This is a genomic window from Proteus sp. fly-1013 (assembly GCF_040140245.1).
GTDB lineage: Bacteria > Pseudomonadota > Gammaproteobacteria > Enterobacterales > Enterobacteriaceae > Proteus > Proteus mirabilis_B.
Window position 1 is genome coordinate 288358 of sequence record NZ_JBEEWD010000003.1, and the last position, 57671, is coordinate 346028.

Annotated in this window: 54 protein-coding genes, 1 tRNA gene and 1 riboswitch (2 of these 56 only partly in view); of the genes, 26 read left to right on the forward strand and 29 right to left on the reverse strand. The window is 37.8% G+C overall.

The window, feature by feature from the left end; genetic code table 11:
- The 12 genes from ABN236_RS07945 to ABN236_RS08000 all read right to left on the reverse strand — a co-directional run.
- Nucleotides 1–1438, reverse strand: partial view of a helix-hairpin-helix domain-containing protein gene (locus tag ABN236_RS07945; RefSeq protein WP_349473733.1) — the 5' portion only. 62 nt of this gene lie to the left of the window's left edge; only the first 1438 of its 1500 coding nucleotides appear in the window; it begins with the start codon at nt 1436–1438; its stop codon lies off the left edge, out of view.
- Nucleotides 1439–1465: 27 nt separating this feature from the next.
- Entirely contained in the window at nt 1466–2962 is a 1497-nt protein-coding gene (locus ABN236_RS07950) for a PP2C family serine/threonine-protein phosphatase (protein WP_349473734.1), read from the reverse strand.
- Complete coding sequence (locus ABN236_RS07955; protein ID WP_194951195.1) at nt 2962–4002, reverse strand: TerY-C metal binding domain-containing protein; 1041 nt, start codon at nt 4000–4002, stop codon at nt 2962–2964. Before ABN236_RS07955 ends, ABN236_RS07950 begins: the two co-directional genes overlap by 1 nt.
- A 105-nt stretch (nt 4003–4107) precedes the next feature.
- A complete protein-coding gene (locus ABN236_RS07960) occupies nt 4108–4746 on the reverse strand; it encodes a vWA domain-containing protein (protein ID WP_075672662.1) in 639 nt (212 codons plus the stop codon).
- Nucleotides 4746–5387 (reverse strand): TerD family protein, encoded by a 642-nt coding sequence (locus ABN236_RS07965; RefSeq protein WP_088494615.1) that lies wholly within the window; start codon nt 5385–5387, stop codon nt 4746–4748. Before ABN236_RS07965 ends, ABN236_RS07960 begins: the two co-directional genes overlap by 1 nt.
- 17 nt (nt 5388–5404) lie before the next feature.
- Complete coding sequence (locus ABN236_RS07970; protein WP_088494616.1) at nt 5405–6043, reverse strand: vWA domain-containing protein; 639 nt, start codon at nt 6041–6043, stop codon at nt 5405–5407.
- A 524-nt stretch (nt 6044–6567) separates the two neighbouring features.
- A complete protein-coding gene (locus ABN236_RS07975; protein WP_088494617.1) occupies nt 6568–7059 on the reverse strand; it encodes a tellurium resistance protein TerW in 492 nt (163 codons plus the stop codon).
- A gap of 283 nt (nt 7060–7342) precedes the next feature.
- Nucleotides 7343–8287, reverse strand: a complete 945-nt coding sequence (locus tag ABN236_RS07980; protein WP_109394135.1) for an HpcH/HpaI aldolase/citrate lyase family protein — start codon at nt 8285–8287, stop codon at nt 7343–7345.
- Complete coding sequence (locus ABN236_RS07985; RefSeq protein ID WP_088494619.1) at nt 8287–9363, reverse strand: cysteine protease StiP family protein; 1077 nt, start codon at nt 9361–9363, stop codon at nt 8287–8289. Before ABN236_RS07985 ends, ABN236_RS07980 begins: the two co-directional genes overlap by 1 nt.
- Before the next feature lie 2 nt (nt 9364–9365).
- Nucleotides 9366–10136, reverse strand: a complete 771-nt coding sequence (locus tag ABN236_RS07990) for an HAD family hydrolase (protein ID WP_349473735.1) — start codon at nt 10134–10136, stop codon at nt 9366–9368.
- Nucleotides 10129–11277, reverse strand: coding sequence for a phosphoribosyltransferase domain-containing protein (locus ABN236_RS07995; protein WP_502929621.1), 1149 nt, complete (start codon nt 11275–11277; stop codon nt 10129–10131). The genes ABN236_RS07990 and ABN236_RS07995 overlap by 8 nt, the downstream gene beginning before the upstream one ends.
- A 2-nt stretch (nt 11278–11279) precedes the next feature.
- Nucleotides 11280–12347: an ATP-grasp domain-containing protein gene (locus ABN236_RS08000; protein ID WP_349473736.1), complete on the reverse strand. Its 1068-nt coding sequence runs from the start codon at nt 12345–12347 to the stop codon at nt 11280–11282.
- A gap of 324 nt (nt 12348–12671) precedes the next feature.
- Here ABN236_RS08000 and ABN236_RS08005 point away from each other — a divergent pair, with 324 nt between their 5' ends.
- The 6 genes from ABN236_RS08005 to ABN236_RS08030 all read left to right on the forward strand — a co-directional run bounded on the left by ABN236_RS08005 (nt 12672) and on the right by ABN236_RS08030 (nt 17275).
- A complete protein-coding gene (locus ABN236_RS08005) occupies nt 12672–13256 on the forward strand; it encodes a TerD family protein (protein ID WP_072064329.1) in 585 nt (194 codons plus the stop codon).
- Nucleotides 13257–14435, forward strand: coding sequence for a TerD family protein (locus ABN236_RS08010; protein ID WP_349473737.1), 1179 nt, complete (start codon nt 13257–13259; stop codon nt 14433–14435).
- A 25-nt stretch (nt 14436–14460) separates the two neighbouring features.
- Entirely contained in the window at nt 14461–14916 is a 456-nt protein-coding gene (locus tag ABN236_RS08015) for a tellurite resistance TerB family protein (RefSeq protein WP_023582792.1), read from the forward strand.
- A 31-nt stretch (nt 14917–14947) separates the two neighbouring features.
- Nucleotides 14948–15988 (forward strand): TerC/Alx family metal homeostasis membrane protein, encoded by a 1041-nt coding sequence (locus ABN236_RS08020; RefSeq protein WP_194951190.1) that lies wholly within the window; start codon nt 14948–14950, stop codon nt 15986–15988.
- A 53-nt stretch (nt 15989–16041) separates the two neighbouring features.
- Nucleotides 16042–16620, forward strand: a complete 579-nt coding sequence (locus tag ABN236_RS08025) for a TerD family protein (protein WP_088494626.1) — start codon at nt 16042–16044, stop codon at nt 16618–16620.
- Between the two features lie 79 nt (nt 16621–16699).
- Nucleotides 16700–17275 (forward strand): TerD family protein, encoded by a 576-nt coding sequence (locus tag ABN236_RS08030; RefSeq protein ID WP_023582790.1) that lies wholly within the window; start codon nt 16700–16702, stop codon nt 17273–17275.
- A gap of 65 nt (nt 17276–17340) precedes the next feature.
- On the opposite strand, the gene ABN236_RS08035 is transcribed toward ABN236_RS08030, so the two are convergent.
- From ABN236_RS08035 to ABN236_RS08060, 6 genes are all read right to left on the reverse strand, one after another.
- The gene (locus ABN236_RS08035; RefSeq protein WP_349473738.1) at nt 17341–18021 is read right to left on the reverse strand and encodes an HAD family hydrolase; all 681 of its coding nucleotides are present in this window, start codon (nt 18019–18021) and stop codon (nt 17341–17343) included.
- Nucleotides 18022–18237: 216 nt separating this feature from the next.
- The gene (locus ABN236_RS08040) at nt 18238–19422 is read right to left on the reverse strand and encodes a fimbrial protein (RefSeq protein ID WP_349473740.1); all 1185 of its coding nucleotides are present in this window, start codon (nt 19420–19422) and stop codon (nt 18238–18240) included.
- Between the two features lie 3 nt (nt 19423–19425).
- Nucleotides 19426–22086: a fimbria/pilus outer membrane usher protein gene (locus ABN236_RS08045; RefSeq protein WP_349473741.1), complete on the reverse strand. Its 2661-nt coding sequence runs from the start codon at nt 22084–22086 to the stop codon at nt 19426–19428.
- A 38-nt stretch (nt 22087–22124) separates the two neighbouring features.
- On the reverse strand, nt 22125–22841 hold the full coding sequence (locus tag ABN236_RS08050; protein ID WP_349473742.1) for a fimbrial biogenesis chaperone: 717 nt from the start codon (nt 22839–22841) through the stop codon (nt 22125–22127).
- Nucleotides 22842–22907: 66 nt separating this feature from the next.
- Nucleotides 22908–23474: a fimbrial protein gene (locus ABN236_RS08055; protein WP_088494631.1), complete on the reverse strand. Its 567-nt coding sequence runs from the start codon at nt 23472–23474 to the stop codon at nt 22908–22910.
- A gap of 324 nt (nt 23475–23798) precedes the next feature.
- Nucleotides 23799–24098 carry a helix-turn-helix domain-containing protein gene (locus tag ABN236_RS08060; RefSeq protein WP_311755305.1) on the reverse strand — a complete coding sequence of 100 codons (300 nt, stop codon included), beginning with the start codon at nt 24096–24098 and terminating at the stop codon, nt 23799–23801.
- 1131 nt (nt 24099–25229) lie between these two features.
- On the opposite strand from ABN236_RS08060, the gene ABN236_RS08065 reads away from it, so the two are divergent.
- The 9 genes from ABN236_RS08065 to ABN236_RS08105 all read left to right on the forward strand — a co-directional run bounded on the left by ABN236_RS08065 (nt 25230) and on the right by ABN236_RS08105 (nt 33998).
- Nucleotides 25230–26759 (forward strand): methyl-accepting chemotaxis protein, encoded by a 1530-nt coding sequence (locus tag ABN236_RS08065; protein ID WP_349473743.1) that lies wholly within the window; start codon nt 25230–25232, stop codon nt 26757–26759.
- A gap of 842 nt (nt 26760–27601) precedes the next feature.
- On the forward strand, nt 27602–28147 hold the full coding sequence (locus ABN236_RS08070) for a fimbrial protein (RefSeq protein ID WP_349473744.1): 546 nt from the start codon (nt 27602–27604) through the stop codon (nt 28145–28147).
- A gap of 87 nt (nt 28148–28234) precedes the next feature.
- Nucleotides 28235–30733, forward strand: coding sequence for a fimbria/pilus outer membrane usher protein (locus tag ABN236_RS08075; protein WP_349473745.1), 2499 nt, complete (start codon nt 28235–28237; stop codon nt 30731–30733).
- Nucleotides 30734–30765: 32 nt separating this feature from the next.
- Complete coding sequence (locus ABN236_RS08080; RefSeq protein WP_165122414.1) at nt 30766–31521, forward strand: fimbria/pilus periplasmic chaperone; 756 nt, start codon at nt 30766–30768, stop codon at nt 31519–31521.
- Between the two features lie 26 nt (nt 31522–31547).
- On the forward strand, nt 31548–31766 hold the full coding sequence (locus ABN236_RS08085) for a hypothetical protein (RefSeq protein ID WP_349473746.1): 219 nt from the start codon (nt 31548–31550) through the stop codon (nt 31764–31766).
- Between the two features lie 38 nt (nt 31767–31804).
- Nucleotides 31805–32044 carry a fimbrial protein gene (locus ABN236_RS08090; RefSeq protein ID WP_349473747.1) on the forward strand — a complete coding sequence of 80 codons (240 nt, stop codon included), beginning with the start codon at nt 31805–31807 and terminating at the stop codon, nt 32042–32044.
- 9 nt (nt 32045–32053) lie between these two features.
- Nucleotides 32054–32578, forward strand: coding sequence for a fimbrial protein (locus ABN236_RS08095; protein WP_349473748.1), 525 nt, complete (start codon nt 32054–32056; stop codon nt 32576–32578).
- Between the two features lie 6 nt (nt 32579–32584).
- Nucleotides 32585–33121 carry a fimbrial protein gene (locus tag ABN236_RS08100; RefSeq protein WP_349473749.1) on the forward strand — a complete coding sequence of 179 codons (537 nt, stop codon included), beginning with the start codon at nt 32585–32587 and terminating at the stop codon, nt 33119–33121.
- 28 nt (nt 33122–33149) lie between these two features.
- Complete coding sequence (locus tag ABN236_RS08105) at nt 33150–33998, forward strand: MrpH family fimbial adhesin (protein ID WP_349473750.1); 849 nt, start codon at nt 33150–33152, stop codon at nt 33996–33998.
- A 62-nt stretch (nt 33999–34060) separates the two neighbouring features.
- Here ABN236_RS08105 and ABN236_RS08110 read toward each other — a convergent pair.
- The 4 genes from ABN236_RS08110 to rpsU all read right to left on the reverse strand — a co-directional run bounded on the left by ABN236_RS08110 (nt 34061) and on the right by rpsU (nt 38569).
- Nucleotides 34061–34137, reverse strand: a tRNA-Ile gene (locus ABN236_RS08110).
- A 315-nt stretch (nt 34138–34452) separates the two neighbouring features.
- Nucleotides 34453–36306 (reverse strand): RNA polymerase sigma factor RpoD, encoded by a 1854-nt coding sequence (gene rpoD, locus ABN236_RS08115; protein ID WP_088494634.1) that lies wholly within the window; start codon nt 36304–36306, stop codon nt 34453–34455.
- Between the two features lie 186 nt (nt 36307–36492).
- Complete coding sequence (gene dnaG / locus ABN236_RS08120; RefSeq protein ID WP_270755559.1) at nt 36493–38241, reverse strand: DNA primase; 1749 nt, start codon at nt 38239–38241, stop codon at nt 36493–36495.
- Nucleotides 38242–38353: 112 nt separating this feature from the next.
- Nucleotides 38354–38569, reverse strand: coding sequence for a 30S ribosomal protein S21 (gene rpsU / locus ABN236_RS08125; RefSeq protein WP_001144069.1), 216 nt, complete (start codon nt 38567–38569; stop codon nt 38354–38356).
- Nucleotides 38570–38910: 341 nt separating this feature from the next.
- Here rpsU and tsaD point away from each other — a divergent pair, with 341 nt between their 5' ends.
- Nucleotides 38911–39933, forward strand: coding sequence for a tRNA (adenosine(37)-N6)-threonylcarbamoyltransferase complex transferase subunit TsaD (tsaD, locus tag ABN236_RS08130; RefSeq protein ID WP_088494635.1), 1023 nt, complete (start codon nt 38911–38913; stop codon nt 39931–39933).
- 107 nt (nt 39934–40040) lie between these two features.
- Here tsaD and plsY read toward each other — a convergent pair whose 3' ends face one another.
- The gene (gene plsY, locus ABN236_RS08135) at nt 40041–40697 is read right to left on the reverse strand and encodes a glycerol-3-phosphate 1-O-acyltransferase PlsY (RefSeq protein WP_075672895.1); all 657 of its coding nucleotides are present in this window, start codon (nt 40695–40697) and stop codon (nt 40041–40043) included.
- 104 nt (nt 40698–40801) lie between these two features.
- On the opposite strand from plsY, the gene folB reads away from it, so the two are divergent.
- Entirely contained in the window at nt 40802–41152 is a 351-nt protein-coding gene (gene folB / locus ABN236_RS08140) for a bifunctional dihydroneopterin aldolase/7,8-dihydroneopterin epimerase (protein ID WP_075672896.1), read from the forward strand.
- On the opposite strand, the gene ABN236_RS08145 is transcribed toward folB, so the two are convergent.
- Nucleotides 41153–42391, reverse strand: coding sequence for a multifunctional CCA addition/repair protein (locus ABN236_RS08145; RefSeq protein WP_349473751.1), 1239 nt, complete (start codon nt 42389–42391; stop codon nt 41153–41155).
- A 26-nt stretch (nt 42392–42417) separates the two neighbouring features.
- Nucleotides 42418–43038 (reverse strand): TIGR04211 family SH3 domain-containing protein, encoded by a 621-nt coding sequence (locus tag ABN236_RS08150; protein ID WP_088494638.1) that lies wholly within the window; start codon nt 43036–43038, stop codon nt 42418–42420.
- Nucleotides 43039–43257: 219 nt separating this feature from the next.
- Between ABN236_RS08150 and ABN236_RS08155 the strand changes: the two genes are divergently transcribed.
- From ABN236_RS08155 to hldE, 3 genes are all read left to right on the forward strand, one after another.
- Nucleotides 43258–44181, forward strand: a complete 924-nt coding sequence (locus tag ABN236_RS08155) for a CYTH domain-containing protein (protein ID WP_349473752.1) — start codon at nt 43258–43260, stop codon at nt 44179–44181.
- A gap of 26 nt (nt 44182–44207) precedes the next feature.
- Nucleotides 44208–47048 (forward strand): bifunctional [glutamate--ammonia ligase]-adenylyl-L-tyrosine phosphorylase/[glutamate--ammonia-ligase] adenylyltransferase, encoded by a 2841-nt coding sequence (gene glnE / locus ABN236_RS08160; protein ID WP_349473753.1) that lies wholly within the window; start codon nt 44208–44210, stop codon nt 47046–47048.
- A gap of 95 nt (nt 47049–47143) precedes the next feature.
- Complete coding sequence (gene hldE, locus ABN236_RS08165) at nt 47144–48568, forward strand: bifunctional D-glycero-beta-D-manno-heptose-7-phosphate kinase/D-glycero-beta-D-manno-heptose 1-phosphate adenylyltransferase HldE (protein ID WP_311755309.1); 1425 nt, start codon at nt 47144–47146, stop codon at nt 48566–48568.
- 92 nt (nt 48569–48660) lie between these two features.
- On the opposite strand, the gene ABN236_RS08170 is transcribed toward hldE, so the two are convergent.
- Nucleotides 48661–49365, reverse strand: a complete 705-nt coding sequence (locus tag ABN236_RS08170) for a GntR family transcriptional regulator (RefSeq protein ID WP_318621362.1) — start codon at nt 49363–49365, stop codon at nt 48661–48663.
- Nucleotides 49366–49666: 301 nt separating this feature from the next.
- Here ABN236_RS08170 and ABN236_RS08175 point away from each other — a divergent pair, with 301 nt between their 5' ends.
- Both ABN236_RS08175 and ABN236_RS08180 read left to right on the forward strand, forming a co-directional pair.
- Nucleotides 49667–51295, forward strand: coding sequence for an alpha-glucoside-specific PTS transporter subunit IIBC (locus tag ABN236_RS08175; protein ID WP_349473754.1), 1629 nt, complete (start codon nt 49667–49669; stop codon nt 51293–51295).
- A complete protein-coding gene (locus tag ABN236_RS08180) occupies nt 51295–52617 on the forward strand; it encodes a 6-phospho-alpha-glucosidase (RefSeq protein ID WP_088494643.1) in 1323 nt (440 codons plus the stop codon). Before ABN236_RS08175 ends, ABN236_RS08180 begins: the two co-directional genes overlap by 1 nt.
- 100 nt (nt 52618–52717) lie before the next feature.
- Here the strand turns inward: ABN236_RS08180 and ubiK are convergent, their stop codons facing one another.
- Complete coding sequence (gene ubiK, locus ABN236_RS08185; RefSeq protein ID WP_088494644.1) at nt 52718–53038, reverse strand: ubiquinone biosynthesis accessory factor UbiK; 321 nt, start codon at nt 53036–53038, stop codon at nt 52718–52720.
- Nucleotides 53039–53240: 202 nt separating this feature from the next.
- Nucleotides 53241–53400: riboswitch (FMN riboswitch) on the forward strand.
- A gap of 124 nt (nt 53401–53524) precedes the next feature.
- Here ubiK and ribB point away from each other — a divergent pair.
- The 4 genes from ribB to ABN236_RS08205 all read left to right on the forward strand — a co-directional run bounded on the left by ribB (nt 53525) and on the right by ABN236_RS08205 (nt 56277).
- A complete protein-coding gene (gene ribB, locus ABN236_RS08190) occupies nt 53525–54178 on the forward strand; it encodes a 3,4-dihydroxy-2-butanone-4-phosphate synthase (protein WP_023582768.1) in 654 nt (217 codons plus the stop codon).
- 176 nt (nt 54179–54354) lie between these two features.
- Nucleotides 54355–55140 (forward strand): 4,5-DOPA-extradiol-dioxygenase, encoded by a 786-nt coding sequence (gene ygiD, locus ABN236_RS08195; protein WP_194951165.1) that lies wholly within the window; start codon nt 54355–54357, stop codon nt 55138–55140.
- Nucleotides 55141–55434: 294 nt separating this feature from the next.
- Nucleotides 55435–55659 (forward strand): hypothetical protein, encoded by a 225-nt coding sequence (locus ABN236_RS08200; RefSeq protein ID WP_072070061.1) that lies wholly within the window; start codon nt 55435–55437, stop codon nt 55657–55659.
- A gap of 60 nt (nt 55660–55719) precedes the next feature.
- A complete protein-coding gene (locus tag ABN236_RS08205; RefSeq protein ID WP_194951164.1) occupies nt 55720–56277 on the forward strand; it encodes a helix-turn-helix transcriptional regulator in 558 nt (185 codons plus the stop codon).
- Nucleotides 56278–56342: 65 nt separating this feature from the next.
- Here ABN236_RS08205 and ABN236_RS08210 read toward each other — a convergent pair whose 3' ends face one another.
- Nucleotides 56343–57506: a glutathionylspermidine synthase family protein gene (locus ABN236_RS08210; protein WP_349473755.1), complete on the reverse strand. Its 1164-nt coding sequence runs from the start codon at nt 57504–57506 to the stop codon at nt 56343–56345.
- Between the two features lie 8 nt (nt 57507–57514).
- Nucleotides 57515–57671: the 3' end of a DUF1190 family protein gene (locus ABN236_RS08215; protein ID WP_072070058.1), read on the reverse strand. 572 nt of this gene lie beyond the right edge of the window; the window shows 157 of its 729 coding nt (coding positions 573–729); the start codon falls outside the window, past its right edge; it ends in the stop codon at nt 57515–57517.

Sequence of the window (57671 nt, forward strand, 5' to 3'; positions counted from 1 at the left end):
GCAACCCATCTGTTAGTGCAATTTTATCGCCAATCGCTATCTGCTTTTTCTCTGGCAATACCATCAATCCATCAATACGCTCATTAACAAGCCACCATGTTGAATTGTGATAAACAAAATAACCTACACGCTTTTTCTGTTCATCGGTGGTACGTTCATTAGGCGCAATAAGGCGATTAACATGCCAAGGAAAGAGTGATTGATTACTCCAAACCATTAAGCGGTGATCGTCAGGTCTAAAGCTACCGGCTTTTCGTGAAGAATAAAGATTTAAAATCGGCAATTGCCCTTTATATGGGGTATGACAATAAGGACAAACGGGCTGTGTTTTTCCTGAAAAAACATACCATTGCTGTTCACAATCTTTATTTTGACAAGGCTGAACTAAATCTACCGTTTTAACTAAAGCAGTTTCCCACTCATCTGCGGTAGGGCGTTGAGAAGGATCGTGTAACCCTGTAATAAAGGCTCTTTCAAAAAGAGGTGTTAGGTACGGCCCCATAATCGTGTATGGGATTTTTTCAGGATCAGCCCAAGGGAGAGATGACGGTTTTACCTGATTCAATTTTACCGCATTGCTACGATCGGTTGGATGCTCAATAAACAGCGCTTTTTCACCCATAGACAATGTTTCATCACGCATTTCATCGTCAAGATCGTGAATTTTACCGCCACGTAATGGATGACGATAAAACAGATACATATAGATTAATACTGCAAGTGCGTGCCTATCGGTCGTAATGCTTGGCAAGATACGGTTAGGATCTTCTTTCGGTAAATGGCTAGTTTTTACCACTTCTGGCGCAATAAAATCAGGTGTTCCCACGACATCAGGTGGGTATTTACCGGGAACGACTAAACCGTCAATATCAATGACACAAGCATGACCTTGCTCAGGATCGATAAGGACGTTTTTATAGCTTAAATCACTATGGCATAAGCCTGCGGCATGCATTCGGCGCACGGCACGAGAGAGCAATAAACAGACTTTCAGGTAATTTAACAGATTGCCTCTTTCGCGAGGATCGAGAAATTTATTTTGGTTGTTGGCACTTGCAAACCATTTACCTTCTTTTTCTCGACCTTTTATTGCCAGAAAGTCGTTGTTTTTAGAGCCATATTTAAAGAAAAAGTGGGATTGATAAGTCGGAACAATAATCCCAATCTTGCCTTGATGTTCGACAACATCTGTTGGCCAGCAAAAGAGGTTTTTCCAATATTCTCCGCCACTTTGCTCAAAGATATTGTGTCGATAAGAGCCTGTTATCATATCAATTCTATCTTTGGCTTGTGCATTCTGTTTTGTTTTATAGAAGGCAACAACATAGGTTCGGTCAGGGGAAAAATAGACATCTTTCATTGAGCCAGAGCCAATAATTTCATTGACGTACTGAACTGTTTTTCCACTTTGCGTTGTACAGGTAATGATCTCTGCCATGAAACTCACCCATTCTCTCTTTTATGATTACCAAGCCACAACCAGAGTGCGGTCATCGTGATTGCCTGCTGAAAAGAAATTCAGCCATTCAGCCAATGCCTTATCTGCATTTTCAGGAGAAGCTAAACAAGGCGATATTTCATCAATGAGTGCAGCCCATTTATTGGGATCTTGTAAGCCATTATCTGTTTCAAATACCGGATCAGACACCCCGTCCGTCATTAAAATAAGATGTGAAATTTCTTTCCACTTACCAATAATAATGCGTCGATTAAACTCAGCATCGTTGAGCGCACTATCATCAAGAAAACGAGTTTGCCCTGCATATTCACCACTATCAGGGATACCTAAAACGCGCACTTTTCCTGCGGGACCATAAGCCGCAATCGCACCATCTCCCATCCAAAATGAGGCAGCAAATAACTCATCATTGATACGCAAAGAAACCGTGGCTAATAACGTAGTCGAAAAAGATTTTACCGGCTCATTAATATGAATGGCTTCGTTTTTCAGGTTATTAATCGCTAATTGCGCCGCATTACGAAAGAGTTGAGCAAAGAAGCTTCCCACTTGATTAATGGCGTTGTTGTCATTCCATTGATGGATGGCTGCAAGATGAGGTTTAAATGCTTCATTCCCCTCGCTTAACTGTGATTTTAAATAGTGGCTTACGGTATTGATAGCAATGCGTGAGCCTTCACGAGAATAGCGCGCACTACCCGCACCGTCCGCGACAATTAAAATATTCCATTGGCTTTGGTCATCGTGGTGAATGTGAAAATCATCATCACGGAATGTGCCTGCATGTTCATGAGAGCGACCGCGACGGCTTGCGCCTGCAATACGAATGCCTTCTTCAAGAATAAGTTTGCTATCTATATGCGCTTTGGGATAAGGACTATCAGCGGGAGGCTCGTTGATTTGCCATAAGCTACGAGGATCAGGATTGATGATTAATAAGACATTATTGTGATAGCGAATAGCATTAACAGACCAATGGACAACCAATGTGAAATTGCCACTTTTTGTCGGCATACCCACTAAGCAACGACTTTCAGGATCAAAACTTATTCCAAGTGCTTCAGGAAAATCAATTGCTTCAATTTCGGCAATTTCGAGGGTATCTAGCTCTATATTGAGCGTAGAGTTAAACGCTGTACCTACTTTGGCATTAGAAAGAGTAATTTTTGCCGTAGGGCGTTGAATAATCGGTTTTTCTGTTGGCATTGGCGATGAGTGTGTTGGAATTTGTCCCGGTTTTAATGGGCTCTCTTCTGGTAATGACGTTTCTTCAGAGGCTAAATCGCGGGCTGGTGGCAATAACAGAAGAATAGGCTGTGCTTTGTCTTGTGATGTTATTTTTTCTGCCGTTTTTGCATTGATTTTATCAATAATAAAATCAATGTGTTGAGCGATTTCTGCATCTTCATACAGCGCAATAACCAGCTCTTCATGTACCGGAATGCGCTGTTGTGTCAGCGTGTCATCAATAATCAGTTTTGTGAGTAGGGCTTTTTTATCCATTAGCCTTTACCTCGTGTGACATCAAAGTCAGATTGGTTGCTGTTATCACCAAAGGTGATGTTGTTATCACACCAAGGGCAAATAACGGTTTCAGGGCCATTTACACAGAGCAATTTGCCACATTGGCAAACGGCAAAAGCAGTGGCATTACCACAATAAGGGCAACCCGGTGTGCCATGAAGTTCACTGGTATTAACTTGATATGCTGTGGCGCTGAGATCACTCCATGCAAAGTAATCTTCATTTAAGGTGTAGCAACCCGTTAAGTTAAAGCCATTAAGGTTGAGATTAAAATCCAGCCCTGAAGCTTTCATGGGTGGGCGTTCGTATTTCATTAAATAAGGTGAGCGTGTATGGCTACAACGACCAACAAAAGTGACACAAGATTCATCATAAGCACGCGCGACATCATCTTTCGCAAGACGAACAATATGCTCTGTTTGACTTAAAAGTGGTGGTGGCTCTTCGCCAACACTTCGGCTATGAGAAACCACCGACATCGTTATCCATTTAATAAAACGAGTAAAATCGCCTTCTTGTGCTTCGGTAAATAACAGTACATTTTCAGTTAATTGCGACAGTACATGTAAGTCTGCACTTAAACCTAATCCAATCGCAATTAAGTTAACTTTGTTGGCGTAGTGAGCTTTCCAGCGCTTGATCTCTTGTGCGTAATCATCGGTAGGTCTGCCGTCTGTTAAAAGGTAAACGACAGGTTTCCAATCGCCTTTTTGCTCAAGGGTGGTTTTTCTTACTTGAGTGTCGATTTGGTGAGAAAGTTCTCGTAATGCACTGCCTAATGAAGTGCCTCCTCCTAATGGAAGTTGGGGAGGATAAAAAGAGACGACTTCAGTGAGTGGAACAATCGTTTTTGCAACGCCAGCAAAGGCAATAATAGAAACATAAGCCGTTTCAAGGGCGTGCGGGTCGCGCCTAAGATCGCTAATAATAGTTGTCAGACCGTCATTCATCTTTTTTAGGTTTTCACCTATCATCGATTCTGAACAATCTAAAACAAAGAAAATGGGTAGCCTTCTCATTGTTGTACCTTATCACTTTATCGTGGCTGTTATGTATTGTGATGGATAAACCAAAGCCTGAATAAAATAAAAGCAAAGCCTTTTGAAGTGCTTTGCTTTTGCGGATCACAGTACCAGTTGGATTTCAGGAGGTGGTGGCGGTAGGGTATCTTTATCCGTATTCACGCCTGCACTTGAACTGCCGGATGCAACACTGGCAGAAACCCATTTAAAAAAGCCAGAGAAGGCATTGGAGTCTAGCGTTTCTAAAGCCACTACTTGAGATGTGAGCTCTTTAAGGTGATCGTGTTTGGCTTTTGGGCCCACAGCGCAAGCGATGATCGAACCAAATGAACGTTTTTTCACTTCTTTAATCGCTTCACCATAGGCGTAAGCATCAGAAGGTGTGCCATCAGTCATTAAAAAGACGAGGGGACGCCAGTCACCTTTTTGGTCACCATCAGAGCGTTTAATATCACGATCGACACACTTGATTAAACATTCCAGTGCCGCACCTGTAAAAGTACCGCCAGAGCTAGGTACAGTGATATCAGAGAATTGGAAATCCTCTAATGCAGTTAATGGGATAAATTCACGCGCCTCATTATCATAGGTAATGATAGAGATATGCACACTTTCTAATGCGTAAGGATCTTGTCTCAATGCATTAAGCATTGTTTGTATCCCTACGTTAACTGCATGAATAGATTCACCTCTCATTGATCCAGAAGTATCAATTAATAGGTAAACGGGAAGTCTTCTCATTAGGTGAAATCCTTTAAGTAAGAAATAAAGCTATCTGAACTTGAAGGCTCACCAATGGCGTTAAGTTTCCAGCCATTCTCTTCTCTGACTAATTCAGCAAACAGCATTGAACGTTGGTTGTTAAAGGCTTCGCCTCCAGATAAATCAAAACGAGCCATTTCTATATTTTTGGCATCAACAGCGCGGATAAAGGCGTTTTGTACTTTACCGAAGTGTTGTTGTAGCTCTCGACCATTGTAAATCTGAACAATAAAGACAATTTTGGTAAATTTAGGATCAAGTGTGTTTAATTTCACGATGATCTGCTCATCGTCTCCATCGCCTGCACCCGTTCTGTTATCACCAGTTAACCAAATCTGTCCTGATTTATGTTGTAGGCTATTAAAGAAAATAATATCGCCATTGACGAGGGAAGGTTGCCCACCTTCAATTTTGCCTAAATCGTTTACTTTACCGTTTTCGCCACATAAGAAGGCGATAACATCTAAATCGTATTCTTCGCTTTTTTTACCAAAAAGCCCACCAAGGAATCCACGTTTTTCTTCGTTGATATCCCAGCCTAAACCGATAGTGACAGAGGAAAGGTCATATTCATTTTTCTTTAAACTAACACCTTGTCCTTTTTTTAAACTAACCGACATATTCATTCCTTTTTTATTTAAAGTACAACGTTAACCTCAGGAGGTGGCGGTGGTAAGTCATCAAGATCACTAATATCTTTCTTAGTTAAATCGACCTTTTGACTACCGACAGAAATACTGGCTGAAACCCACTTAAAGAATGACTTAATCGTATTGGAGTCCGCAGTATCTAGCTGTAATACAATTTCAGTGATATTTTTGAGCACATCAGTTTGTGCTGCTCGTCCTGCCGCACACGCAATAACAACGCCCGTACGTGCCGCTTTAAATTTCTCTACGCCTTTTTTCCAATCGTCTGTTGGGGCACCATCTGTCATCACAAAAACCAATGGACGCCAATCACCTTTTGTTTCAGCCGTGGTTTTTTGTACTTCTTTTTCAATACGACTAGAAACTAAAGTAAGTGCTGAACCTAATGCAGTTGTTCCACTTGCGACTAAATCAGGTACTTTAAAATTGATTAAATCAGTGAGTGGCACAATCTGTTGTGCGGTTGAATCAAAGGTGATGATAGAAATGTAAGCGGTTTCTAATGCGTAAGGATCTTGGCGTAGTGTTGATAAGAGCATTTCAACGCCATTTTTTACTGCTGCAATAGGTTCTCCATGCATAGAACCCGATGTATCAAGTAAAAGGTAAACTGGCAATCTTCTCATGCATTTATCCTGTGAGTGAGGTAGAAGTAAGCGATTAATATACTAACCGACTCATGAAGGTGTTCAATTGAGATAATGCTTAGTTTAATTAAATTAGAGAAAAAACGCAGTGATGATTGTCCAATATTATTAATCTGAATAAAGATCGCATGAAAAGTAAAATAAAAGAGGAATTGAGCTGCCTTTCACTCCAAAATTGAGTGGCGAAGTGATTTAATTTTATTAAAGGAAGTATTTTTTATTGTGGTATCACAATAAGAGAGATGCCAAATGATTAGCTAATAATGACTAGGTATAAATACCTTGTTTTAATTAAAAATAATAGTAACCATGAAAAATTAATTAATTCAATCTGTTAGCATATTAATAATTTCTATTTTTAACGTAACTTAAAATAGAAGAAGAGTAAGGGTAAATATATAAATCAAACTTATTAAATAAGTTTTTATATATTTTTTCATTTTTATTGTTTTATAAAAAATAACTTGATACCGAAGTATCAAGTCACTTTTTATTATCTATTTTTAATTCTTTTTTTCTTTTTCTTTCTCGGCTATTTCTTCGAGTGTTGATTGAATTAAATTTTCAATATAGTGATCAACTAATAATTCAACAGCTTCACTACGTGTAGAATTATTTAAATAAGATAATCTATCAATCTTACGTAATGCTGACATTTTTAATGAAAGTGAAACCGATTTTTTCTTATCTTTATCAAGATAAACTCGGCTTGTCATTCCATTATGACGAAGATCTTCACTGGCAGATAATGCCTCACGCATACGGCGTAATGCTTTACTATCGAGTTGACCTCGTTCAGTCATTTGATATGCGCGAGAGGCTTTACTGTATTTTATTTCAGCGCCATAAGAATCTCTTATCTCTTTTAAAACGCGAGTTAACGTAGGCTCTGAGCATTCAAGAGCAGAAATAATCTTAATGGTTGGAACCTTTTTTCCAGAGCTTAAAAGGGTTGCCAGTGTAAAGACTCTGACCTGACGAGTGCTTAATTGCATGCTTAGTTACCACTTATTCTGTCATTTGTGTGTCAAAATATTCAGCAATAATTTCTATTATTCTTGTTCTGTATTGACAAGGATAAATAAAATAAGCTTCCTATTAAATGTAGTATAAATTAATAATTGAAATAAAAAAAATACACTTTTTTAAATAAAAAATTCGCGTTATTCTTATAAGTTCTAGTTAAAGATAACATGCTTTAACTAGAAACTTATAAATCGAAATCAATATAAGATAATTATTTTATCTCATAGAGATTACAGCTCGTTATAGAGTATTTTATGTTGCGTTAAAACGTTGAGCATTATTTTGTTGGTTAGGAATAATGCCATAAATTTTAGCTCTGGTTAAAATACTCAATGCCCAGCGACGATGTGTTGCTGGTTCACACATTGCACCTTGTGATTTAAAGACAGCTTGTGTTGAATTTAAAATACGCAACGCATCTGAATGATCGGATTGAGATACCATGAGCGCTTGTTCAATCTTATGAATTTGCTTTGGATGGATTGCCGTTTTACCAACAAGACCATTGGCAATATCAAGTGCCAGCTCTTTATCCATAATATGATGATCATCAATATGCTCACAAACAGGCGCAGTAAGGGCGAATTGGCGAGCACCAAAGACAGCAACCAACATTTTTATTACGTAACCCATTGGGCCATCATAAAGTGTTAATTGACGATTGCGTCTAAGAGAAATGACATTCATTAAGTCATTACCACCAATACGTAATGCAATAATTCTGTTATGGCAAGGGTGAGTTAACAGATGGTTTGCAAGCTCTGTCATTTGAATAACATCAAACACTTCTTCTGTTTCAAGTGTTGGCATCATACATAAATGCGTATTTTCAATAATATTCCACCAAACTGGCAGAGAAGCTTGCGTGAACTTAGGTAAAACAAGACCATCGATGGCACTGACATCAAGGTTTTCAGTGATCCATTGACCCATTTCAGTGTGGCGAGGGCGAATAAACAGCAGTGGCCAATGGCTACAATCACTGTTTTTTTTGTGTTCTGCTAAGGTATTTAATAACGCTGCCAAATTTTCTAATGCAACAGGAATATCGGCATCACTCACGGCATCTTCTAAACAGATAATTAAAGAGCGTAATCCTTCAATTTTCTGGTTGATGATCGTTGTTGCGATATCTGTTCGCGTTGCAGGCATATAAAGCGTTGCCCCTAAATTCCACGGGGATAATCGTTCAATCATTATTTCACCTTTTTAATGATAGTCACTGCACGATATTGACCAAGCGCTTGCCCTGCTTCAATAACAGCAATATTTTTTTCCTGCGCAAGATAAACCAATAATGCAACATCAGGATCGGCTATTTCTCTTACAAGAACATGGTCAGGTACACGACGTAAAACAGCGCGTGTGGCTTCAGCAATACCGGGTTTTATACGATTGATATTTGAAATATCATATTTGTTTGCAAGTGAACTAACGACGTTTTCGCTCAGCTTTTTTAAGTCTGATTGTTGTTCTTTAAATGTGGCTAGTGGGATCTCATTATTGATTAATGTATCAACGACTTTCCCAACAGTATCAACAAGATAACGACTGCATTCATACTGTTTTAAATGTTGGCAATCCACAAAACCGTGAAAGCCTTTTTCAGTCCAAATTGAACGTGAAATTAAACCTGAAACAGGGGCACCCATGATCCCAAAGGGGATAAGCCAATCTTCATCGCTGGCACTTAGCCATGCACAGCCACAAGGATCAGCAAGGACGACAAGACGAGGTTGAGCTGGATAGCCTTTTCGTCCTGATAACGAACGAATAAGCTCACCTGTAATAGCGCCTTTTCCTGTCCATCCATCAACAAAAACAATACCCTCTGTACCGTGGCGTTGTTCTATCCATGAAAGTGCTTCGCTATCAATGCCCCTATCTCGAATAATACTAATACCGTAGTGATAAGAGGTTTTTCCCATTTTACGCAATGTTTGTTGCAACATGACGCCTAAAGGAACACCTGCACGAACAAGGCTTGTTAGGATTATTGGGGTATCACCAAAGCGTTCAATCAGTGATTTAGCCAACATTATGACTTCAGTTGCTAAGCGTGTAGCGCCTGTTTCTAGTGCTTTTTCAAAGAGATCTAAATGCCATGTTGTTGGCTCTGGCTCTTGACTTAGCATGTCAGAATAGTGGCGTTTACCCGACTGTATCAGCTCTTCTTTTAATTCAACGGGCGTCATTTCGATATTCACCGGTTGAAGTAGGAAATCGACATCTCCTGATACATAAGAGCCAGAAAACGGCTTATGATCCATCATGTTTATTCTCCAAAAATTTTTGTGTTAATCGCATCTGCAAATTGGCTTTGACGAGGAAGCCCATACCAACTGCATAATTTCATAAAGCGATGATCACTAAGGCTGTCGCCAAGTCCAATTACAGGGAAAACACCTCGCTCAGCTTTTAATTTATTGAGCAAATAGGTGACAGCTTTACCTTTTTCGATAGGCTCGGGTAACCAAGCAATATTGTTGCTGTTGCGATGAATATAAAAACCGTCGGTTGAAAATGTTTTTTCTATTTCATCACCTATGGCATATAGCTCGTCTAAGCGAGTGCTATCGTTATGCTTCATGACTAAATAAATAGGCAAATCATCGTATTCATAGTTAATACGTGCCCAACCATCAATGTTTCGTTGCACCATTAATTGCGTAATTGATTGTTGTAGCGTCAACAAACGTTGTGTATAGGTCGCTAAGCTTTGAGTGATATGGCTTTGCCATTGCGCATCTGCTGTGCCTTCAGGCGTTAATATCACTGCACCGTGTGTGGTGATCGCCCAAGAATGAAACGCAATGGTGACTCGGCTAATTTCTTCTGTTCCGCGCGCAGTAACTGGAATTAAATCTGCGTGCTCTAACATCCAATCGACAAGCATGGCTTGCTCTTGAGTCATAAAGCTACGAGGTTCTAAGCTTCTATCGAGCGCACCCGTTTTATAGGGTTCTAGCGCTAATTCATCGACCATCTTACGACGTGTTTGAAATAAGGTGTCGTCGAGATCAGTTAAAATAACGGGCTTAGTCATAACTAATTACCTCAACAATAGGGGCTACTTTATTGAGGGCTTCAATCAGTTGGTGATCAATACTTTCGGCTGGTGTTTCACAACAAAGCAAAATGCGATCAAATTGTTGATGAGCTACGTTATAGACGAAGTTAGGAATACCTAAACCATAATTATCAGTAAATGTAATCGCTGATTGAATGGCAAAATTAGTTGAAATAGGTGAACGGGTTGTTGAGCTATATTTTACAATAACACCTTGTTTTTCAAGGCGTTCAGCTAATAAGAACGGTTCCCAGACAAATTCTCCCGATCCTAAGACAAGGATCTTTTCACCCAAAGAAGCATTGATGGATAAACCGAGATCGCTTGCCGGCGTTGTCATCCCTAATCGACCCCAGCTCTGTTTACCGGTGATCGCTACTTGCCCTGATGCAGTAATATTAACATTAGGCATAACAGGTAAAGGCGCGTTTGGATCGGCATCCCATTGCCATTTACCTTGAACTAAAGAGATGGTCTTAATCGGTAATGGAGAGCGCTCAGAGATAGAATCACCACTCCAATCGGTTAAGGTTACAGCGATAACCTGCTCAATGTGGGTTAATCCACCTTCTTCACGCAGTGCTGAAAGTAGGTTAATAAAAGTATTGCCCGTAGTGGCTTCATCATCAATTAATACAACAGTTTTTGCTTGTTGTACCCACTGGCGTTGTTCTGCTGTTTTAGGCAAATAGAGTAAGTGATCAGTCGCATGGCTGTGATTTTCTTTAAACTCACACAACAATTCACCTTGATCAACAGGATGACGTGTTGATGTTAAATAAACAGCTTGTTGATAGCGATTTCTCACTTCATCAAAAACGCCAGCACCTAAACCGACTGCGGTTTCTGCCATACCAATAAACAGAACCGGGCCTTCAAGTGAGTCAGGAAATTGACAGGCAAGTTTTTGATAGGTTTCACGCATTTTTTTCGGTGAAACAGGGATATGACGCCCCAATACTTTACTGACAAATAAAAATGCACGCTTAGGATTGCGTCTTTCTGCAATATCAAATAATTCATCAAGTAACTCAATAGGGCAATTTGGCGTCACACTTAATGTGCCACAAGAAAGAGGGCGACGATAAACGGATGAGTCACTCATACTATTTTTCATTATTAATTATTATCCGTACTGATTAAGTTTGTTAACGTTGAATTGAAAACAATAGAATCGGTGATTGAGCGTATTTTTGTTGGTGTAAAATGGTTATTTTGGGCTTGAGCCTCTTCAATACTCATTAATCCTAATTGGCGTAAAGCAAAAATACCTGCAAGGTTAATTCCACAATGTTGGGTATAACCAATACCACCAGAAGGGCGCATATTAATTTCAAGTAAGAGCGGGTTGCCTTGATGATTATTTCGGGTCTGCACATTCACAAGCCCGTCGGCTTTCATCGCCGTTGCACACGCTTTACCTAATTCATAAGCCTCGCCTGAAATTTCCAAATGTTGTATTGCACCCTCTTTGCGTCGAGCAACAGCGGCAATAATATTACCTTGCTCAACCACCATATCCACAGAGTATTCTGGACCCGGTAAATAAGGCATTAAAACTAAAGGTTCAAAATGTTCTACTGCCTTTAATGCATCAAGATATTGTTGAGGATTGACTTGGCGATTTTCTGGGTGATTAAACAGTGCCATCGGCGAAACTTGATTATCAAAACGCCAAAAACCCATGCCATAAATCCCTTTTACGGGTTTGATGCATAAAGGAGTTTCACCAAAAGGAGGCTCTTTTATATGCGCTTCTAATTCATCGATCGATTCAATATAAATAGAAGGTACCGCAGGAAGTCCACATTGTTCCATCGCTTGTGCAAAGGCGACTTTATTATCAGCTAACTGAAGCTGCTCAAGTTGTGTGGCTCCGGTTGTTAATTTTACCCCTAACGACTCAATTTCTTGGCGGTGTAATTCAAACCATGCGCTATTGCGCCCCGTGTGAATGACGCTGACTTGATGCTGTTTTACAACATCAGCAATAAATTTTAAGCGTAATGTCTCTTCAAGAGGTTCATAAAAAGCCCCATCAGCAAGCGATAAAATCTCATTTCGAGTATGACGATGAGATGCAAGCACAAAGATCTCTTGGTGCTGCTGTTTTGCAAAGTCTTTAACACTTTGAATTATATCGCGTTGTGATGATAAACCTTCCATAAACCAAATTGTGTTATTCATTACTCTGTATACCGTGAAATAAAAGTGTAGGGTTCAATGCCTATAATCATGAAGATTTCGAAGAACTGTGTCAATCATAATATGATTTATTTGAGTTAATTTTAAAAATGGGTGATTGATTGCGTTATTATTATGATTTTCTTGTGTTTTTAACATTTTATTACAATAAAAATATCATTAATATCAATACGTTGACAAAACTTTAAGTTTGAATAAGAAAAATAGTCTTGCTCATGTACTTCATCATGATATGATGATTTTCATGATATGGAATTAATCACAAATGGCGTTATTGTTTCACTCTACCTCTGAAGGAATTTAATTATGGTTTCATTAAGCAAGAATCAAACAGTTTCTCTCAGTAAACAAGCACCTACACTGAGCCATTTAATGTTTGGTTTGGGCTGGGATCCGATTAAGAAAAAAGGATTATTAGGCGGTCTTTTTGGTGGTGGTGGTTCTATTGATTTAGATGCAAGTTGCGTATTGCTTGATGCAAGTGGCAATCAAATCGATACCATTTGGTTTAGAAAATTAAAATCAAGTTGTCAGTCAGTTATTCACTCTGGTGATAACTTAACAGGTGACGGTGATGGCGATGATGAAACAATTTTCGTTGATTTAGACCGTTTACCAACAAATGTTGAATACTTGGTATTCACAGTAAACAGTTTCCGTGGGCAAACATTCAATGAAGTTGAAAACGCATTCTGCCGTGTTGTTGATAAAACAACTAACAAAGAGCTAGTGCGTTATACCTTAACAGAGCAAGGCTCTCATACAGGTATCGTGATTGCTTCTTTACAACGTAATCATGGTCAATGGGATTTCACTGCGTTTGGTGCGCCTTGTAAAGGTCGTGTTATTAACGACATGATGCCTGATATTGTGGCTACGGTGGTGCGATAAATGAATATGACTCCAGGTGGGAACTTACCGGTTCCTAATCAAACATTAATCGTTAGAATTCAATCAGGTGCGCCTGTTGATGTTTCTGCTTTTAGACTTTATGCGTCAGGTAAAGTGAATGGCGACACCGATATGGTGTTTTATGGGCAGACAGTCAATGATGATCGCACCGTTATTTATGCGACAGCTGGAAACAGCACATCTTTTACTGTGGATTTAGCCCGTTTGCGTCCTGATGTTGAAAAAATTGCGTTTACTGCGACCTGTGATGGTCAACAAACTATCGCAAATTTACAACGATTATCGATTCAAGTTGATGCTAATAACGAAGTGGTGGCGAACGGTAATGTTGATATTAATGGCCGTCCTGAAGCGGCATTAATTTTAGGTGAATTGTATCGTCGTAATGGTAGTTGGAAGTTCCGCTTTATTGCCCAAGGGTTTAACGGGGGGTTAAAACCACTCGCTGAACATTTTGGTGTTGATATTGCAGATCCTGCTCCAACGCAAGCACCAGCACCAGCACCGAAACCGGCACCCGCTCCAACGCCAGCGCCAAGTTCGGTGAACTTAAGTAAAGTCTCTTTAACTAAAGAGAAACCAGCAATCAGCCTTACGAAGAAAGATGACTTCGGTAAAATTAGAATCAACCTTGATTGGCATCGTGAAAGCAAAAGCGGGAGCTCTGGGTTATTAGGTGGATTGTTCGGCGGCAATAAAGGTATCGACCTAGATATCGGTGCATTCGTTGAACTTCAACAAGGGCATAAGTCTGTTATTCAAGCATTAGGAAACGGGTTTGGCGATTTTAACCGTATTCCTTATGTTGAATTGCAAGGTGATGACCGCACAGGAGATGTTGCTGGTGGTGAATGGATCTTTGTGAATGGGCGTGAATGGAAAAATATTAAGCAAGTGCTGATTTTCGCGTTTATTTATGAAGGTGTGCCGAATTGGAGCAAGACTGATGGTGTGGTCACTATTCATGTTCCTGATCAACCACCTATCGAAACACGCTTAACTGATGGTAATAATGGTCGAGGCATGTGTGCGATTGCCCGACTAGTTAATGAGAACGGATCAATAAAAGTTGAACGTCTCAATGAGTTTTTTAAAGGCCACCGTGATATGGATAATGCCTACGGGTGGGGATTTCGCTGGACAGCGGGCTCTAAGTGATCAAATTGATATAAGGAAAAATAACATGAGTTTTTTTAACAAATTAAAAGAAGGTTTTAATACAGGCCGTTCTGAGTTAGCCAAGCAAGTTGGTCGCTTTAAAAATAAAAAATTTATGCAAGGTACCGTTGCGGTTTGTGCGCGTATCGCCATTGCCAGTGACGGTGTAAGTTCTGAAGAAAAACAGAAGATGCTTGGTTTTTTAAAAGCATCGGATGAACTTAAAGTATTTGATACTACTGAAGTTATCGAATTCTTTAATAAGCTAATCCTGAGTTTCGAGTTCGATACTGAAGTCGGTAAAGGCGAAACCATGAAGTATATTCTGGCAATGAAAGATCAGCCAGAAGCTGCGCAATTAGCTATTCGTGTCGGTATTGCTGTTGCGAAAAGTGATGGTGATTTTGACAATGATGAAAAAGAAGCGGTGCGTGCTATTGCCATTGCATTAGGCTTTGAGCCCGCAGAATTTGGTTTGTAATTAATTTATAGGGAACCGTTCAGGAATTATTATGGTATCCACACATATTGGTTTTCCGACAGAAACTGTCATTGTCTTTGTTGTACTTGCGATTGGCGCTATTTTTATCGACTTATTTATGCATCGTGCAGATAAGCCGATAACGTTAAAGAATGCCATATTTTGGTCTATATTCTGGGTTGCTATTGCAATGGCATTCGCAGGATTCCTTTATATTCACCATGGTGCAGAAGTTGCGAGCTTATTCGTAACAGGTTATGCATTAGAGAAAGTGCTTTCCGTTGATAACTTGTTTGTCATGATGGCGATTTTCTCTTGGTTTGCTGTACCTGACCGCTTCCGTCACCGCGTTCTTTATTGGGGTATCATCGGTGCTATCGTTTTCCGTGGGATCTTTGTTGCCATCGGTACAGGACTGTTAAGTTTAGGACCATATGTTGAGGTAGTATTTGCCTTAATCGTTGCTTGGACGGCAGTTATGATGCTGAAAAGCGGTGATGACAGTGAAGAAATTGAAGATTATTCACAACATCTTGCTTATCGCTTAGTTAAACGATTTTTCCCTATATGGCCAAAAATCACAGGACACGCTTTTGTATTAACACAAAAAGAAGTTGATGCTGAATTAGCAAAACCAGAAAACAAAGAAATTACTATCGGTCGTGGTACAAAAGCCGCGTTATATGCAACACCACTTATGCTGTGTGTCGCTGTTGTAGAGCTTTCTGATGTGATGTTTGCTTTCGACTCGGTTCCCGCTATTATCGCAGTAAGCCGTGAACCCCTCATTGTTTATAGTGCAATGATGTTTGCAATCTTAGGCTTACGTACGCTTTACTTCGTGTTAGAAGCGTTAAAACAGTATCTGGTTTACCTTGAAAAAGCGGTTATTGTGTTGTTGTTCTTTATTGCTGCAAAACTGGGTTTAAATGCAACAGATCATATCTGGCAACATGGATACAGCATCTCCGCGACAACTAGCCTATTTGTTGTGCTAGGTGTTCTTGCTCTGGGTATTATTGCAAGCTTTGTATTCCCAGAGAAAAAAGATGATGAAGGTAAGACAAATTAATAAATATTCTTGAGAAATCAGAATATTAAAAACAAAACTAAAGAGGTTATAAAATGAGCGTTTCTCTTTCTAAAGGTGGTAATGTCTCTCTGAGCAAAGCAGCCCCAACGATGAAAAACGTCCTTGTCGGACTTGGTTGGGATGCCCGTTCTACAGATGGTCAAGATTTTGACTTAGATGCGTCTGTATTTCTGTTAGCTGCAAATGGAAAAGTGCGTAGCGATGCCGATTTCATTTTTTATAATAACTTAAGATCTGCTGATGGCTCAGTTGTTCACACTGGTGACAACCGTACTGGTGAAGGCGATGGTGATGATGAAGCACTGAAAATCAAATTAGACATGATCCCGAATGATGTCGATAAGGTTATCTTCGTTGTGACTATCCATGATGCGCAAGCTCGTCGCCAAAGCTTTGGCCAAGTATCAGGTGCATTTATTCGTTTAGTTAATGATGACAACCAAATTGAAGTTGCTCGTTATGACTTAACTGAAGATGCATCAACAGAAACAGCAATGTTATTTGGTGAGCTATACCGCCATAACACGGAGTGGAAATTCCGCGCTGTTGGTCAAGGTTATGCGGGTGGTTTAGGTTCAGTTTGTGCTCAATACGGTATTAATGCCTCTTGATAGTCGATTTGTAAGACACTAACCGCTGGCAGTCATAAGATGTGATTGCCAGTTTATTCAATAAAGTAGGAGCTTTGATATGGCAGTTTCCCTCGTTAAAGGTGGTAATGTTTCTCTGACTAAAGAAGCACCAACAATGTCGGTTGCTATGGTTGGTCTAGGATGGGATGCCCGCGTGACTGATGGCGCAGAGTTCGATTTAGATGCGTCAGTGTTCATGGTAGGTGAAGATGGAAAAGTACTTTCAGACGCAAGTTTTATCTTCTTTAATAACAAAGTGAGTCAATGTGGAAGCGTTGAGCACCAAGGAGATAACCGTACTGGGGAAGGCGATGGTGATGATGAGCAAGTAAAAATCACTCTATCAAAAGTCCCTGCTGAAGTGAAAAAACTGGTATTCGCAGTCACCATTTATGATGCAGAAAACCGTAAACAAAACTTTGGTATGGTCAGCAACAGTTTTATGCGCGTTTATAACAACGACAATAATACTGAAATTGCACGCTTTGATCTTTCTGAAGATGCATCAACAGAAACTGCAATGATCTTTGGTGAGTTATATCGCCACGGCGCAGAGTGGAAATTCAAAGCAGTTGGTCAAGGTTTTGCGGGTGGTTTAGGTGCGTTAGCAGCACAACACGGCGTAAATATCTAAGACTCTATTTAGCCCTCGCTTTTGCGGGGGCTATTTGTTTGTATCGATAAGCAAATAGTAAGCGATTAAGACTCTTTTTTTACGGTTACTTTAATCGGTGAATTTTTAGATTTACGACGACCAGTATGAAAGTGACGCCAATGAGGATCTTGCGCTGCAAACAGCAATTCATGATCACCACGAGAATCTCCCCACGCCCTTAAATGGTATTGTGTTAAGTCCCCATATACCGCTTCTAATCGTTTTATTTTTTCACCACAACGGCAGTTATTACCAATAATTTTGCCTGTCAGCTTTCCATCAATAACTTCAAGCGTTGTTCCTATTAGTTTAATGCCTAAGCGCTTGGCAAAAGGTTGCAACACCATCGCGGGTGATGCAGAACAAATTGTCACTTCAGCATTGCTATTCACTTCTTCTGCAACAGCGAATAAGCCAGTAGGGCGCATCAATTTAGCCCAGTAAAGCTTACAAAATTCTTCTGCTTTTTCTTTTAACCATTGTTCATCAATATTGGTTAGAAAGGTTTTGATAAGCACTTCTTTTAGTTCATCACGCGTGAGTTTGCGTCTAAAGCAACGCAATGTTGGTAATACCATTTTAATTAAACGGCGTGAGAATTTACGTTTGCCAAAGGCAAATTTTAAAAAAGGAATAAAACTATCGTGATAGGTTAACGTGCCATCAAAATCAAACACTGATAACGTTTTTACGGTGTTTTTCGCGTTTTCAAATTGGGGTTGCATACAGGGTAAGGCTCCGTAAATCATCAGAGTTTGAGAAATATATTTTACTTATTATATCATTGTTCTAAAAATGAGATAGAGGCGGGCTTATTTGTTGATAAATAATGATTTTTATTATTAATAATGAAAATTAGAATGATGAACCATAAAATCACACCTCTTAGTGATTTAGACTAAGAGGTGTGATTTTATGCTGTTGGCAAACAGAATAAGGGATTAATAGTATTCAATCATAAAGGTTGCAGCCCCATTGGCTAAACCTGCGGATATTCTGTCGTCGACACGAATATAACGCGCCCGTAATGGAATTGTGACAGTACCTGCTTTTTCAGTGACTGGCTGTGAAAAGGTTTTTAGCGTATTAAAGCTAACGAAATCCTCGCCGGTATCACCGAATGCAAGTTGTATTCCTACACCACTTGCCGCACCAGGGATATTATCAATCGCAAAAGTGCCGGGATATGCGGAAATAATTGGATTTGCTGGTTTTATTCTTACTTTTATCTCATTAGGGCTTTTATCTGGGAAAGTTTGCTTATTTTCTGTTGAGATAATATTCCCTCTATATCCTGAGTAATATCCTCTAAATGCAGGACAAGAATATAAGTTAATGTCTGAGTTGATCCATTTTGTCGTACTTCCTTTTGTTGGCAATTCTCCTATTTTATGTGAACCAAGATTAACGTTATAGTCCTGTGTTCGACAAGATGATGATGTGACACTTATTGAACCCATCAATTGGTATCGTGTGTGTACAAAAGGGAAATCATTAGCAATAACAGCTACGCCTTTATCGCGATAATCAATAATCATCTCAATATTAGTAAAATTATTTAAATTAATAATACCAGGAGAAATTGGACCTATTTTAATTAAAGAAAAATTTAATTGAGGTTTACTCCAATATTTCATTCCAGATGCACCGTTGAGTGTTCCATCACTTATTTCACGGTTACCTTCCCAGTTAATAACGGGAGCACCCGGTGATAACGTATTATTTTTATCATTGTTTGCGTAAAAATTAATACCGATGCCAGGAATATTAGTTTGATAAGTATTTGTCGGAATACCCGCTATACCTGTCACTTTTGTTCCATTGGCTGATAACATTTTTAGAGTAGTAGTTTCATAAACGAAATAAGTACCATGAGGATTAGCATTTCTATTTCGATTACATAGATGCCCATAAAGATAGGTATCTATGGTTAATACTGAGGTATAAATAATAGAACCTATCGGCTTATCAACCCCTACATGTATAGCACCACCAACATTGATATTAAAATTTCTAGGTAAAGATGAATCAATACGTGTACAAGTTATAGGTGGTGCTGCTATAACTTCCGTAACAGGTAAAAGTAGAAGCATTAAAGCTAATGAGTTTTTAATAATCGGCTTCATACTTTATTCTCCACATACACTAGTAAGTTGAACAAAACTACTTTGATTATTTTTATCTTGTGCTGGTGCATTATAGTTAATGGTACATTGCTGTATTTCACCTGGTCCCCACTTAATCGTTAAACGACCTGATGGATTTTTAACGCGGGCGTAAAGAAGTCCTCCCTGACCAATGCTACCCACTTCACTGTTCTGTTCATCGTAAGCGACACTACCAAATGGAATAGGTCCATTATTTCTTTGGATAGTAATCAACAATGGCATACCCTTGTCAGTTTCAAAGACAACTTTAGTAATTGCACCTTCAAATGGCGCGACAAAGGCTTGAGTATTTTGTAATTCAACGCTAGTGGTCATATTTTTAGGGTTAATGGTGATATCGTTTAATTGATACGGAGTTAAGTAAGGCACTAAAGCGTAGCCAAAGCTGTTCACTTCGATACCCGGATAACCACTCACCGCAGCACCTTCTGCGCCATCAGCATCAACAATAGTGAAGGTATTACCTTGATAAGGCGATGTAGCCAAACCACCTGACCAACCGACTAACGAACCACTCGCGCCAACTGACGCATTTTGGTAGTGCTCACCAATACCGTAGGTTGCACTTAAGCTGCTAAAGTTTGTTCTTGCATTACCACTCATTGTCATACTTGAGCCAACGCCGTGGTTTGTATTCATTGCGGTTACACCATAAGAGTAACGGTTATCCGCACCCGCAGAGCCAGAAATACCGAGTCTTTCACCCACATAACCTCGACCATCACGAGTCACAGCGGCGGTTAGAGTTGGCATATGGTCAATACTGAGATCATACAATGGTAAGGTAAAGTTCATCTCAAATGTGGTTTCTTTTTTACCCTCCGCATTACGGACTTGGCCTACGTTTAGACCATAAGACAACCTGCGCCAGTTGTTGTTATAACCCAATTGGTACTGTAAGTCGGTAGTATCATTATTCCAGTAGTTTTGGGTATAACCAGTGACATAAAAGTTACCCCATCCCTCAGCTAACCCCTGATCGATGGTAACGTTAAAACGACTCTTTGGACGCCAGATGTTACTAATACTTCTGCCATGTTTTTCTTCATTTATTGCCTGTACCGCAGAGGTATAGTCGTAGAAGTTTTCGGAGTTAAATTTATATGCTGCAATAGTCAAGTTACTGTTGGTATCTTGAATATATTTACTGTAACTCACCTGATAACTCTGTCCGCTATTAACAGCAGAAGCGGTCGTATTTAAATGCACTCGGGCTTGTGTGACGTCGGCAGAAAAAGCACCTAAAGGTGTACTTAATGCCAAACCAACTTGAACAGCGTAGTAATCTGCACCTGTACCCTGAACACCTGCATAGCCTGTAATAATATTGGTTAAACCACGGCGGTAGGTGGCTTGATATAGAGTAGGATCATAATCTACAGATTTGGAATTTAAATGACCTGCTGCAACAGTGTAGTTATGCTGCCCAGGGCGTAATAATTGCACTAGTGAAGCATAATAAACTTTGAAGTTTTGTTGTGAACCATCGGCTTCTTGAATGGTGACATCCAAGTTACCACCATAACCAGAAGGGTAGAGGTCATCAATTTCGAATGGGCCTGGTGAAACCACCGTTTCGTGAATAACACGTCCATCTTGGCGAATAATGACTCGCGCATTGGTTTTCGCAATACCACGAATAGTTGGTGCAAACCCACGTTGAGAATCCGGTAACATTTTCTCGTCACTAAAAAGCTGGATACCTCTTAGTGGTTGAGAGTCAAATAACTGACCTGTTGTTAACACATCCCCAATTTGTACTACCCCTCTAATTGTGGTGATAATACGCTCTAAATAGTTATAGGTTGATGTGTAATCATGGCCATTGTTTTCGTCCCATGAGTAGTTACCAGTATGATGAAAACTCCATGTTCCCAAATTTACATGGCTATCAATACCAGCAAATGCGGAATCATAGTTTGTACCGTTATTTCTAGATGTAAAATAGTTAGCATTATAGTTCACTAACAGGGCGTTGATCCCTCTATCCCATAGTGAAGGGCTAACATAACCTCTCGGTTTATAGCCAACAAGTGCTTGTGGGACTTCAACATTAAGGCGTTGTATTGAAGGATCATAGGTAACGGCTGTTGAAGGAACGAGATTAACTAATTCAATACATTCATGAAGCTCCATTGCACTTTTCAGCAATGGAGACTGTTTATCATCTTTGATATTGATAAGGCTCATCGTGTCTTTAGTGAGACAGGGTTCCACTTTTTGGTTAGCCATTTCTCTAAAAGTGATTTTTTGTTTAGCAATAAAATGATTATTAACGTAAACATCAACATCCCACGTACCAGGTAATATTGAGTTTTCCTTGTCAAAACGGCTGATATCAATATCACTTTGTGACGTATTCATAAAAATAGGGTTAAATGTGGTTGCGGTATTATTATTACCATTTGTGGTAGGCAAATTATTGCCATTAGCACTTGCTGGTAAACTTTGTGTCGCAACATGCGCGGGTAATGTATTTACACCCGATAATGCACGATTACCATTCGGCAGCCATTTATTCTTTTCTGTTACTGTTATATTTTCTGCATAGGTATAAGGCGCGACTAGAAAAAAAGTCACACCAGCAGATATTATAATAGTTTTTAAAATATAACTGCTCATTTAAATATTCCCGTATATTTTATGAAATCACTGGAGAATTAAAGTTTTGATTCAACTATTTTCATTGCGCCCCAATCGTTTACATATCGATAAACGACTTTATTTCCTGTATTTGCGGATACGCCATTTGGTATAGCAAAATCATGGCTACCTAATGGTGGGACTAATTCACCATCAATAGGCTGTTTATCATTTCCATTAAGAGAAATAGAAACTAAAGAAACATAATAAGGGGCATTATTTATCACTTTTAACGTGTTACCTGAAACTGAAAACTTTAAGCCTTCAGCAGCATTAATCGCTCCCATTTTATCTTTTAGTGCAACTGGACGATAAAATAGTTTTATTCTAGAGCGGTAAGCAATTTGTAATTTATTTTCTTCATCTGTTGCATTAGGTGGTATTTCTAATACGTTAAGCCAGTAAATGGTTTCTTTATCTTTTGGTAAAGCAACACCACCAGTATAACCAATTCTTAATGTCTGTGATTTAGTCGGTTCAATACGGAAAACGGGTGGTGTTAAAACAAATGGAACTTGTATAGTCTCAGGAGCTGCATCAACATCTCCTGTATCAAGCCAATTTTGAATTAATACAGGCACCGTTCCTTCATTAGAAACTTTAAGTGTTACTTCTTTTTCATTTTCATTATAAATAACACGAGTGCCACTAATAACAACGGCAGCATTCACCCATGTTGGAATAATAATTAATAAACTCAAAAAAAAGCTTTTAATTAATTTAGTGGTTTTCATATTTATCTTTATTCCATTAATAAAAAGCAAACAGGAAGGAGAATTTCTCCTCCCTGTTTATTTCGATTATTTATACTGAAGAGTATAAACAACGCTACTTGTTACTTTACCAGCCTCGGTTTTGCCGATAGCGTAGTATTCAACAGCGTATGGCAGAGTGGCTTTTTCATCAGTAATTTGAACGTAAGTAGTTGCATTTACTTGAGACGTATTACCAATTTTGATTGGTGCGAATGCATTGCTACCATCTAACAATTGTAATTGAACCAGTTTTGCACCAGTTGCAGCTACATCCATGTTTTTCAGACGACCAGCAGCTTGGTCAACAGTTGCACCAGTTTCGAAGAATGCAGATACTTTGCTATGGCCAGCAGCACCGACTTTACAGTCAGACAGGTTCATATTGAAACCAGTACGACCAGTTACTTGGCCTGCAGCTGTTAAAGTTGCAGTACTGACTGTTGGTAGAGTAATAGTTGCGTCTGGGCCTTGGCCTTCGATGTCAACTTTACAAGTTGTATCAGTTAATTCACCATTAAAAGTAATCGTACCAGTATTATCAGCAGCAAATGCATTACCAGCCATCAGACCAAATGCCATTGCTAAAGATGCACCAATGATAGATTTTTTCATTCTAAATTCCTTCGTTTTATATTAGATAACTACGTTTTAATAAATCGCTAAATATTAAAATTAATATTTAGAAACTTATTTATTGACTCACCATTAGTGTAAAAATAAATAAAAGCAGTCCGTGGCAAATAATAATGCTTAATAAGCGTTATTTATTTTCCTAATAATTAATATTCATTATTACAGAGTAATAGTTTGTCTGTTGTTAACACCCCTACTTTTATAAAGCTAATAGCTTATGAAAATAAAACATAATTAAATATTTTATTTTCATAGATAATTCTTTATAGTAATATTCACGTAATTTTGTTAAATGATTGTTTTTTAATTTAGCTGGCTAATAACATTAGTGCTAAATTCATAGCCCCTTTTTTTAGATTGTGCACTAGGTCCTTTTTCGTTATAGGCGCTTATTACTTCACGATTCAAATCATCCCATGATTTATCAAAAATAATAAGTAACTTATTTATTAGGCTAAGTGACATACTATTTTTACCGTTTTCATAACGGGATATTTGTTGTTGGCTGACAGAAATTATTTTTGCCAGCTCACGACCTGATAATTTCTTCTCTTTTCTAGCCTTCTTAAAAAAAAGGCCTACTTTTATGTCTAGATCGTTCATAAATTAATTCCAATAACATGAGGTCTAATATATAGAAGTTATCACATATTAAAATTAGTCATTTAAGTTTGAATAACTATATTACACATAAATTATTGCGTAAAAATGGTTTACCCTATGCGATTACATTTTGTAATAGGTCACACCTATCAAGAGAGTAATTATTGTAAGGTTATACTTAATTTTTAGTAAGTGATAGATATATCAATACGTTAAGTAATTTAATGAAATTACAAACTAATTGCGATACTCATTATATGAGTTTTTGTTGGTGAAAAATGTTGTTTGGTAAGTTATATGTTATTTTATGTTTCATTTTTCATCTTTATAAGATGGATTGTATGAAAGGGTTAGATACTGTAAGGAAATGTATTTTACGCGTATTATGGGTATTTATGAAAATTGTAGAACGTAAGAATTCTCTGAATAAAATCAAAAATTGGGGTATATGATGAAAATGAGTTATATATCTTTATAAAAAAATTGTGATCACAACTTTTTTATTTAAAAGAATGAAAAATAAAAATTGATCTAACATGGTAATTATTGTGGGGAATATTCATATAAAGAAGGATTTGTTGTTTGATGCTAAGTAGGTGGCTTTTTTTAAAAATATTAATTGCAATGATGTTTGGTTTGTTTTCTCGAATGTCTTATTTATCCTGCTATATGAGGATGCAAATAACTAATGTGTTTTTTTCTCTATTTTCTCACTTAAAGTGACGATAATTTTTCATTAACAATATCCTAAGTGTATATACTCTATTTTAGGTGTATTCAAAAATGGTTTATCTCAAATACATGAGCTAGATCGTAAAAATACTTAAGAGTTATTAATCTCTAATCGATAATAGACATTTCTTGTGAAATTAAAATTTTTTATCGATTTTTAGTTTTCATTAAAATTAGTCCCTAATAGCTAACCAATTAATAACACTGAAATATTATTTCATAACGGTATATGATCTAGATTAATACTTGAATCTAAGAATAAAAAACTAATTACCATCATTGATTGAGATCTGTATTAATCGTTTGTATCGATAATTCTGATTAATAAGTAAATAAAATCTATTTCGTGCCGATAAATGAATGCATTTGTATCATTTTATTATCGGGGAAGATTATTTCATGAGTATTGAAAGATCAGCTAAAGTAGGTTCCATCATACTGTTAACTATTTTCTTATTATCATCAGTATTGTCGTCATTTTTTATTTATAGAATGCAAGAAAACTTTGCATCATTGGATTCCTTGAATACCAGACTAAATAGTGTTCAAGAAGCAAGATATGAATTAGCGACCATTCGTTCTCACGTCAACTATCTAATGTTGTTGAAAACGATGACGGATGAGAACAAGCAAGAAACCATTAAATCACTTGTTGCTGAAGCGAAAGAGCTGGCAACAAAATCTAAAGCGACTATTACTCATTGGGTAGGTGTGAAGAAGATAAGCCCTGATGCTCAACGTAATTCAGAACAGCTCTCAGTGTTATTCTATTATCTTTTAGATGAACTTATTGCACCTATTGATACGCTAGATTACACAGAATCAAATCTCTCTAACGACTTTACTCGCCTATCTGAACTTTTCGATGAATATCTTATGATCACTAAAGGTGTGAATGATGACATTAAAGCACAGCAAGCTTGGATGGTGCAGTTGTCACTTTACACAACGATCATTGCTCTGGGGATCATTCTTGTTCTTCTTTATATCGTTATCCGTTGGGTAAATAAAACGTTTATCTTTAACTTGAATACGCTATCAGCCATTTTGCAAAAAGTAGGAGAGGGTGATTTAAGTTTCACTCTACCTAAAAAACGAAATGATGAGTTTGGAACCCTGTTCTCTAATGTGGGTGATATGCAAACCTCGCTAACATCGACTATTCAACTTGTTAAAGAAGAAGCGCTAGAGATCAAAAAAGGCTCAGCGGAAATTGCTTCTGGTAACCAAGATCTCTCTTCTCGTACCGAAGAGCAAGCAAGTGCGCTGCAACAGACAGCTGCGAGTATGGAAGAGATTAAAATTGCGGTAGTGAATAACACGGATAATGCGATTTTAGCTAACTCCATTACCGCAGAGACTCGTGATTTGGCGATTGATGGTTCTAATATCATGAATGATGCAATTAACTCGATGAAAAAAATCGAGGTAGGAACATTAAAGGTTGCTGAAATCAATGATGTGGTTAATAACATTGCAAGCCAAACTAATATTCTGGCATTAAACGCAGCGGTTGAAGCAGCACGTGCTGGTGAACAAGGTCGTGGATTTACTGTTGTTGCAACAGAAGTGAGAAATTTAGCAGCAAGAAGTGCGGATGCTGCGCGTGAAATTAATCAAATTATCAGAGAATCCGTTGCTGATGTGGCTCATGGTCGAGAATTAGTGAATAGAACGGGCGAGCATATGCAGGACATCGTTTCTTCTATTACTAAAGTTAGCGATATTATGCAGGGCATTAGTATCGCATCGGAAGAGCAAAAAGTGGGTATTGAACAGATTGCAGTCGCCATTAACCAAATGGATTCTGTTGTTCAGCAAAATGCGGCTTTAGTTGAACAGGGCGCAACTTCAACAATGATTTTAGATGAGAAAGCACAAAACTTAACGGATAAAGTTTCAGTCTTTCAAATTAAAGAACAATATTAATAAGTTGAATTAGCCAGTTAATATCGTATGTAGAACAAGCTCATTCTAAGTGTAAAACGAGAGTGAGCTTGTTTATTTATCTATCTATTATTTTCTATCTTTATTTATCAATAGAAAGTTCAACTTTAAGCTAATGTGTTAATGAAATTTCTCCAGTCACACTTTTTATAAATAGAGAGTGTTTTTGCAAAAAATAAATGGCGTAAATACTATTTTTTATTTTTAAAATCAATTTTTTTCTATTTTAATTATTTTTTTGTAAGTTTTTTATTCGTTTTTTTGAAAAATAATTACCTGTTAAACGTTTATTGATTGAAAGATAAGTTAATTTTAAAAATATCTGATTATTTATCTTGATAAGAATAATCTCAAATTTATCATTTTGTATTTTGTTGAAGATTAAAGTAAAAAATATATTTTTAGATTATAATTCATTGTTTTATCTGGATTATTTTTTATTTTTTTTTAAGTTTTTTGATTAAGTATAAAAACGTAGTTTCTTTAAATGATACTCTATTTTTGTCTTTATTTAATTAGATAATAAAACTAAATAAAATTAATTTTTTTAATTTTATGATTTATATGGTTTTTTTGTGCGTGTTTTTCTGTTTTTTATTTTATTTTTTATAAAATGTCATTGTTTTTTTCTTTGTGGTAATGTTCGCGAAACATAAATAATGAAATCTATCTTTTAGAACTTTAAATAGTTTGACGGGATAACTGTATCTAATAAATTTGATGTTTATTTTTTAGAAAACTAAAAGTTTCATTTTTATGGTTAAGGTTGATGCAGATTAATTATTTTAATTTGCCTTTTTACAATCAAATAGAGATGGTGGAAAATGAAATTAACTAAATTAGCAGCTGTATTGGGTTTTAGTTGTTTAATGGTTGCTGGATCTGCATTTGCAGAAGATCCTGTTGAGCCAATTACTGGCGGTCATGGACAAATTACCTTTGAAGGTGAAATTATTGATGCACCTTGTTCAATCGCACCAAATAATGACAAACAAACAGTTCAATTAGGACAAGTATCATCTTCATTATTAAAAGAAGGTGGTCGTAGCACTTCTGAAGCATTTACCATCAAATTAGAAAACTGTTCAACCAAAACTTATAAAACAGTAGAAGCAACTTTCTCTGGTTTAGGGGCGACAGGTATTGATGACGCTATTGCTATTGATGGTACAGCAAAAGGTGCGGGCGTTATTATTTCTCAATACGGTGGCAACATCGTTAAATTAGGTGAAGCAACATCACCTGCACAAGTATTATCTGAAGGCCCTAATGAATTACGTTTCTCTGCTTATTTACAAGGAAAGCAAGGCGTTGATGTGACTCCAGGTACTTTCTCATCTATTGCTACTTTTGCATTAACCTATAAATAAGATTATTAGCTCCCTGAGCCAGTTTCGGCTTAGGGGCTATTTATTTGGTTATAAGTGAGAGCGTTACACGTAATAGATTGGGGAACTATGTCACATTTCAACTTCAAAGTATGGCAATGTATATTCTATGTGATATCAAGCATATCGCTCGTTCATAGTTCCTTATTATATGCAGATGAACCTGTTGAGTTTAATACTGATATTTTAAATTTAGAGGATAGGAATAATATTGACTTATCTCGATTCTCTAAAGAAGATTATATTTATCCTGGTATCTATGAAGTTTCTATATTTCTTAATGAAGATTTAATCGAGCATAATTATAAGATTAAATTTATAAAATCAGCAAATAACGATGATAAAACTCTAGTTTGTATTCCTCGCGAAGTTGTCGAAAAATTTTCATTACAAGAGCCTTATTTAAAGGGGCTTACATGGTGGGGTAATGAACAATGTTTAAATATAAATTCATTACCAAGCATGACAGTAAAACCACAATTAAAGAAAAGTAAACTGTTTATCACCGTACCTCAAGCTTACCTAAATTACACTGCTCAAGGATGGGATCCTCCCTCTCGATGGGATGAAGGAATATCAGGGGCACTTTTTGACTATCACCTAACTGCACAAGATATAAAAAGAAAATCAGAAAGTAACCATCAATTTAGCCTTAATGGTCAAGGAACTATGGGGTTAAATATCGATGCGTGGCGTTTACGTGCTGATTGGCAAAGTGTTTATGATAATAATGATTCAGAAGATAAAAGCTTCGATTGGAAATGGGCTCAAATTTATGCTTACCGCTCTATTAAGCCATTAAACGCAAAGCTTGCGCTAGGTGAAAATTACAGTTCATCTGATCTGTTTGAAAATATTCGATATATGGGAGTAACGTTATCCTCTGAAGATAATATGTTACCGCCTAATTTAAGAGGGTATGCACCACAAATTAGTGGTGTGGCATCATCTAACGCAAAAGTCATTATTAGCCAACAAGGTCGAATTATTTATGAAACAACGGTAAGCCAGGGACCCTTTGCGATTCAAGATATTAATGAAAGTATTTCGGGTGTCCTTGATGTTCGTGTAGAGGAAGATAATGGAAAAATCCAAGAATTCCAAGTAAATACATCAAGTGTTCCTTATTTAACGAGGCCAGGACAAATCCGTTATAAGACCCTAATAGGAAAACCTTCAGATGTTGATAGAAATAGAAAAGGTCCCATGTTTGGTATGGGCGAATTTTCATGGGGAATAGATAATGGTTGGTCTTTATTTGGTGGAGCGATTGTCAGTGATGAATATAACTCTTTTTCTGCAGGAATAGGGCGTGATTTATTAATGTTTGGTGCCGTTTCTGTGGATATAACGACGTCATTTGCAAAAGATGTTAATAATCAAAATGATGACAAACAAGGAAATGCTTATCGGATTAATTACTCAAAAAGATTTGAAGAATTTAATAACCAAGTCACATTAGCGGGATACCGTTTTGCAGAACAAGATTTTTTGACATTAAATCAATATATTGATAGTAAATATTACAATAGAGAAGTGAATAAAGATAAAGATCTCTACTTGTTGACGTTCAGCCAAAGTTTTCCTGATTTTGGTCTTAATGCTTATCTTTCTTATAGCCATCGTACTTATTGGAATAGTGAAAAAAGCGATTACTTTAGTTTTTCATTATCGAAATATTTTAATGTAGCAAGCTTCAAAAATAACTCTATAAATATTAATGCATACAGAAATAATACTTACGGAAGAAGTGATAATGGTTTTTTTATTAACTTAAGTATTCCATTAGATACAAAAACAACAATCAGTATGAATAGCTATATTAATAGTGGAGATATCGCTAATACGGTTAGCTATAACAAAACAGTTGATGATAGAAATAACTATAATATTACAGGTGGTACGACAGCGAGAGGTCGAGCAAACGTAAGCGGCTATTATCGCCATTATGCGGACTCTGCAGTCGTTTCTGGTAGTGCTTCATATACTGATTCTGTTAGTAGTGTTGCTACATTATCTATTGACGGCGGTGCGACATTAACACCTAAGGGTGGGGCGCTTCATCGTATTAATATACCAGGAAGCTCACGTATATTATTGGATACTAATGGGGTTCAAAATGTTCCAATTAGTGGAAATGGCCCGAATACAACCACTAACTATTTTGGTAAAGCAATTTTACCATTAGGCAGTGATTATATGCGCAGTCGTGTATCCGTAAATATTGACGATTTACCTAGTAATATTGAAGCAAAAGGTTCAATACAGCAATTTACGCTAACCGAAGGGGCAATAGGTTATCGTAAGTTTAATGTCTCTGAAGGTGCTAAAATCATTGCAAAGATTATACTAAAAGATGGCTCTTTTGCACCATTTGGTTCAACGATATTAAATGAATCAAACCAGGATATGGGTATGGTGAGCGATAATGGTTCAGCATATTTAGGTGGTGTTAAATCCCATGAAATATTATTCATCCAGTTATCTGAAAATAACGTATGTAAAATAGAGTTGCCAGATTTATCAGCTAAAGGAAATTACACATCAATTTTATTGACATGTGATTGAGTTTTAAGAAATTAAAAATTAAGGTTTAAGATATGCGTCTATCAGTAAAAAAAATATCAATGTTAGCTTTTCCATTATTTTCTTTATTTTTTATTGAAACAGTTAACGCAGCGGTTTCTTTAGATAGAACACGAATTATTTTAAATGAAGGGAAAGGATCAGTCAGTTTAAATATCACAAATAATAGTCCTGATCAGCCTTATTTAGCGCAAGCATGGATAGAAGATCTTACTGGTAAGAAAATAGAAGAGCCTATTCTTGCACTTCCACCTATACAACGATTAGAAAAAAATGAACAAAGCCAAATAAAGGTTCAACCTCTTGATGTTGTTACTTCTCTTCCTCAAGATAGAGAAAGTGTATTCTATTTTAATTTAAGAGAGATCCCTCCTAGAAGTGATTCAGATAATGTTTTACAAATTGCATTGCAAACACGAGTAAAAATTTTTTATAGACCAGCCTCATTAATACTTGCCTCCGATAAGTTGGAACTTGCACCACAGAATAAATTAACCTTAGAAAAACAAGGTAATAACTATGTGATGAATAATCCAACCCCTTACAATATTACCTTTGTAAGCGCTAAAAAGGATTTTTCAGATAATACCATTGAAGCATTTAAATCTTTTATGATTGAGCCTAATGGAAAAGAAAAAATTAATATCGGTGTGAACCAGTTTAATAAAAAACCAATACTAACCTACATTAATGATTACGGCGCTCAAATAGATATTGAATTTGACTGTAAAAGTACTCAATGTACGGTAAGTAAATTAAACCAAAGCTAATAAAGATAAATGATTAGGTTGCTGATATGACAAGAAGAAGGGGTGTTTTCTTTATTTTTTTATTTTTTATTACGTCATTTTTTATCGTAAGAGAAAGTGTTGCTCAAAAAAACTTACAGGTAAATGTATATGGAGAAATATTACCTCCAGTTGCTTGTATTATTAATAATAAAAATACGATTAAAGGTGATTTTGGCGATTTATATCCTGCTGATTTTGATGGTAAAAAAATAAAATTGAGTTAATTATTCCTTTATCTTGCAATGAAAGACCGACCAATAATATGAAGTTTTTTATCACTGGTTCTCCTTCTTCTTTTGATAATAACGCAGTTACTGCCGGACGCAGTGATATCGGTGTTAAGTTTTTTTATCTAGATAAAGAAGTTAAGCTTAAATCGGAATACAATTTTACATATACAAATACAATTAAAATTGAGGCACTTCTGATTAAAAATCCAAATGAAAAGCTCGTTTCTGGTGATTTTACAGCAACCGCATTTCTAAATGTCGATTATCTTTAGGAGGAATTGATGAATAGAAATACATTTTCGTTCTCTTTTTTATTATTGATAATCGGTTTGTTATCGAGTGTTTCTGTTTATTCTGCAGAGGCTAAAACTTCATTAGCAACTGCAAATATAGAGCTAAAAGGGAAAATATTAAACCCTCCTCCAATCTGTACATTTAATAATAATGAGCCTATTTATGTGAATTTTGGAAACAATGTGGTTATCTCTAAAATAGAACAAGATAACTATCAGCAAAAATTTAATTATGATTTATCGTGTACAGGGGATAGTAAAGAATTCTCTTTTAAAGTTTCAGTTAAAGGTGATCCGGCTGTATTTGATAATCAATTATTAGCAACAAGTGTTACTGATTTAGCTATAAAAATAGTATTGAATAACACAGAGTTATTACCTGTAAATAAAAAAGTAAAAGTGGAGCGTAGTAAGTTACCTGAATTTAGTGCATTACTTGTTAAAAAACAGGGGGCTAATTTGGCTGAAGGTAAATTTCGTTCATCAGCATCTGTTATATTTGAATATGAGTAGAGGCTAATGAAACTTAAAAAGTTATATTTTAATTCACTCATTTTCTCTTGTCTTACCCTATCACTAATGAGTGTGAAGGCTGCAGATAATCTCTTTTTTGAAGGTAACTTAGTGAAAGAGCCTTGTACTATTTTATCTGATAATAAAACATTAACGGTGAAATTTAATACGGTTGATGTAAAAGCATTACGCGATGGGCAAAAAACAGAAGATATTCCTTTTATTATTACCGTTTCAAATTGTGATAACAGTGTCGCTAAAAATATTAATTTTTTGTTTAAAGGATTTGAATCTGATTCACATAAAGGATATTTGGGCATTAATATTAACGGTAAACCTTCAGGAATTGGTATCGGTATAGAAGATAAAAATAAGAAATTTATCGCAATTAATAAAGATAATAGCCAGTTTTCATTAAATAAAAATGAAAATCAATTTCTATTTTATGCCTTTTTGAAAGCAGAACCCAGTGTGGTTGTGAGTAAAAAAATCGAATTAGGAAAATTTAGTAGCACTGCCACATTTCATATCACATATCCATAATTTATGAATACGACAAAATGGAGTTAAAGTGAAAGGTTACCTTAAAGCATTATTGATACTAGCTCTGATATCTTCATTTCCTACTCAGGCAAATATTTTTTCTTATATTTCTAAAGTTGAAAATGTAAGCGGAGGGATCCCAGGATTAGTTTATATAGGACAGATTGAACGTTGGACTCTGATGCCTGGTGTGGCCAATCCTTGTTATAATGTGGCAGGCTGTGAGGTCTATGTCGCTCATCGCCATTATGCTAATGGTACCGCTGGAAGCTATTCGAGCCGAGATCCAAAATTAACAGATGCTTCTAAATATAAAACGATGGATGAATTAAGAGAGGCATTTTTTAAAATAGCGCCATTACCTTATACTTTTAGGGTTGCTCATTCAGGAAGTGTTGTTACATCTGAATGTGTAGGAATATTTTATGGTCAAAGAAGGAGTGCATCAGATCCTTTATTACCGGGTTCTATTTGTGGTACTGCGCCATCACCAGATCTGGTTTGTGATTTTAATGTTGAAAATATTGATTTTAACTATAGTCAATTGGCATATAATGATGTGCTAAATAATAATACAAATGTTACTAAGCAAACGAAAAGTGTAAAAATTCAATGTAACTATAGTTCCAAAGTTATTATTTCTGCGACAGCCAATGATGATGGTGCCATTTGGCTTAATCAAGAAAATACATTACAGTCTTTTTTAAAAATAAATAATAAACCTGCTAATGAGCTGTTTGAACTATCCATTGCAAATAAAGAAACAGCCTCTCGTTATACCAATTCATTTACATTAAGTTCAGAACTTAAAAGTGTAGGAAAGCCTAAGTCAGGGCCTTTTCGTGGTTCTGCGGTGATTGTTATTGTTGTTCTTTGATCTTTATAATATTAGCTGCAAACAAGAAGCCCCAGATAATTGCTTATCTGGGGCTTTAAATTTGGTGGCCCCTACTGGACTTGAACCAGTGACCAAGCGATTATGAGTCGCCTGCTCTAACCAACTGAGCTAAGGGGCCTAATGAGGTGAGATTATACGTGCCATTTGGCACTAGGTCTAGCCTTTGAATGACTGTATGCGCAATTTCTGTTCAATCTAAACAATAAAAAATAAAACAGAGAATAACTGTGATATCAATAACATAGTGTAACGATTAACGGATAAGCTTACGTATAGGCACAATAATATAAATAATAAGGCTATTTTTTATAAATATGTGTAGATGAAATTTATCGTAGCTTAGATAGATTGCAGATACCGTTTTGAAATCCCATAAAAAAACGCCTGTGATATCACAGGCGTCTATTATAACTTTTATTGAAAAGTAAGTTGATTACTCGTCAAGGAAGCTACGTAATACTTCAGAACGGCTTGGGTGGCGTAATTTACGCAGTGCCTTCGCTTCAATCTGACGAATACGTTCACGGGTAACATCAAACTGTTTACCCACTTCTTCCAAGGTATGGTCGGTATTCATATCGATACCGAAACGCATACGCAGGACTTTCGCTTCACGTAATGTTAAACCTGCTAACACTTCGTGAGTTGCTGAACGTAAGCTTTCTGATGTTGCTGAATCCAGTGGTAATTCGAGAGTAGTATCCTCGATAAAATCGCCTAAATGTGAATCTTCATCATCACCGATTGGGGTTTCCATGGAGATTGGCTCTTTAGCGATTTTCAGTACCTTGCGGATCTTGTCTTCAGGCATCAGCATGCGTTCTGCAAGCTCTTCTGGTGAAGGCTCACGTCCCATCTCTTGCAACATTTGACGAGAAATACGGTTCAGTTTATTAATCGTTTCAATCATGTGAACAGGGATACGGATTGTACGCGCCTGATCAGCGATTGAACGAGTAATTGCCTGACGTATCCACCATGTTGCATAAGTTGAGAACTTATAACCACGACGGTATTCAAATTTATCAACCGCTTTCATCAGACCGATATTCCCTTCCTGAATTAGGTCAAGGAATTGTAGACCACGGTTGGTATATTTTTTCGCGATAGAGATAACGAGACGTAAGTTTGCTTCGACCATCTCTTTTTTCGCACGACGTGCTTTAGCTTCACCGATAGACATACGACGGTTAATATCTTTAACCTGTTCGATTGTCAGTCCAGTTTCAACTTCAATTTGTTGCAGTTTTTGTAAGCTGCGTTGTACTTCTTCTTCAATACCTGCCAGTTTTTCAGACCAAGGCTTATTCATTGCACGAGCAGCAGTGAACCATGTGTCATTGGTTTCGTTACCTGTAAACAAAGTAATGAAGTTTTTCTTTGGCATCTTAACTTGATCAACACAAAGACGCATGATGTGACGCTCTTGAGCACGAACTCGGTCCATCATGTCACGCATATTGTTAACCAGATAATCAAACTGTTTCGGTACTAAACGGAACTGTTTGAAAATTTCAGATAACAATAAGATTTCAAGCTCTGTATCTTTGTGGTTACGACCTTTCGCCTTGATAGTTTTGCGAGTTTTTTCGTATTGCTCACGAAGCTCAGTAAACTTCTGACGCGCTAATTCAGGATCGATGCTGTTATCATCATCGCTATCGCTGTCATTGTCGCCATCTTCATCTTCGTCTTCATCTTCGTCTTCAGCGCTGTTGTCGACTTCATCATCTTTGTCTAAGTTGACATCTTCACTTTCTGCCATTTCTTCGGCATTAGGGTCAATAAACGCAGTAATTAAGTCTGAAAGACGTGCTTCGCCAGCTTCAACGCGATCATACTGTTCAAGAAGATAAGTAATTGCTTCAGGATATTCTGCAACGGAACATTGAACTTGGTTAATACCATCTTCAATGCGTTTTGCGATATCAATTTCACCTTCCCGGGTGAGCAGTTCAACTGTACCCATTTCACGCATATACATACGCACAGGGTCGGTTGTACGGCCAATCTCAGATTCTACACTAGAAAGTACCTGAGCTGCGGCTTCTGCAGCATCATCATCAGTATCATTTGAATTTTCTGCCAGCATCAGATCATCGGCGTCAGGTGCTTCTTCCATAACCTGAATGCCCATGTCGTTAATCATCTGGATGATGTCTTCGATTTGATCTGAATCGACGATATCTTCCGGCAGATGGTCATTGACCTCAGCATAGGTCAGGTAGCCTTGCTCCTTACCTTTAGTAACAAGTAGCTTCAGCTGTGACTGCGGGTTTTGCTCCATAAGACGGTATCCACACTTCAAAGTAATTTGGGTTGGTGTCGGTCGGCGATAACTGTTCAGCCAACAATAACTACGGAGGGGCATTTTCATTGTCGATTGCTACGGTCCCCTCAGCGTAGCAAATGTAGGTTTTTAGTACCTACCGATAGCGGCAATTAAGCCGTGTTTTTAATCTTAATTCTGTGTTTACTTTTTAACGCGTGCCTGTATTATCAATTGGACTTCTTCGCGTTCATCCTGCGTTAGGCCTTCTGTTCTCTCTTTCGCAATAAGTGCGTTTAGACGTTCGTCCATTGCGGTTAAAAAAAGATGATCTAACGTGTCTGTAAAGGTTTTCTCTGCAATCTCATCTATATCTATATCGTTCCACATTGCCAATTTTTCAAGCTGTTTACCGAATTTATTCTCTCTATAGAGTTCGATAATCTGTCCTGTATTTAGACCCGGTTGTGCTTGGCAAACGGAAACTAATTCAATAAAAAGCGATAGACCTGCAATTTTTTCTGTACTTAATCCCTCGAGAGGGGGCACTAATTTAGAGAATTCTGGGTTTTGTATCAATAGGGCAATCAATATACGCATCGGTGTGGTGCGTAATTTTGTCGGTTGATACGATAATTCGTGATTAACCGGCGTTCTACCAAATAAACGATCCATTTGCTCTATATCGGGATTTCCCGTTAAGCTTCCAAGCTCTCTTAATAAATATAGACGTAAAGTTTCACTTGGGATCTTATCTATTAATGGTCTGGCTAAACTATATAGCTTACCATTGCCTTCTTGAGTACTCAGATCCACTTGAGGAACGAGTGAATCAAATAAAAATTCTGATAATGAATGTGCTTGTTCCATACGTTTTTCAAAAGCTTCTTTACCTTCACGGCGAACCAATGAATCAGGATCATCACCTTCGGGTAAAAACATAAAACGTAAAGAGCGACCATCATTTAAAAAAGGAAGGGCGGTTTCTAATGCTCGCCATGCGGCATCACGACCAGCTCTATCTCCATCATAGCAGCAAATAATGTTATCCGTTGTCCGAAAGAGCAACTGGATATGTTCTGCTGTAGTGGAGGTTCCTAATGAGGCAACGGCATAATCAATACCAAACTGCGCTAATGCCACAACATCCATATAACCTTCAACAACTAATAGCTTTGTGACGTTATTATTAGATTGTTGCGCTTCATAAAGCCCGTAAAGTTGGCGGCCTTTATGGAAAATCTCTGTTTCTGGTGAGTTCAAATATTTAGGTAAATCATCACCTAACACTCGTCCACCAAAGGCAATAACACGGCCACGTCTATCTCGGATCGGAAACATGACTCGTTGGCGAAAACGATCATAAGTACGACCATTATCGTTAGTTATTACCATACCCGCTTCAAGAAGTAAGGCTTTATTATCGGCACTTTGACCAAAACGTTTTAGGGCGTTATCCCAACCAGTTGGTACAAATCCAATAGAAAAACGGGTAATAATATCTTCAGTAAGCCCACGATGCGCAAGGTAGTTTCTTGCTTCCTGTGCATCAGGTTTATTGAGAGCGCTACTATAATACTGATTCAACTTCTCCATCACTTGATAGAGATTTTGTCTTATATGTCGTTCAATAGGGCTACTACCTGTTCCTGTTTCATAAGGAACTTCTAACCCATGCATTGCTGCTAACTCTTCAATGGTTTCGACAAAATCGAGCCTGTCGTAATTCATTAAAAAATCAATAGCATTGCCATGCGCGCCGCAACCAAAACAGTGATAAAACTGTTTGTCGCTATTTACTGTGAAAGAGGGCGTTTTTTCATTATGAAACGGACAACACGCTGAATGATTTTTGCCTTGTTTTTTTAACGGCACGCGAGCGTCGATAAGATCGATGATATCGGTTCGAGCTAGCAAATCATTGATAAATGAACGTGGAATTCGTCCAGCCATAAGCCCTTTTACGCCTGTTGTTGAACGAGAATAAGCCGCGCTCTCAGAAGAAAGCACGGCCTTTAACTGCGACTACAGTGTCTGCATATGTTGCGGTATAAGCCGCAAAATATTAGTACAGACGAGTACGACGTGCGTTTTCGCGAGCTAATTTTTTAGCGTGACGTTTTACTGCTGATGCTTTAGCGCGTTTACGTTCAGTCGTTGGTTTTTCATAAAACTCACGACGACGAACTTCTGCTAATACGCCTGCTTTTTCACAAGAGCGTTTGAAACGACGAAGAGCAACGTCAAATGGCTCGTTTTCACGTACTTTGATTACCGGCATGTGCCTCTCACCTCAATAGAAATCGGTTTGCGCTGGCATTATTTAAGCCAGCCGACATTTAAAATGGTGCGGAATTTTACTTCAAAGCAGGGCACTTTGTAAAGAGATGCACAAAATTGAAACGCAAACTCTCACTTTTGTGTCTTTTTGGGAGAACACGAAAAGCGAAAATCGCTAACCACACATTTAAATCACTTAAAATAGGTGGATAATTATAGAACAGAAAAAGGAATTTGTCACATGCTGGTATGTAAAAGATGTGCCGAAGGCGTATAAAATCACCGAAATAATGGTACAATCGATTTATTACGCGAGTCCGCGAAGAAGAATTTGGAAGCGTCATGCGAGTTTTAGGTATTGAAACATCTTGCGATGAAACCGGTATCGCAATTTACGATGATAAAGCCGGTCTATTAGCGAATCAACTTTATAGCCAAATTAAACTGCATGCCGATTATGGTGGTGTAGTTCCTGAACTTGCTTCACGGGATCATATCCGTAAAACAGTACCTCTGATTCAAGCGGCACTGAAAGAAGCAAATCTTACGGCAAAAGATATTGATGCGGTTGCTTATACTGCGGGCCCCGGTCTTGTTGGCGCTTTGCTTGTAGGTGCAACAATTGGGCGCTCATTAGCTTTTGCATGGGATGTTCCTGCTATTCCTGTTCATCATATGGAAGGTCATTTATTGGCGCCAATGCTTGAAGAGAAAACACCTGAGTTTCCGTTTGTGGCGCTTTTGGTTTCTGGTGGTCATACACAGTTAATCAGTGTGACAGGAATTGGCGAATACACCTTATTAGGTGAATCTATCGATGATGCTGCTGGCGAAGCTTTTGATAAAACAGCAAAATTGTTGGGATTAGATTATCCCGGCGGTCCTGTATTATCGAAAATGGCGCAGCAGGGCACAGAAGGTCGATTTGTTTTTCCTCGCCCAATGACAGACAGACCGGGGCTTGACTTTAGTTTCTCTGGTTTAAAAACCTTTGCGGCTAATACTATTCGTCAAAATGACGATTCAGACCAAACTCGCGCTGATATTGCACGGGCATTTGAAGATGCTGTTGTTGATACGCTAGCGATAAAATGTCGTAGAGCTTTAGAACAAACAGGTTTTAAACGTTTAGTGATGGCAGGTGGTGTAAGTGCTAATCGGACATTACGTGCGAAAATGGAAACCGTGATGAAGCAATTAGGCGGCGAAGTTTTTTATGCGCGTCCTGAACTGTGTACTGATAATGGTGCAATGATTGCACTAGCGGGGATGATCCGCTTTAAAGGCGGTACAGAAGGCCCGTTAAGTGTGACTGTAAGACCACGCTGGCCTTTAGCTGAATTACCTGCCCTCGAAAGTAAATAATATATTGTAAAGTGTCTATTTTTAATTTGGCACACGATATCTGCAAAAGAAAAGCCACTTTCAAAGTGGCTTTTCTTTTTTCAATTCAAATTTTAAACAGAAACTAATTAATCTTCTTTTTCTTGCTCTTTCGCTTCTTGAATGATCTCTTTTTCTGTTTTTTCGGTTTTCTTCTTCAATTTGTGCCAGATCCGACTCTCTTGGCCGCGCCATAAACGTTGAATATTGTCATGATGACGGTAAAGTACAAGACATGATAATAACGCAACGGGATAAGTGAATTCTGGTTTAAACCACCAAACATAAAAAGGGGCAAGCAGTGCGCTGATGATTGCGCCAAGTGATGAATAGCCACTTAGTAAAACGGTGAGTAACCACGTTCCTGCGATAAGACCACTTAAATCCCAACCAATGGCAGCGATAGCACCAAATGCAGTGGCGACGCCTTTTCCGCCTTTGAAGTGGAAGAAAACAGGGTAGATATGCCCAAGGCAAGCCGCGATTGCCACAATGCCGAGATAAAAAGGAGGCACATTTAAATAGTAGGCGAGCCAAACAGGGAGCATCCCTTTTAGGACGTCACAGATAAGTACTGCCGCTGCGGCCGCTTTTCCACCAATACGTAGGACGTTGGTCGCTCCGGGATTGCCAGAGCCAAATTTTCTTGGATCAGGTAGTCTTGCCAGTCGGCAAATCAATATCGCGCTGGAGATTGAGCCGCACAAGTAGGCGAAGATGATCATTCCAAGTGCGTTAGCACTCATTTGTATTCTCCAATGTTTATGTAAGTTCGTTAGGCATGTATGGATAATACGCATATTTCATCGGAAGTGGTATCCGATGAACAGAAAAAATAAGAGATGACGTGATGGATATCGTATTTATTGAGCAATTATCAGTAATAACCACAATCGGTGTTTATGATTGGGAAAAAACCATAAAGCAAAAATTAGTGTTCGATATCGAAATGGAATGGGATAACAAACGCGCATCCCAAACCGATGATGTGGTTCATTGTTTAGATTATGCCAGTGTGAGTAATGCAATCATTGACTATGTTGAGACTCGACGTTTTGAATTAGTTGAACGTGTTGCTGAAGAAGTGGCACAGCTATTGATTACTCAATTTGCTGTACCTAGAGTAAAAATTAAATTAGCGAAACCTGGGGCTGTTGCACAAGCCAAAAACGTGGGTGTGATTATTGAGCGTAAAGCTTAATTAGTGCTGATCCTGATTAAGTCGCGATTTCCATTTTATAATCGCGACTTCTCGTTGCTTGGTTAGCGCATCCCGTATTGCACTTCCTTTTAATCCACTTTCAATGATTGGCTTAATATCCACATTATTTGCAATTGTGAAAGCTTGGCAAAGAAACGCGCGTTGTGGGTAAACGAGATTTTCTAATCCTTTGCGTCCTCTGGCGTCGGCTTCACTCACCATTGCTAATTGCTCAACACGTTCAGGTTTTCGCCATGCATCAATAGCATCAAATAAGCGGATTATTTTTGAAGGGCGCATTCTATCAATACGATGGATATGATCATGAAATCTTGCCGTTAAGCGTGCCAAATCACGGATATGATTAGGAATACGATAACGCAGGCATAAGGCTTCAACTAAAGGAACACCAGCAGGACCATGTCCATGGTGATGAGGCCAATTTTCAGGAGGTGTTAATCCTTTCCCCAAATCATGGCATAAGGCGCTAAAGCGCACCGCAATATCGTCGGTTAATTGGCTGGCGATATTGAGTACCATCATGGCATGAATGCCTGTATCGATTTCTGGATGCCATTTTTCAGGCGCAGGAACACCAAACAAAGCATCAATTTCAGGAAAAAGAACGCTTAAAGCACCACATTGGCGTAGAACTTCAAAATAGACTTGAGGCGCGGGGCTCTCAAGGGCTTTTTCTGTTTCCTTCCAAACACGTTCAGCAGTCAGCGCATTTAGCTCGCCACTTTGTGCCATCGTTTTCATTAATTGCAGTGTTTCAGGTGCAACATTAAATCCTAAAGGCGCAAATCGTGCAGCAAAACGTGCAACTCGCAAAACTCTTAAAGGATCTTCTGAAAAGGCTTCAGAAACATGGCGAAGTTGTCTTGCATGGATATCATCTATGCCATGATAAGGATCGACATATTCACCATCAGCAGAATAAGCAATGGCATTAATGGTGAGATCACGACGTGCGAGATCGTCTTCTAACGTGACATCTGGTGCCGCATAACAAGTGAAACCCGTGTAACCTGAGCCTGATTTTCGTTCTGTACGCGCAAGGGCATACTCTTCATGAGTATCTGGATGAAGAAAAACAGGAAAATCTTTGCCTACTTGTTGATAGCCTTGTTGTAACAGCATTTGAGGAGTTGCACCAACAACAACCCAATCTCTGTCTTTTACTGGCATCTGTAATAGTTGGTCGCGCACAGCGCCACCAACAAGGTATATATTCACGGGATCACTGTTCCTTTGGCTGGATGTTAGTTCATCCAACGATCATTACGTTTACGACGGCGCGGAATAATATGTGGAAGGATCAGACCAAAAACAAGACCTGCACCTGCAACACCACCACCATACATAAACCACTGTAAGATGATATCGCGTTGTCTGTCATCTAATTGTTGATTGGCAAAATCGAGTTTTTTCTCTGCGACAGCGAGCTTTGTTCTCATTTGTTCATTTTCTTTTTTCAAGCCATTGATGATGTCATCGCTGTTTGAAACTTTATTTTGCATATCAGTGGTGCGTTGGTTCCAGCTTTGATCGATATTTGCCAGTTTATCGCGCAGTGTTTGGATCTCTTTTTCCATAGCAGGAATACGAGTACGCATACTTGGTTGGGCACTGAGTTGGCTTTCTGGTAGCCAAACGGTACGATCTTTATCGTCTTTAATCTGTACATAACCCGTTGCTGCGTTACGAGAAATAACAGTAACGGTTGAGCCCGAGTTTAAAGAGCCAACAATTCGATACTGATTTCCTGGTCCACTGTGTACATAAGTGGATAATTCATCGGAAACATAACGAGTTTCTGCGTGTGAGCTCAGAGAAACGCCTAAGCCAAGTAAGGAAAGAAAAAGTAAGGGTAATTTTCGCATTATGTTTTCAACTTTTTTATCTATACAAGAGAATATTTTTACTGATACTAAAGAGTAAAGTTTGCGTAAGCAAATAGTAAACCAGAATGAGAACACTCTTAACTGGTAGAATATAGGGATAATCTGCCTTTTATTCATTATTGTTATTAGGCTATCACTTGCTAAATGAAAATGCGTCAAATATTTTACTAATCAATTGATTTACTTAAGGGAAATAGAATGAGCCAATTAGAAACTGAACTCAAAATGAGTGCCATACCTGCCGCTATTCCTCACATTATTCAGCGCATTCTTACTCTACCTCATCAGCACTCTGCACCTAAAAAGCTGACTAATCTTTACTTTGAGACGACAGATAATCAAATTCGTCGTTGGGATATGGGGTTGCGTATTCGTGGTGTTGATGAAAGTTATGAAATGACAATTAAAACAGCCGGTAAAGTGGTTGCAGGTTTGCATCAACGTCCAGAATATAATGTGAAATTAGAGCAACCTAAATTAGATTTAGCTCGCTTTCCAGCAGAAATCTGGCCTGAAAATACAGATTTAATCCTATTAGAAACACAACTCAATGTGCTGTTTAATACCGATTTTTATCGTGAAATCTGGCTGGTGGATTTTCAAAATAGTCAAATTGAAGTGGTATTAGATAAAGGCGCTATTCGTACTCATCAATATGAGTTACCGATCGAAGAGTTCGAGTTAGAGCTTAAAAAAGGCGATGTTTCAGATATTATTGCATTAGCGACTTATTTAGGTGAAAAAGGTGGATTGCGCCTAGCTTCTCGCAGTAAAGCGGCCCGAGGTTATTATTTAGCGAAAGATAAACCTGCTTTATCGTTGAGTGTGGTGAGCCTTTCTCCTAGTGATACAACCGCTCAGCAACTCACAAAATGGTTAAGTGCAATACAAGCATTAGAAGAAGCCATTTTTGCTAACCCAACACCTCCAACAATTACTATGCCAGCAATGTTGGCGTTATTTTCAGATTGGTGTAAAAAACAGGCTGATCTGCCTGAATCTATGCAACAATCACTCAATGGTATTTCACCGTTAACATTTACAACCGCAACCGACTATTATCATGTTTTATGGTTGAATTTTAAGTTATCTTCTATGGCGTGGTTACTATCTATTGCTTAATTTTCTGACAACTTGAGAGTCTATTTATGTCTGTTATCGGTGTATTTCAACAATTGTGGAATAAAGCACAGTGTGGGTTCTCTTCTCAATTAAATGCGTTAGCGCCTTTTAGTGAGCTTGAACAACAGTTTTTTGCTTTTAGCCCTTTTGCAACAGAGCATTTACGTGTTAATCCTCAATGGTTGACGGATATCAGGCAAAATCCACCAAACAGTGTGGAATGGCAGAGTTATGAGTCTCAATTAACGGAAAAATTAGCCAATATTGATAGTGAAGATGATGTGATGCGGATCTTACGCCAATTTCGTCATCAACAATTAGTGCGCATTGCATGGCTACAATTTTTTCAATTAGGCGATATTCCTTGTGTGCTAAAACATTTGAGTGTGTTAGCTGAAACATTAATTTGTGTTGCGAGAGATACACTTTATCAGCAATGTTGCCAGCAATGGGGAACACCTTGTGATCATGAGGGAAAACCTCAGCCATTACTGATTTTAGGAATGGGAAAACTAGGTGGATTTGAACTTAACTTTTCTTCTGATATCGACTTAATTTTTGCCTATCCTGAAAATGGATTTACGCAAGGTGGGCGCCGAGAATTAGATAATGCACAGTTTTTTACTCGCTTAGGTCAAAAGCTTATTAAGGCTTTGGATCAACATACCATTGATGGCTTTGTCTATCGTGTTGATATGCGATTGCGCCCTTTTGGTGAAAGCGGTCCTTTGGTAATGAGTTTTGCAGCACTGGAAGATTATTATCAAGAGCAAGGGCGCGATTGGGAACGCTATGCGATGATCAAAGCGCGTGTGCTAGGTGCAGAAAAGAAAGAGTATTGCCAAGTTTTACGGCAAATGTTGCGTCCTTTTGTTTATCGTCGTTATATTGATTTTAGTGTGATCCAATCACTTAGAAATATGAAATCCATGATCAGTCGTGAAGTACGCCGTCGTGGTATGATCGATAATATAAAATTAGGCTCTGGTGGTATTCGTGAAATCGAATTTATTACTCAGGTTTTCCAGCTAATTCGCGGGGGAAGAGAGCCTGAGTTACAAAGTAATTCATTATTAACAGTGCTTAATGTCATCACTAAACTTGAGCTGTTAACATCACAAGAAACCGCACAACTCACTGAAAGTTATCTTTTCCTTCGTCGATTAGAAAATTTACTGCAATCTATTGGTGATCAACAAACTCAAACCTTACCAGAAAGTGAAGAAGATAAAGCACGGTTAACTTTTGCAATGGGATTTGATGATTGGGAAACGCTTTATCAAGAAATTAACCACAAGATGCAGGCGGTTTCCGTGATATTCACGCAATTGATTGGTGAAGAAGACGAGAATGATGATGAAGATGATATCTCTGAATTTAAGCGTCTTTGGTTACTTGGGCGTTTGCCTGAAACGTCGCCATTATTTCATGAAACATTAACCATCGAAGCTCTTGGGGCGATAAATCAGACGTTACAGAATTTTCGACAAGATATTGGCAAGCGAACGATTGGACCGAGAGGACGTGATGTTCTTGATGCCTTAATGCCAAAACTATTAGCTAAAATTTGCCAGCAACCTCAAACTCTAGTGACACTACAACGTGTGACACCTCTGTTATTAAGCATTGTGAGTCGTACAACGTATTTAGAGCTGATGCAAGAGTCGGATGAAGTTTTAACACATGTTATACGACTCTGTGCGGCATCACCGATGATCGCTGAACAATTAGCGCTTCACCCTTTATTGCTAGATGAATTACTTGATCCTAACTCTCTTTATCAACCCCTGCCTTTAGATGCGTATCGTGATGAATTACGCCAATATTTATTACGTGTACCGGAAGAAGATGAAGAGCAACGATTAGAAGCATTACGCCAGTTTAAGCAGGCTCAATTACTACGTATCGCTGCTGAAGATATTACAGGTGTATTACCAGTCATGAAGGTTAGCGACCACTTAACCTATTTAGCTGAAGCTATTATTCATGCTGTTGTTCATCAAGCTTGGTCATATATGGTGAAACGTTATGGTGAGCCTGAACATTTAGCTCATCGTGATGGATTGGGTTTTGCAGTCATTGGGTACGGTAAATTGGGGGGATGGGAGCTAGGATATAGCTCTGATTTGGATTTGGTCTTTTTATTAGATTGTCCAATAAATACGGTGACAACAGGGGTTAAACAGATTGATGCCCGCCAATTTTATCTGCGTTTAGCACAGCGTATTATCCATTTATTTAGTACCAGAACATCTTCTGGTGTGTTGTACGAAGTCGATGCGCGTTTACGCCCTTCAGGTGAATCCGGTATGTTGGTTAGTACTATTCAAGCTTTTGATGAATATCAGAAAAATGAAGCTTGGACTTGGGAGCATCAAGCGCTAATTCGTGCCAGAATGATTTACGGCGATGATGAATTACAACAGATGTTTTCACGTATTCGTCATGAAACGTTATGTCTTTCTCGTGATGCTGATGTGTTACAAAATGAAGTGCGCGATATGCGTAAAAAAATGGTGCAGCATCTTGCACCAACACAAGCAGATAAGTTTGATTTAAAAACTTCATCTGGCGGTATTACCGATATTGAATTTATCGCACAATATTTAGTATTGCGTTTTTCTCACCAATATCCGGCTTTAACTCGTTGGTCTGATAATGTGCGTATTTTTGAGTTAATGGCAAAACATCAAGTAATGGATGAAGATGAAGCTCTCGCTTTAACACATGCTTATGTCACATTACGTAATGAATTGCATCATCTGGCTCTACAAGCATTACCTGCCATTGTGGATAATCATTGTTTTATCGCAGAGCGAGAGTGCGTATTAAAAAGCAAACTGAAGTGGCTCAGTGAACAAGAGTAATGGTTTGTTGGCATGAAGTCTTATGTGTATCTCTTTTTGCCTAACAAGTTATGGTATTATTTCGGCTTATTTTGAAAATAAATGTGGAGTATGGGATGAAAGTAACGCTGCCGGATTTTAATAAGGCCAATGTGTTGGTTGTCGGTGACGTCATGTTAGACCGCTATTGGTATGGCCCAACAAGTCGAATTTCACCAGAAGCCCCAGTGCCAGTGGTCAAAGTAGATACCACAGAAGAGCGACCAGGCGGTGCTGCAAACGTTGCAATGAATATCGCGTCTCTTGGTGCTAATTCGCGTTTAGTGGGTTTAACCGGTATTGATGAAGCCGCAAAAGCATTGAGCAATACATTAAATCAGGTCAATGTGCGTTGTGATTTTGTCTCTGTTGCGACACATCCAACGATCACAAAATTACGTGTTCTTTCTCGTAATCAGCAATTAATCCGTCTTGATTTTGAAGAAGGATTTAGCAATGTTGATCCTCAACCTATTTATGAACGTATTCAGCAAGCATTGCCTTCTATTGGTGCATTGGTTTTATCAGACTATGCCAAAGGGGCGCTTTCTCATGTTCAAGAGATGATCCAACTGGCAAAAAAAGCGGGTGTACCTGTATTAATCGATCCTAAGGGATCTGATTTTGAACGTTATCGCGGTGCAACGTTATTAACGCCAAATATGTCTGAATTTGAACAAGTCGTTGGTGTTTGTAAAACCGATGAAGAGCTGGTGGAAAAAGGCACAAAATTAGTTAGAGATTTAGATCTTGAAGCGCTGCTTATCACTCGCTCAGAGCGCGGAATGAGCTTACTTCGTGCTAATGAAGCGCCACTGCATTTACCAACTCAAGCACAAGAAGTTTATGATGTTACTGGTGCTGGTGATACGGTAATTGGCGTATTAGCAACCTCTTTAGCTGCTGGTAAACCTTTAGGTGAAGCCTGTTTCCTTGCTAACGCAGCTGCGGGTGTTGTTGTCGGTAAATTAGGGACATCAACGGTGTCACCTATCGAGCTTGAAAATGCAATCCGTGGTCGTTCTGACAACGGTTTCGGCATGATGGAAGAAGAGCAACTAAAACAAGCTGTCGAATTAGCGCGTCAACGTGGTGAGCGTATCGTTATGACGAATGGTTGTTTTGATATTCTTCATGCAGGTCACGTTAGCTATTTAGCGAACGCACGTAAATTAGGTGATCGCCTTATTGTTGCTGTAAATAGTGATGCGTCTACTAAGCGATTAAAAGGTGAAAGTCGTCCTGTTAACCCATTAGAGCAGCGCATGACAGTTTTAGGTGCTTTAGGTGCAGTCGATTGGGTTGTTGCATTTGAAGAAGATACACCACAGCGCTTAATTGCCTCTGTATTACCGGATATCTTAGTTAAAGGTGGCGATTATAAGCCTGAAGATATCGCAGGTAGTAAAGAAGTTTGGGCAGCAGGTGGTGAAGTAAAAGTGCTGAATTTTGAAGATGGTATTTCTACAACAAATATCATTAACGCAATTAAAAAGAAATAATTAAGCTCTTTTATTAAGCTTAAAAGAAAGCACTCTATGGGGTGCTTTTTTTGTTATGGTGACTAATTATTATGTTCTAATATTATCAATAATTATTGTTCTCGTTTTAAATGATACTCAACAATATAATCTTGAGTGTTTCTATACATGATTGAATAGTTAATATAATCACCATGGATACTGTATGATAATGTGCTGAGTCTTAATATTGGAATGTTATTTTCTATTTTTAATAATTGACAAATATTGTTGTCTGGCATTATAGGATGAAATGTTTCGTAACTTCCCGCTATTTTTATTTGGCAAACATTCTCAATAAAGTCAAACTTAGAGCCTTCTAAGTGGGTTAATGTTAAATTAGTAAAATATTTAACAGGCATATAACTATCTTCAACAATAAGCGGTTTATTATCAACGTAACGTATTCTCCTTGAATAAAAAATACGTTCATTTGAATTAATTCGTAATTTGCTAGCAATAGATAAAGGACAGAGAATAACACTAAATTCTATAACTTCACTTCTTACATTGTGGCCTGTATTTGCCATTAATTCGACAAAGCCTTTTAAGCTTGCATTTTCATGATGAACATCTTTCTCTTTAATATAAGTCCCTGAACCTTGCTTCCGTTCTAATAAACCTGCGATAACCAGTAAATCTATAGCTTTACGGATAGTCATCCTTGAAACATCGTATTGCTCTGCTAATGTTTTTTCAGCCGGTAATGTGTCACCAATTTGATATCCTGCCGAATTTATTTGAATTCTTAGGCTTTTTGCAATGTCTTTATAGATCACTTTTATACCTCTTTTTATTCTAAAAAATAGTTTTCTATATTTAGAATATCTGAGTCTAATATTTTGATATATAGCAAAATGATTTGTAGTTTGAAAATGTGAACGTTATCAAAAAATAAAAATTGATCTGCTTTTTTACAAAAATGTAGATCACTTTGCTTGAAAGATTAATATGAATTAGATCACGAATAACTCATTTCGAATGAGAGAATAAAGAGAAAAGAATCTAATCTGAATTTACAGAATAAAAATAAATTAAATAGTATGTCGTCTCAGTAGCAGTAAATAAGAGGATATTTTTATGCTCAGTCAAATACAAAGATTTGGTGGAGCCATGTTTACCCCTGTCCTGCTATTTCCTTTTGCAGGTATTGTTGTAGGCATTGCAATTCTATTACAGAATCCATTATTTATTAGTGAAGATTTATTAAGACCTGATAGTTTATTTGCTCAAATTGTTCATATTATTGAAGAGGGTGGATGGACTGTTTTTCGCAATATGCCTCTTATTTTTGCAATTGGTTTACCAATAGGTTTAGCCAAAACAGCACAAGCAAGAGCTTGCCTTGCCGTTATGGTGAGTTTTCTCACTTGGAATTATTTTATTAATGCAATGGGTATTGTTTGGGAAAGTTATTTCGGCGTGGACTTTACAAATGAAGTTGGCGGAAATAGTGGCCTTACAATGATTGCCGGTATTAAAACATTAGATACTAGTATTATTGGTGCAATTATTATTGCTGGTATTGTAACAAGTATACATAATCGTTATTTCGATAAACAGCTTCCTGTATTTCTAGGTATATTTCAGGGAACATCTTATGTTGTATTAATTAGTTTTTTTGTGATGTTACCTTTAGCGTGGATAACATTATTTTTCTGGCCTAAAGTGCAAGTTGGTATTCAATCTTTGCAAGTGTTTATGGTTGAATCAGGCTCTTTAGGTGTTTGGATATATACCTTTCTTGAGCGTATTTTAATTCCTACTGGTTTACATCATTTTATTTATGGACCTTTTATTTTTGGCCCAGCAGTCACTGAACATGGTATTCAAGTTGATTGGGCTCAAAATATGCAATATTTCAGTCAAAGTACACAATCTTTAAAAGAGTTATTTCCTGAAGGTGGCTTTGCGCTACATGGTAATAGCAAAGTTTTTGGCTCTATTGGTATAGCACTAGCTCTCTATTTTACTGCCGCACCTAAAAATAGAGCCAAGATTGCCGGTTTACTTATACCTTCTGCATTGACCGCTGTATTTGTGGGAATAACAGAACCCTTAGAATTCACATTTTTATTTATCTCACCGTTATTGTTTGCCATTCATGCCGTGTTAGCCGCCACATTAGCGACAACGCTTTACCACTTTGGGGTTGTTGGAAATATGGGCGGGGGGATCATCGACAATTTTCTTCCTATGAATTGGATCCCAATGTTTCATAACCATTACGGAATGATTATCACGCAAATAGTCATAGGGCTCATTTTTACAATGATTTGGTTTGTGGTGTTTAGAACATTAATTATCAAACTTAATTTAAAAACACCGGGTCGTGAAGAAGATGACGAAGAGATAAAACTTTATAGCAAACAAGACTATAAAAATAAAAAGTCACAAGTTTCAGATAGTTCAAAAACAGCAAAAGAAGACCGCAAACTCGCACTTCCTAAAGGCATTCTTGAAGGTTTAGGGGGAAGTGGAAATATCAAATCCTTAAATAATTGTGCAACACGTTTACGCATTGAAGTGATAGATAACGAAATAGTTGAAACGGATGCTTATTTCAAAGGGCTCGGTGTACATGGTGTGGTGCGTAAAGGCCATGCATTACAAATCATTATCGGGCTACACGTTTCTCAAGTGAGAGACAAAATTGAACAACTTATGAAAGAAGATACACAAAAAATCATCTTGTCGGAGGCTATATAATGAAGAAGTTCTCAGTCGTAATTGCAGGTGGTGGTAGTACATTTACACCCGGTATTATTTTGATGCTACTGGAAAATTTAAAACGTTTTCCATTAAGAGCCATCAAATTTTATGACAATGATGCCGAGCGGCAAGAAACCATTGCTAAAGCTTGTGAAATAATTCTTACTGAAAAGGCACCTGAAATTGAATTTTGCTATACCACAGATCCTAAAACTGCCTTTACGGATGTTGATTTTGTTATGGCGCATATCCGTGTTGGTAAATATCCAATGCGTGAAAAAGATGAAAAAATTCCTTTGCGCCATGGTGTATTAGGACAAGAAACTTGTGGGCCTGGTGGTATTGCTTATGGTATGCGTTCTATTGGGGGAGTCTTAGAGTTGGTTGAATATATGGAAAAATATTCACCAAATGCATGGATGCTAAATTATTCTAACCCTGCTGCAATTGTCGCTGAAGCTACTCGTCGTTTAAAACCTAATGCGAAGATCTTAAATATTTGTGATATGCCAATTGGCATTGAATCACGTATGGCACAAATTGCAGGATTAAAATCACGTAAAGAGATGCGAGTTCGTTACTACGGTTTAAATCATTTTGGCTGGTGGACTCAAGTTGAAGATTTGCAGGGGAATGATTTACTGCCTGTGATCCGTAAACATGTTGCTGAACATGGGTATATTCCAAAAGTGGCTGGTGAGCCGGTTGAAGCCAGCTGGAATGATACATTCGGTAAAGCAAAAGATGTGTGGGCATTAGATCCAGCAACAATGCCAAACACTTACTTGAAGTATTATTTATTCCCTGATTATGTTGTTGAGCATTCTGATCCTCATCATACTCGTGCGAATGAAGTGATGGAGCACAGAGAAAAGAATGTGTTCAGCGCTTGTCGTGCCATTACTAATGCAGGTAAATCATCGGCAGGGCATCTTGAGATTGATGAACACGCTTCTTACATTGTCGATCTAGCAACAGCTATTGCGTTTAATACCCAAGAAAGAATGTTACTGATTGTTCCTAACAACGGATCAATTATTAACTTTGATCCTGAGGCAATGGTAGAGATCCCTTGTATCGTCGGAAGTCATGGCCCAGAGCCTTTGGTAATGGGTAAAATTCCATTATTTCAAAAAGGAATGATGAGCCAACAAGTTGCAGTTGAAAAATTAGTGGTAGAAGCGTGGATTGAAAAATCCTATTTAAAACTGTGGCAAGCCATTACGATGTCTAAAACAGTACCGAGTGCGACTGTCGCAAAAGCGATTTTAGATGATTTAATTGAAGCAAATAAAGACTATTGGCCGGAATTAAAATAGTGAGTAATTGATTTACAGAATATATAAAAAAATAACCCTGTGTCTTTGTGAGATACAGGGTTTTTTCTTTATTACTAAAACAAGCAATAAAGTGAATAGATTAAGCCTTATTTTCAGCTTGAGTTTCTACCACAATTTCAACTTCTTCAACTTGGGAAACTTCAATTTGAGGTTTTGCCAGCAGACCAGCTTCTAGCTCATTTAAACGTTGTTCTAAACGATTAAGTTTTTCACGAGTACGTAATAAAACTTGAGTTTGTACATCAAACTCTTCGCGATTGACTAAATCCAACTTGTTTAATTGAGATTGCAGAACAGTGCGGATTTTTTTATCAATGTCATCACCAAAATCTTTAATACCCTGTGGCAGAACGTTTTGGATTTGGCGCGCGACTTGTTCAAGTTTTTTCGGGTCCAACATGGGAAGTCCTCACAAATAAAATAGAAAGCTGAGGCTAAGTGTAATATGAGGACAGAGGGAATAAAACCAGATATCAAGATTATTGTTACTTTTTTATTATAAATAGTTAAATAACCGTATGTCATAAAATGATTATGTGATGAAACAAAGATTGTCGCCGATTGATGATTGCCTCTTATAATTTTAAAGCGTATAGTTTCACCGTTAATCTCAGGGCGGGGTGAAAGTCCCCACCGGCGGTAGATACCTGAATACTTAGGTAAAGCCCGCGAGCGCTTTGTGTTGCCATTGTAATGCAAAGGTCAGCAGATCCAGTGTGATTCTGGAGCCGACAGTTAAAGTCTGGATGGGAGAGAATAAAATAGCATCAGTAGGATCATTGTATCCATTCCTGTTGTTTCTGCTTGTGTATTTATTAAGCAGAGATCCACTCCTAAGACTGCCCTGATTCTGGTAACTTTCATTAATTATTGAGGTTTTTTTACCATGAATCAGACGCTACTTTCCGAATTCGGTAATCCATTTGAGCGTGTTGAACTTGCTCTAGAAGCCCTTCGTGCTGGCAAAGGCGTAATGGTGCTCGATGACGAGAACCGCGAAAATGAAGGCGATATGGTTTTCGCAGCAGAAACGATGACCACAGAACAAATGGCGATGTCTATTCGTCATGGCAGTGGCATTGTTTGTTTATGCATTACAGAAGAACGCCGTCAACAACTTGATTTGCCTATGATGGTGGAAAATAACACCAGTCATTTTCATACGGCATTTACGGTCACGATTGAAGCAGCACAAGGTGTAACAACGGGTGTTTCAGCATCTGATCGTTTAACCACAGTACGTGCAGCGGCTGCTGACAATGCAAAACCAAGTGATTTAAATCGTCCTGGTCACGTATTCCCATTACGTGCTCAACCTGGCGGTGTGTTAACGCGTGGTGGACACACTGAAGCGTCGATTGATTTAGCAACTTTAGCCGGTTTTAAACCTGTTGCAGTGTTATGCGAATTAACAAATGACGATGGCACAATGGCAAGAGCACCAGAAGTAATTACTTTTGCTAAAAAGCACAATATGCCTGTGTTAACTATTGAAGATTTAGTGGCTTATCGTCTTCGTGAGGAGAAAAAAGCTGGCTGAAATTAACATGTTATAAACGACACTGAAAAACACACACACTTATATCAAGCCACTTAAGGAAACTTAGGTGGCTTTTTTCATATTTTTTGAATAACTATTTCATACTTCTTTGACTATATTTCAAGTAAGAAGGCAGTATGCTTATGTGATAAGAACACTCGCCATAAGAGGTGGTTATGGAAACAAAAATGATGCCAGCGCTGTTTATTGGGCATGGTAGTCCAATGAATGTATTAGAAGATAATACATATACTCGCCTCTGGTCAAAATTAGGGGAAACGCTTCCTCAACCTAAAGCGATTTTAGTGATTTCAGCTCATTGGTATACCGATGGGACTTATGTAACAGCAATGTCGCAACCAAAGACAATTCATGATTTCTATGGATTTCCACCAGAGTTATACGCAATAGAATACCCAGCGCGAGGCTCGATAGGCTTAGCCGCACTGATTGAAGATCTTATCGATCCGATTAAATTAAAACTCGATATGGATCAATGGGGATTAGATCATGGGAGTTGGGGAATACTCGAAAAAATGTATCCCAATGCAAATATTCCTGTTGTTCAATTAAGCATTGATGCACGCCAATCAGCACAATGGCATTATGAATTAGGGCAAAAGCTGGTTGAATTACGTAAAGAAGGCGTCTTAATTATTGGTAGCGGTAATATCGTTCACAATTTAAGAATGATGGATTGGCAAAATAGCGATGCGACGCCTTATTCTTGGGCATTAGCCTTTAATGAGACAGTCGAAAACAGCTTACGAAGCGATAATGTACCAGAAGCGTTATTTACGATTTTATCAACAGAAGAAGGGCGATTAGCGCATCCTACACCCGACCATTTTTTACCTGCGTTGTATCTATTAGGTTTAAAACAAGAGGGTGAAAAGGTAACTGTGCTGAATAATGATATTGTGAATAAATCACTAAGCATGATGACGTTTCAAATTGGATAAAACTACCCAATAAAACTAATTGATAGAAGTGAAAGGCTAAATCCATTTTATGGAATTTGGCCTTTTTTATATTAAATATAATGTATTAATTCATTATATTTCCCTCGTTATTGACCTTTCCAATTTTCTATATAGATATAATTAATATATTTAACCATTTGTTTATATTGGTTTTATTTTTATAAAAAGAGAATTCTGATAAGCTTTTTTAGCTCTCAATATAAATATTTATTATTGAGATTTTTTGTTGACATCTGTCAACGTTCGATATTAAATTAAGTTTATTGGAGGTTAATGAAGAAACATCCAAATAAGCATATTCAATCTGCTATTGAATATGCTTTAGAGCATGAATGGGTATGGATTGCTTCAGGTAGTCATTCACATACATTTTGTAAACTACGTTGTGGCAATCCAGCTAATGAACATAAAAATCATCAGATAAGTATTTGGTGCACGCCATCAAATATGGAAAATCATGCTAAGCAGATAATAAGAAAGGTTAATCAGTGTTTTTGATCTTTTAGTAAATAAAGCGACTTAGGTCGCTTTTATCGGGATGAATTTAGAGGAATAACGATGCCTTTATTTAATTTTACATTAACATTATCAGGTGTATCGAGTGATATCGATGGATTGGAAGATGCGCTATTTGAAAATGGTTGTAATGATGCTTTAGTCTGTTTTTATGGGAAATCTGTATATTTAGAATTTGATAGAAATGCAAATTCATTAGATGAAGCTATCAGTTCTGCAATAATGAATGTTGAGTTAACAGGGATGAAAATAAGAGTGGAGTCTGTAGATTCTACAATGGTAGGTTTAAGTGACATTGCAGAGCTAACAGGATTAACACGACAGGCAATAGCATTATTAAAAGATGGTTTAAGAGGTGATGGAAATTTCCCTTCACCCATTCAGCGGATAAAAGGTCAATCTCCATTATGGGATTGGTCTGTTGTTGCTGATTGGTTAGAAAAAAATAATCGTTTACATAAATGCCCTGAACTTAGCCAACATGCCAAAATATTGTGTAAATGGAATTTGGCTTTACGAATAAGTAACAATGAAAATAACATTGAATTACAAGATACCGTCGAGAAGATATTGGCGCTAAGAAGACAAATTAACGAGTAAAAATAAAAACACCCCAAAGTTAATTAACTATGAGGTGTTTGAATACAGATATAATCGATTTTAGATCAATCTAAAATAATATGTGGATAGAAGCGGGAGAGATCTTGAGTAATAAGCTCTCTATCTTCTCTAATGCAAATACCTGCGGATTGATCGTTAACCAGCCAGCTACCAATTAATGTATAGCTATCGCCAAATTTTGGCAGTGGATGGAAATCTTGAACAATAAAGCCTTCTTCACCGTAAGGACCATCTGCGACAGCAATATCCTTGCCGTTTTCAACAATACGAATATTTGCACCTTCGCGTGAAAACAGTGGCTTGATAACATAACGCGATAATGAATCAGGCGCTTTACCGTCATAAAAATATGCAGGCAGTAGATTCGGGTGATTAGGGAACATCTCCCAAAGCATTGGTAGCAATGCTTTATTTGAAATAATGCTCTTCCAAGAAGGCTCTAACCAACGAATACCTGCATCAGCCAGTTTAGTTGAGAAGTCTTCGCGGAACATAAATTCCCAAGGGTAAAGCTTAAACATATTGCTGATTATCTGATCTTGTAGATCAGTTAACTCACCACGTTCGCCTAGACCCAGATCTTCAATAAAAACAAAATCAGTCGTTACTTGGGCTTCTTCAGCACAATCTTGTAGATATTGAACTGTACCACGATCTTCTTCAGTATCTTGGCAACAAGACATATGCAGATAACGCATTCCGTATTGATCACGAAGCTCTGCGAATCGATCAATTAATTTCTCTTGAATGCTGTTAAATTGATCGACATTTTGCGGTAAACGACCTGCATTGACTTGATCTTCAAGCCAGATCCATTGGAAAAAAGCAGATTCATACAGAGAAGTTGGAGTATCTGCATTATTTTCTAACAGTTTTGCCGGATTTTTACCGTCATACGCTAAATCAAGACGTGAATAGAGTGAAGGTTGAGATGATTTCCATGAATCACGGACAAAATCCCAGCAGTGACGCGGGATTTGAAAGCGAGTCAGTAATTCTTCACTATTAGCCACTTTATCAGCGACTTGTAGGCACATCTGATGCAACTCTTCCGTCGTTTCTTCTAACGTTTCAACCTCTTCCATTGAGAATTGATAATAAGCATCTTCAGACCAATAAGGCTCACCATACATTGTATGAAAGTTAAAGCCAAATTCCGTTGCTTTTTCACGCCAATCCGGGCGTTCAATGATATTTTCACGTTTCATGGTTTTAATTAACCACCTGAACGATAAGAAGATGAACCAGTTGAGCTACGGTTATTATTTGTTGCACTGGTACGTTGAGCTGCTGCTTGTCTTGAAACCGTATTACCAAAGCCACCACGTGTTACTGTTGACGTTGTTGATGGTTTTGGTGTCATTGCTGTTTTT

Coding starts and splice junctions, on each gene's coding strand:
- ABN236_RS08070 (WP_349473744.1), top strand. CDS start 27,602: ATGAAATTAACTAAATTAGCAGCTGTATTGGGTTTTAGTTGTTTAATG.
- ABN236_RS07970 (WP_088494616.1), bottom strand. CDS start 6,043: ATGAGAAGATTGCCAGTTTACCTTTTACTTGATACATCGGGTTCTATG.
- ABN236_RS07975 (WP_088494617.1), bottom strand. CDS start 7,059: ATGCAATTAAGCACTCGTCAGGTCAGAGTCTTTACACTGGCAACCCTT.
- ABN236_RS08075 (WP_349473745.1), top strand. CDS start 28,235: ATGTCACATTTCAACTTCAAAGTATGGCAATGTATATTCTATGTGATA.
- ribB (WP_023582768.1), top strand. CDS start 53,525: ATGAATCAGACGCTACTTTCCGAATTCGGTAATCCATTTGAGCGTGTT.
- rpoD (WP_088494634.1), bottom strand. CDS start 36,306: ATGGAGCAAAACCCGCAGTCACAGCTGAAGCTACTTGTTACTAAAGGT.
- ygiD (WP_194951165.1), top strand. CDS start 54,355: ATGGAAACAAAAATGATGCCAGCGCTGTTTATTGGGCATGGTAGTCCA.
- tsaD (WP_088494635.1), top strand. CDS start 38,911: ATGCGAGTTTTAGGTATTGAAACATCTTGCGATGAAACCGGTATCGCA.
- ABN236_RS08095 (WP_349473748.1), top strand. CDS start 32,054: ATGAATAGAAATACATTTTCGTTCTCTTTTTTATTATTGATAATCGGT.
- ABN236_RS08030 (WP_023582790.1), top strand. CDS start 16,700: ATGGCAGTTTCCCTCGTTAAAGGTGGTAATGTTTCTCTGACTAAAGAA.
- ABN236_RS07985 (WP_088494619.1), bottom strand. CDS start 9,363: ATGATGGATCATAAGCCGTTTTCTGGCTCTTATGTATCAGGAGATGTC.
- ABN236_RS08100 (WP_349473749.1), top strand. CDS start 32,585: ATGAAACTTAAAAAGTTATATTTTAATTCACTCATTTTCTCTTGTCTT.
- ABN236_RS08180 (WP_088494643.1), top strand. CDS start 51,295: ATGAAGAAGTTCTCAGTCGTAATTGCAGGTGGTGGTAGTACATTTACA.
- ABN236_RS08090 (WP_349473747.1), top strand. CDS start 31,805: ATGAAGTTTTTTATCACTGGTTCTCCTTCTTCTTTTGATAATAACGCA.
- ABN236_RS08080 (WP_165122414.1), top strand. CDS start 30,766: ATGCGTCTATCAGTAAAAAAAATATCAATGTTAGCTTTTCCATTATTT.
- folB (WP_075672896.1), top strand. CDS start 40,802: ATGGATATCGTATTTATTGAGCAATTATCAGTAATAACCACAATCGGT.
- ABN236_RS08150 (WP_088494638.1), bottom strand. CDS start 43,038: ATGCGAAAATTACCCTTACTTTTTCTTTCCTTACTTGGCTTAGGCGTT.
- ABN236_RS07980 (WP_109394135.1), bottom strand. CDS start 8,287: ATGATTGAACGATTATCCCCGTGGAATTTAGGGGCAACGCTTTATATG.
- ABN236_RS08085 (WP_349473746.1), top strand. CDS start 31,548: ATGACAAGAAGAAGGGGTGTTTTCTTTATTTTTTTATTTTTTATTACG.
- ABN236_RS07995 (WP_502929621.1), bottom strand. CDS start 11,277: ATGAAAAATAGTATGAGTGACTCATCCGTTTATCGTCGCCCTCTTTCT.
- ABN236_RS08175 (WP_349473754.1), top strand. CDS start 49,667: ATGCTCAGTCAAATACAAAGATTTGGTGGAGCCATGTTTACCCCTGTC.
- ABN236_RS08000 (WP_349473736.1), bottom strand. CDS start 12,347: ATGAATAACACAATTTGGTTTATGGAAGGTTTATCATCACAACGCGAT.
- ABN236_RS08060 (WP_311755305.1), bottom strand. CDS start 24,098: ATGAACGATCTAGACATAAAAGTAGGCCTTTTTTTTAAGAAGGCTAGA.
- rpsU (WP_001144069.1), bottom strand. CDS start 38,569: ATGCCGGTAATCAAAGTACGTGAAAACGAGCCATTTGACGTTGCTCTT.
- ABN236_RS07955 (WP_194951195.1), bottom strand. CDS start 4,002: ATGAGAAGGCTACCCATTTTCTTTGTTTTAGATTGTTCAGAATCGATG.
- dnaG (WP_270755559.1), bottom strand. CDS start 38,241: ATGGCTGGACGAATTCCACGTTCATTTATCAATGATTTGCTAGCTCGA.
- ABN236_RS08065 (WP_349473743.1), top strand. CDS start 25,230: ATGAGTATTGAAAGATCAGCTAAAGTAGGTTCCATCATACTGTTAACT.
- ABN236_RS08010 (WP_349473737.1), top strand. CDS start 13,257: ATGAATATGACTCCAGGTGGGAACTTACCGGTTCCTAATCAAACATTA.
- ABN236_RS08035 (WP_349473738.1), bottom strand. CDS start 18,021: ATGCAACCCCAATTTGAAAACGCGAAAAACACCGTAAAAACGTTATCA.
- plsY (WP_075672895.1), bottom strand. CDS start 40,697: ATGAGTGCTAACGCACTTGGAATGATCATCTTCGCCTACTTGTGCGGC.
- ABN236_RS08055 (WP_088494631.1), bottom strand. CDS start 23,474: ATGAAAAAATCTATCATTGGTGCATCTTTAGCAATGGCATTTGGTCTG.
- ABN236_RS08005 (WP_072064329.1), top strand. CDS start 12,672: ATGGTTTCATTAAGCAAGAATCAAACAGTTTCTCTCAGTAAACAAGCA.
- ABN236_RS07950 (WP_349473734.1), bottom strand. CDS start 2,962: ATGGATAAAAAAGCCCTACTCACAAAACTGATTATTGATGACACGCTG.
- ABN236_RS08200 (WP_072070061.1), top strand. CDS start 55,435: ATGAAGAAACATCCAAATAAGCATATTCAATCTGCTATTGAATATGCT.
- ABN236_RS08020 (WP_194951190.1), top strand. CDS start 14,948: ATGGTATCCACACATATTGGTTTTCCGACAGAAACTGTCATTGTCTTT.
- ABN236_RS08155 (WP_349473752.1), top strand. CDS start 43,258: ATGAGCCAATTAGAAACTGAACTCAAAATGAGTGCCATACCTGCCGCT.
- ABN236_RS08025 (WP_088494626.1), top strand. CDS start 16,042: ATGAGCGTTTCTCTTTCTAAAGGTGGTAATGTCTCTCTGAGCAAAGCA.
- hldE (WP_311755309.1), top strand. CDS start 47,144: ATGAAAGTAACGCTGCCGGATTTTAATAAGGCCAATGTGTTGGTTGTC.
- ABN236_RS08210 (WP_349473755.1), bottom strand. CDS start 57,506: ATGAAACGTGAAAATATCATTGAACGCCCGGATTGGCGTGAAAAAGCA.
- ABN236_RS08015 (WP_023582792.1), top strand. CDS start 14,461: ATGAGTTTTTTTAACAAATTAAAAGAAGGTTTTAATACAGGCCGTTCT.
- ABN236_RS08040 (WP_349473740.1), bottom strand. CDS start 19,422: ATGAAGCCGATTATTAAAAACTCATTAGCTTTAATGCTTCTACTTTTA.
- ABN236_RS07965 (WP_088494615.1), bottom strand. CDS start 5,387: ATGTCGGTTAGTTTAAAAAAAGGACAAGGTGTTAGTTTAAAGAAAAAT.
- ubiK (WP_088494644.1), bottom strand. CDS start 53,038: ATGTTGGACCCGAAAAAACTTGAACAAGTCGCGCGCCAAATCCAAAAC.
- ABN236_RS08205 (WP_194951164.1), top strand. CDS start 55,720: ATGCCTTTATTTAATTTTACATTAACATTATCAGGTGTATCGAGTGAT.
- ABN236_RS07990 (WP_349473735.1), bottom strand. CDS start 10,136: ATGACTAAGCCCGTTATTTTAACTGATCTCGACGACACCTTATTTCAA.
- ABN236_RS07960 (WP_075672662.1), bottom strand. CDS start 4,746: ATGAGAAGACTTCCCGTTTACCTATTAATTGATACTTCTGGATCAATG.
- glnE (WP_349473753.1), top strand. CDS start 44,208: ATGTCTGTTATCGGTGTATTTCAACAATTGTGGAATAAAGCACAGTGT.
- ABN236_RS08050 (WP_349473742.1), bottom strand. CDS start 22,841: ATGAAAACCACTAAATTAATTAAAAGCTTTTTTTTGAGTTTATTAATT.
- ABN236_RS08045 (WP_349473741.1), bottom strand. CDS start 22,086: ATGAGCAGTTATATTTTAAAAACTATTATAATATCTGCTGGTGTGACT.